This is a genomic window from Streptomyces sp. NPDC001093, assembly GCF_040298985.1.
Classification (GTDB): Bacteria; Actinomycetota; Actinomycetes; order Streptomycetales; family Streptomycetaceae; genus Streptomyces.
On record NZ_JBEPBF010000087.1, the window covers coordinates 1 to 44429 of the forward strand.

General features: G+C 71.5%; 29 protein-coding genes and 3 pseudogenes. 12 read left to right on the plus strand and 20 right to left on the minus strand.

Annotation, left to right across the window (positions count from 1 at the left end; all coding sequences use genetic code 11):
- The 3 genes from ABT288_RS33000 to ABT288_RS33010 form a co-directional block, all read left to right on the plus strand.
- Positions 1-364 (plus strand): hypothetical protein (locus ABT288_RS33000; protein ID WP_351615654.1); only part of this gene is annotated, 364 nt, incomplete at its 5' end.
- Between the two features lie 312 nt (positions 365-676).
- Positions 677-1369 (plus strand): ribosome hibernation-promoting factor, HPF/YfiA family, encoded by a 693-nt coding sequence (gene hpf, locus ABT288_RS33005; protein WP_450857650.1) that lies wholly within the window; start codon positions 677-679, stop codon positions 1367-1369.
- Between the two features lie 205 nt (positions 1370-1574).
- Positions 1575-2321, plus strand: a complete 747-nt coding sequence (locus tag ABT288_RS33010; protein WP_351615660.1) for a response regulator — start codon at positions 1575-1577, stop codon at positions 2319-2321.
- Between the two features lie 25 nt (positions 2322-2346).
- On the opposite strand, the gene ABT288_RS33015 is transcribed toward ABT288_RS33010, so the two are convergent.
- Positions 2347-3522, minus strand: coding sequence for a winged helix-turn-helix domain-containing protein (locus tag ABT288_RS33015; RefSeq protein ID WP_351615663.1), 1176 nt, complete (start codon positions 3520-3522; stop codon positions 2347-2349).
- 131 nt (positions 3523-3653) lie between these two features.
- The gene (locus ABT288_RS33020) at positions 3654-4223 is read right to left on the minus strand and encodes a GNAT family N-acetyltransferase (protein WP_351615666.1); all 570 of its coding nucleotides are present in this window, start codon (positions 4221-4223) and stop codon (positions 3654-3656) included.
- A gap of 251 nt (positions 4224-4474) precedes the next feature.
- On the opposite strand from ABT288_RS33020, the gene secA reads away from it, so the two are divergent.
- Positions 4475-7285, plus strand: a complete 2811-nt coding sequence (secA, locus tag ABT288_RS33025) for a preprotein translocase subunit SecA (RefSeq protein ID WP_351615669.1) — start codon at positions 4475-4477, stop codon at positions 7283-7285.
- Between the two features lie 109 nt (positions 7286-7394).
- On the opposite strand, the gene ABT288_RS33030 is transcribed toward secA, so the two are convergent.
- Positions 7395-7931, minus strand: coding sequence for an Rv3235 family protein (locus tag ABT288_RS33030; protein WP_351615672.1), 537 nt, complete (start codon positions 7929-7931; stop codon positions 7395-7397).
- Positions 7932-8260: 329 nt separating this feature from the next.
- On the opposite strand from ABT288_RS33030, the gene ABT288_RS33035 reads away from it, so the two are divergent.
- Both ABT288_RS33035 and ABT288_RS33040 read left to right on the plus strand, forming a co-directional pair.
- Positions 8261-8773 (plus strand): DUF6912 family protein, encoded by a 513-nt coding sequence (locus ABT288_RS33035; protein WP_351615675.1) that lies wholly within the window; start codon positions 8261-8263, stop codon positions 8771-8773.
- Between the two features lie 67 nt (positions 8774-8840).
- Positions 8841-9509, plus strand: a complete 669-nt coding sequence (locus ABT288_RS33040) for an HAD family hydrolase (protein ID WP_351615678.1) — start codon at positions 8841-8843, stop codon at positions 9507-9509.
- A gap of 251 nt (positions 9510-9760) precedes the next feature.
- On the opposite strand, the gene ABT288_RS33045 is transcribed toward ABT288_RS33040, so the two are convergent.
- Positions 9761-10327, minus strand: a complete 567-nt coding sequence (locus ABT288_RS33045) for a DJ-1/PfpI family protein (RefSeq protein WP_351615681.1) — start codon at positions 10325-10327, stop codon at positions 9761-9763.
- A gap of 852 nt (positions 10328-11179) precedes the next feature.
- On the opposite strand from ABT288_RS33045, the gene ABT288_RS33050 reads away from it, so the two are divergent.
- From ABT288_RS33050 to ABT288_RS33060, 3 genes are all read left to right on the plus strand, one after another.
- The gene (locus ABT288_RS33050) at positions 11180-16114 is read left to right on the plus strand and encodes an NAD-glutamate dehydrogenase (RefSeq protein WP_351615683.1); all 4935 of its coding nucleotides are present in this window, start codon (positions 11180-11182) and stop codon (positions 16112-16114) included.
- A gap of 257 nt (positions 16115-16371) precedes the next feature.
- Complete coding sequence (locus tag ABT288_RS33055) at positions 16372-16773, plus strand: GtrA family protein (protein WP_351615686.1); 402 nt, start codon at positions 16372-16374, stop codon at positions 16771-16773.
- Positions 16754-18265 carry a putative glycosyltransferase family protein gene (locus tag ABT288_RS33060; RefSeq protein WP_351615689.1) on the plus strand — a complete coding sequence of 504 codons (1512 nt, stop codon included), beginning with the start codon at positions 16754-16756 and terminating at the stop codon, positions 18263-18265. The genes ABT288_RS33055 and ABT288_RS33060 overlap by 20 nt, the downstream gene beginning before the upstream one ends.
- 304 nt (positions 18266-18569) lie before the next feature.
- Here ABT288_RS33060 and ABT288_RS33065 read toward each other — a convergent pair whose 3' ends face one another.
- The 4 genes from ABT288_RS33065 to ABT288_RS33080 form a co-directional block, all read right to left on the minus strand.
- On the minus strand, positions 18570-20234 hold the full coding sequence (locus tag ABT288_RS33065; RefSeq protein ID WP_351615692.1) for a glycosyltransferase family 2 protein: 1665 nt from the start codon (positions 20232-20234) through the stop codon (positions 18570-18572).
- Entirely contained in the window at positions 20231-22438 is a 2208-nt protein-coding gene (locus ABT288_RS33070; protein WP_351615695.1) for a CDP-glycerol glycerophosphotransferase family protein, read from the minus strand. Before ABT288_RS33070 ends, ABT288_RS33065 begins: the two co-directional genes overlap by 4 nt.
- Positions 22439-22613: 175 nt before the next feature.
- The gene (locus ABT288_RS33075; protein ID WP_351615698.1) at positions 22614-23450 is read right to left on the minus strand and encodes an ABC transporter ATP-binding protein; all 837 of its coding nucleotides are present in this window, start codon (positions 23448-23450) and stop codon (positions 22614-22616) included.
- On the minus strand, positions 23443-24357 hold the full coding sequence (locus tag ABT288_RS33080; RefSeq protein WP_351615701.1) for an ABC transporter permease: 915 nt from the start codon (positions 24355-24357) through the stop codon (positions 23443-23445). Before ABT288_RS33080 ends, ABT288_RS33075 begins: the two co-directional genes overlap by 8 nt.
- A 210-nt stretch (positions 24358-24567) precedes the next feature.
- Here ABT288_RS33080 and ABT288_RS33085 point away from each other — a divergent pair, with 210 nt between their 5' ends.
- Entirely contained in the window at positions 24568-25194 is a 627-nt protein-coding gene (locus ABT288_RS33085) for a TetR/AcrR family transcriptional regulator (RefSeq protein WP_351615704.1), read from the plus strand.
- A gap of 63 nt (positions 25195-25257) precedes the next feature.
- Here the strand turns inward: ABT288_RS33085 and ABT288_RS33090 are convergent.
- From ABT288_RS33090 to ABT288_RS33105, 4 genes and pseudogenes are all read right to left on the minus strand, one after another.
- Positions 25258-25766, minus strand: a pseudogene (locus ABT288_RS33090) (ADP-ribosylglycohydrolase family protein); the annotation flags it as partial.
- A complete protein-coding gene (gene galE / locus ABT288_RS33095; protein WP_351615707.1) occupies positions 25730-26710 on the minus strand; it encodes a UDP-glucose 4-epimerase GalE in 981 nt (326 codons plus the stop codon). The gene galE and the pseudogene ABT288_RS33090, both read right to left, overlap by 37 nt.
- Positions 26711-26828: 118 nt before the next feature.
- Positions 26829-28520 (minus strand): glycosyltransferase family 2 protein, encoded by a 1692-nt coding sequence (locus ABT288_RS33100; protein WP_502972887.1) that lies wholly within the window; start codon positions 28518-28520, stop codon positions 26829-26831.
- Between the two features lie 42 nt (positions 28521-28562).
- Positions 28563-29840, minus strand: a complete 1278-nt coding sequence (locus ABT288_RS33105) for a glycosyltransferase 87 family protein (RefSeq protein WP_351615713.1) — start codon at positions 29838-29840, stop codon at positions 28563-28565.
- A 215-nt stretch (positions 29841-30055) separates the two neighbouring features.
- On the opposite strand from ABT288_RS33105, the pseudogene ABT288_RS33110 reads away from it, so the two are divergent.
- Positions 30056-30538, plus strand: a pseudogene (locus ABT288_RS33110) (glycosyltransferase family 39 protein); the annotation flags it as partial.
- An 886-nt stretch (positions 30539-31424) separates the two neighbouring features.
- Here ABT288_RS33110 and ABT288_RS33115 read toward each other — a convergent pair.
- Positions 31425-31991 carry a MarR family winged helix-turn-helix transcriptional regulator gene (locus ABT288_RS33115; protein ID WP_450857615.1) on the minus strand — a complete coding sequence of 189 codons (567 nt, stop codon included), beginning with the start codon at positions 31989-31991 and terminating at the stop codon, positions 31425-31427.
- A 124-nt stretch (positions 31992-32115) separates the two neighbouring features.
- Here ABT288_RS33115 and ABT288_RS33120 point away from each other — a divergent pair, with 124 nt between their 5' ends.
- On the plus strand, positions 32116-32529 hold the full coding sequence (locus tag ABT288_RS33120; protein WP_351615717.1) for an organic hydroperoxide resistance protein: 414 nt from the start codon (positions 32116-32118) through the stop codon (positions 32527-32529).
- 58 nt (positions 32530-32587) lie between these two features.
- Here ABT288_RS33120 and ABT288_RS33125 read toward each other — a convergent pair whose 3' ends face one another.
- From ABT288_RS33125 to ABT288_RS33155, 7 genes and pseudogenes are all read right to left on the minus strand, one after another.
- Complete coding sequence (locus tag ABT288_RS33125; RefSeq protein WP_351615719.1) at positions 32588-34798, minus strand: bifunctional glycosyltransferase/CDP-glycerol:glycerophosphate glycerophosphotransferase; 2211 nt, start codon at positions 34796-34798, stop codon at positions 32588-32590.
- A gap of 5 nt (positions 34799-34803) precedes the next feature.
- A complete protein-coding gene (locus ABT288_RS33130; protein ID WP_351615722.1) occupies positions 34804-37014 on the minus strand; it encodes a bifunctional glycosyltransferase/CDP-glycerol:glycerophosphate glycerophosphotransferase in 2211 nt (736 codons plus the stop codon).
- Positions 37015-37153: 139 nt separating this feature from the next.
- Positions 37154-39382: a bifunctional glycosyltransferase/CDP-glycerol:glycerophosphate glycerophosphotransferase gene (locus ABT288_RS33135; protein WP_351615725.1), complete on the minus strand. Its 2229-nt coding sequence runs from the start codon at positions 39380-39382 to the stop codon at positions 37154-37156.
- Between the two features lie 157 nt (positions 39383-39539).
- Entirely contained in the window at positions 39540-40379 is an 840-nt protein-coding gene (locus ABT288_RS33140; RefSeq protein ID WP_351615728.1) for a carbohydrate ABC transporter permease, read from the minus strand.
- A complete protein-coding gene (locus tag ABT288_RS33145; RefSeq protein WP_351615731.1) occupies positions 40376-41656 on the minus strand; it encodes a carbohydrate ABC transporter permease in 1281 nt (426 codons plus the stop codon). Before ABT288_RS33145 ends, ABT288_RS33140 begins: the two co-directional genes overlap by 4 nt.
- A gap of 73 nt (positions 41657-41729) precedes the next feature.
- Positions 41730-43115 (minus strand): ABC transporter substrate-binding protein, encoded by a 1386-nt coding sequence (locus tag ABT288_RS33150; RefSeq protein ID WP_351615734.1) that lies wholly within the window; start codon positions 43113-43115, stop codon positions 41730-41732.
- Between the two features lie 182 nt (positions 43116-43297).
- Positions 43298-44332 (minus strand): annotated as a pseudogene (locus ABT288_RS33155) (FtsK/SpoIIIE domain-containing protein); the annotation flags it as partial.
- Positions 44333-44429 lie beyond the last annotated feature (97 nt).

A 44429-nucleotide genomic window follows, 5' to 3' on the forward strand; every position in this document is an offset into this window, starting at 1 on the left:
GCTGGACGCGCGGCGGCGCCTGGCGAACCTCGCCGGCGCGCTGGAGGTGACGGCGGGCGGCGGTCGGCTGCTCGGCGCGGGCCAGGTGGTGCTCGTCGACGACCTGATCACGACGGGTGCCAGCCTCGCGGAGGCGGCGCGGGTTGTCCGGGAGGTGGCAGAGGAGCGAACTGGAGTGAGAACAGTCGTGTACGGGGCCGTAACTCGGGAAGGAAGGGATGAACGACGGATCGGAGCACGGTGGGACGGTACGAAGTGGGTGCATGGTGCACCGGAAAAGACGGCCGTGAACACGCTTCGGCATGCGCTCCATGCGGCCGTGATCGCCGCACCGCCGGATTCTTTCGAAATAAACAGGAACTGACCGCCGACCTGCATCGTTGCAGGTCGTGAGAGGGGTAATTCACCTGAACGGAGGTACGCGGGAGTAGAGGGTGACGACATCCGTCCGGGCGAGATATGTTCGGTTGTGAGGAAAGGCGCAGGCCACACCTCTCATATCGGAATGCCGTGCCATGGGTTTTCGGCAATCACCCGTGGCGGTGGGGTGGAGATCTCGCCCTTGGGGGAGGAGGAGGTGGAAGTCACCGAGTCCGAGGTCCGGTGCTCACCGGATCTGGTGCAAAAGGGAGATGCTCCGCCGATGGAGCGGAGCGATCCGGGAACGGAGTTCTGCGTGGACATCGTCGTCAAGGGCCGCAAGACCGAGGTGCCCGAGCGGTTCCGCAAGCACGTGGCCGAGAAGCTGAAGCTGGAGAAGATCCAGAGGCTCGATGCCAAGGTGATCAGCCTCGACGTCGAGGTGTCCAAGGAGCCCAACCCCCGACAGGCCGACCGCTGTGATCGAGTGGAGATCACGCTCCGCTCCCGCGGTCCGGTGATCCGGGCGGAAGCGGCGGCCAGCGACCCGTACGCGGCACTCGACCTGGCGGCGGAAAAGCTGGACGCCCGGCTGCGCAAGCAGCACGACAAGCGGTTCTCGCGCCGTGGCGCACGCCGGATCTCGGCGGCCGAGGTCCCCGACCACGTTCCGGGCGCGGCGACGCTGAACGGCAACGGCCTCCTCGTCGAGGAGGAGGAGACGGACGGAGTGCCGACCAAGAAGATCGGCTCGCTGGAGGTCAAGGGCGAAGGCCCCCTCATCGTCCGCGAGAAGACCCACGTCGCCTCCCCGATGACCCTCGACCAGGCTCTCTACGAGATGGAACTGGTCGGCCACGACTTCTACCTGTTCGTCGACTCCGAGACCAAGGAACCGAGTGTCGTCTACCGGCGGCACGCCTACGACTACGGCGTCATCCACCTCAGCACGGACCCGATGGTGGCCGAGGCGCAGCCCCCCGCGGCCGGAGGCACGCTCGGCGGCTGAGCCATCCGGCCCATGTCGAGCCGGTGCCCCTGGAAGCGCGTGTGCGCCCCCAGGGGCACCTGTGTGCGACCAGTTCACGCCTCGCCCGTCGCCCCGGTGTCGCCCGGGCATGAAATCATGGCCGGACCGGCCCAACCGGTGGGCCGCTGCCTTGGGTTGGCGATGGCACAGGACCACCAGGCCACAGCCTTCAGGGGGAGGAACGATGGCGGACACCTTCGGACCGATGCGGGACGAGGATGGCGACGACGGTGTCACCGGCATGGGCCCGGATGCCGGCTCCTCACGCGCCGAGCCGATCAGGGTCCTGGTCGTGGACGACCACGCCCTCTTCCGGCGCGGCCTGGAGATCGTGCTCGCGGCCGAGGAGGACATCCAGGTCGTCGGCGAGGCCGGTGACGGGGCCGAGGCCGTGGACAAGGCCGCCGACCTGCTGCCCGACATCGTGCTGATGGACGTCCGCATGCCCAAGCGCGGCGGGATCGAGGCCTGCACCTCCATCAAGGAGGTCGCCCCCAGCGCCAAGATCATCATGCTGACGATCAGCGACGAGGAGGCCGACCTCTACGACGCGATCAAGGCGGGCGCGACCGGATACCTGCTCAAGGAGATCTCCACGGACGAGGTGGCGACCGCCATTCGCGCGGTGGCCGACGGACAGTCGCAGATCAGCCCGTCCATGGCGTCCAAGCTCCTCACCGAGTTCAAGTCGATGATCCAGCGCACCGACGAGCGCCGGCTGGTGCCCGCGCCCCGGCTGACGGACCGGGAGCTGGAGGTCCTCAAGCTCGTCGCCACCGGGATGAACAACCGGGACATCGCCAAGGAACTGTTCATCTCCGAGAACACCGTGAAGAACCACGTCCGCAACATCCTGGAGAAGCTCCAGCTGCACTCCAGGATGGAAGCCGTGGTCTACGCGATGCGGGAGAAGATCCTCGAGATCCGCTGAACAGCGGTCGTACCGGCCGTGTCGGCTAGGCGAGGGTGCGGGCGAGCTCCCTTGCCAGGGGCTCGCGCAGGCCGGGCGCGTCCACCTGCTCCACGCGGACGTCCGTGCAGTTCACCCAGGTCGCGGCCTCGATCAGGGCCTGGGCGACCGCCGGGACCGCCTTCGGGCCGTCCAGGGTGACCTGTCTGGCCACCAGCGTCCTGCCCTCTCGTGCCGGGTCCACCCGCCCGACCAGCCGGCCGCCCGCGAGCACCGGCATCGCGAAGTAGCCGTGGACCCGCTTCGGCTTCGGCACGTACGCCTCCAGGCGGTGCGTGAAGCCGAAGATCCGCTCTGTGCGCGCCCGCTCCCAGATCAGCGAGTCGAACGGCGACAGCAGGGTGGTGCGGTGTCGGCCGCGCGGCGGTGCCGAAAGGGCCGCCGGATCGGCCCAGGCCGGCTTCCCCCAGCCCTCGACCTCGACCGGCACCAGACCCGAGTCGGCGATCACCGCGTCGACCTGCTCGCCCTTGAGGCGGTGGTAGTCGGCGATGTCCGCGCGCGTGCCCACGCCGAGGGACTCACCGGCCAGCCGGACCAGGCGGCGCAGGCACTCGGTGTCGTCCAGCTCGTCGTGCAGCAGCGGGTCCGGGACGGCGCGCTCGGCGAGGTCGTACACCCGCTTCCAGCCGCGGCGCTCGACGCACACCACCTCGCCGTACATCAGCGCGCGCTCCACCGCGACCTTGGTGCCCGACCAGTCCCACCAGTCGCTCGTCCTCTTGGCGCCGCCCAGCTCCGTGGAGGTCAGCGGGCCCTCCGCGCGCAGCTGCTTGATGACCTGGTCGTAGACGCCCTCGGGCAGCTTGTGGTTCCAGTGCGGGCGGTCGCGGTAGGCGCGGCGGCGGAAGGCGAAGTACGGCCACTCCTCGATGGGCAGGATGCACGCCGCGTGCGACCAGTACTCGAAGGCGTGGGCGCCCGTCCAGTAGGCGGCCTCGACCGCTTGGCGGCCGACCGCGCCGAGCCGGGCGTACGGCACGAGTTCGTGGGAACGGGCGAGGACCGAGATCGTGTCGAGCTGGACCGCGCCGAGGTGGCGCAGCACGCCGCGGACACCGGCCCGCCGGTCGGGCGCGCCGAGGAAGCCCTGGGCCCGCAGGGCGATACGGCGGGCGTCGTCCGCGGTGAGGGTGGTGGTCGGGCGCGGAAGGGTCGTCATGCCCCGGACGATAGAGGGTGCCACTGACAGCCCGCGGTGAGCTGGGCGGATGCCCGGAAGGTGGCCTGGGCAGGTCGCCGGAAACGGTGGGCGGAGGCCGGACGGCGGGCTGGGCGGACGCGCGCAGGCGGTCAGGAACGGGCGGGCAGGTACGGTGCCGTGGACGGCAGGCCCAGGTCCGAGGGGAGCAGGGAGCCGACCCAGCAGTCCCGGCGCACTCCCTTGTTGTTGATCGCTGAGCGCAGGACGCCCTCGATGGTGAACCCCGCGCGTTCGGCCACCGCGCGGGAGGCGTGGTTGCCGACCTCGGCGCGCCATTCGACCCGGTCGACGCCGATCCGGGTGAAGATCCAGCGGCAGGCGGTGAGCGTGGCCTCGGTGACGTAACCGTGGCCGCGGTGCTCCTTGGCCGCCCAGAAGCCGACCTCCGCCACGCCGAGCGAACGCATGGTCAGACCGAGCATGCCGGCGAGTTCCCCGCCGGTGAGGAACACACCGAAGGTGAACATCGAGCCCTGTGCCCAGCCGTCGGGGACCAGCTGCTCGGTGAAGCCGCTCGCGTGCTCGGGCAGATACGGCGAGGGCACCGTGGTCCAGCGCTGGATGTCGGGGTCCTGGGCGGCGTCGTGGACCGCCTGGGTGTCGTGCGGGCCGACTGTACGCAGGACCAGGCGGTCCGTGGTGAGAGTGACGGGTTCCATCGGCTGATTGTGCTCGTGGGACCGCAGCCGGGCCATCGATTTTCGCTATACGTGAGCGCGTGATCACATTTCGCGCAATTCATCGCGGCGATGCGGCACTATCCGTGTGCGCCGTGCGTTGTCCTGGATGAACAGCCGTCGGGTGGCCAGGCCTCCCGGCCCAGCCGGGTCCTCGCATACGATGGCCGTTGCTCAGTACGTCAAATGGAAACCGACCGTCCCAGGCCCGACCGGCAAGGAGACAAGCCCCCGTGTCCGTCCTCTCGAAGATCATGCGTGCAGGCGAAGGCAAGATCCTGCGCAAGCTGCACCGCATCGCGGACCAGGTCAACTCCATCGAAGAGGACTTCGTGAACCTCTCCGACGCCGAGCTGCGGGCCCTCACCGATGAGTACAAGCAGCGGTACGCCGACGGTGAGAGCCTGGACGACCTGCTCCCCGAGGCGTTCGCCACCGTGCGCGAGGCCGCCAAGCGCGTCCTCGGCCAGCGGCACTACGACGTGCAGCTGATGGGCGGCGCCGCCCTCCACCTCGGCTATGTGGCCGAGATGAAGACCGGTGAGGGCAAGACCCTCGTCGGCACCCTGCCCGCGTATCTGAACGCCCTGTCCGGCGAGGGCGTCCACATCGTCACGGTCAACGACTACCTGGCCGAGCGCGACTCCGAGATGATGGGTCGCGTCCACAAGTTCCTGGGCCTGAGCGTCGGCTGCATCCTCGCCAGCATGACCCCGGCCCAGCGCCGCGAGCAGTACAACTGCGACATCACCTACGGCACGAACAACGAGTTCGGCTTCGACTACCTGCGCGACAACATGGCGTGGTCGCAGGACGAGCTGGTGCAGCGCGGCCACAACTTCGCCATCGTCGACGAGGTCGACTCCATCCTCGTCGACGAGGCCCGTACGCCGCTGATCATCTCGGGCCCGGCCGACCAGGCCACCAAGTGGTACGGCGACTTCGCCAAGCTGGTCACCCGCCTCAAGCGCGGCGAGGCCGGCAACCCGCTCAAGGGCGTCGAGGAGACCGGCGACTACGACGTCGACGAGAAGAAGCGCACGGTCGCCATCCACGAGGCCGGCGTCACCAAGGTCGAGGACTGGCTGGGCATCGACAACCTCTACGAGTCGGTGAACACCCCGCTCGTGGGTTACCTGAACAACGCCATCAAGGCCAAGGAGCTCTTCAAGCGCGACAAGGACTACGTCGTCCTCGACGGCGAGGTCATGATCGTCGACGAGCACACCGGCCGTATCCTCGCCGGCCGCCGCTACAACGAGGGCATGCACCAGGCGATCGAGGCGAAGGAAGGGGTGGACATCAAGGACGAGAACCAGACGCTCGCCACGATCACCCTGCAGAACTTCTTCCGCCTCTACTCGAAGCTGTCCGGCATGACCGGTACGGCGATGACCGAGGCCGCCGAGTTCCACCAGATCTACAAGCTCGGCGTGGTCCCGATCCCGACCAACCGGCCGATGGTCCGCAAGGACCAGTCGGACCTGATCTACCGCACCGAGGTCGCCAAGTTCGAGGCGGTCGTCGACGACATCGCCGAGAAGCACGAGAAGGGCCAGCCGATCCTCGTCGGCACGACCTCCGTCGAGAAGTCGGAGTACCTCTCGCAGCAGCTCAGCAAGCGCGGCATCCAGCACGAGGTGCTGAACGCCAAGCACCACGAGCGCGAGGCGTCGATCGTCGCCCAGGCCGGCCGCAAGGGCGCGGTGACCGTCGCCACCAACATGGCCGGTCGTGGTACGGACATCAAGCTCGGCGGCAACCCCGACGATCTCGCCGAGGCCGAGCTGCGCCAGCGCGGCCTCGACCCCGAGGAGCACATCGAGGAGTGGGCCGCGGCCCTGCCCGCCGCCCTGGAGAAGGCCGAGCAGGCCGTCAAGGCCGAGTTCGAAGAGGTCAAGGCGCTCGGCGGCCTCTACGTCCTCGGCACCGAGCGGCACGAGTCCCGGCGCATCGACAACCAGCTGCGCGGTCGTTCCGGCCGTCAGGGCGACCCGGGCGAGTCGCGCTTCTACCTCTCCCTCGGCGACGACCTGATGCGCCTGTTCAAGGCCCAGATGGTCGAGCGCGTGATGGCCATGGCCAACGTGCCGGACGACGTGCCGATCGAGAACAAGATGGTCACGCGCGCGATCGCGTCCGCGCAGTCGCAGGTCGAGCAGCAGAACTTCGAGACCCGTAAGAACGTTCTGAAGTACGACGAGGTCCTCAACCGGCAGCGCGAGGTCATCTACGGCGAGCGCCGGCGCGTGCTGGAGGGAGAGGATCTGCAGGAGCAGATCAAGCACTTCATGGACGACACGATCGACGCGTACGTCCAGGCGGAGACCGCCGACGGCTTCCCCGAGGACTGGGACCTGGACCGGCTGTGGGGTGCCTTCAAGCAGCTCTACCCGGTGAAGGTCACCATCGAGGAGCTGGAGGAGGCCGCCGGCGACCGGGCCGGTCTGACCGCGGAGTTCATCTCCGAGTCCATCAAGGAGGACATCAACGAGCAGTACGAGGCCCGGGAGGCGCAGCTCGGCTCCGAGATCATGCGTGAGCTGGAGCGCCGGGTCGTGCTGTCGGTCCTCGACCGCAAGTGGCGTGAGCACCTCTACGAGATGGACTACCTCCAGGAGGGCATCGGCCTGCGCGCGATGGCGCAGAAGGACCCGCTGGTCGAGTACCAGCGCGAGGGCTTCGACATGTTCACCGCGATGATGGACGGCATCAAGGAGGAGTCCGTCGGCTACCTGTTCAACCTGGAGGTCCAGGTCGAGCAGCAGGTCGAGGAGGTCCCGGTCGAGGCCGCGGAGCAGGTCGGCGAGGGCGTTCCGGAGACGGTTCCGGCGCAGGCCGGGGCGCGTCCGGAGATCCGCGCGAAGGGACTGGACGTTCCGCAGCGGAGGGATCTGCACTTCTCGGCGCCGACCGTGGACGGTGAGGGCGGCATCGTGGAGCGCGACCTGGAGGACGACGAGCCGGTGCGGTCCGAGGCGGACGGGCTGACGCGGGCCGAGCGGCGGCGGCAGGCCAAGGGCGGGCGGCGCCGCAAGAAGTAGCGGTTGCCTGCGGCGCTTCAGCCGGTTGTGAGGGGCCGGGTTCCTTTGGGGGCCCGGCCCTTCTGCGTTGCTTCTGTCAAGCCGCTGGGGGTTGCGGGTGGGGGCCGGCTCAGGGCCGCGGCTGGTGGCGGGGGCCGGTTTCCACCGCTGTGCAGCGCCAGCGGCGGTCCTGGCCGCGTTCCAGGCGGAAGGCCAGGGCGCGGAGCTGGTCGCCGGCGGCGATGCGGGCGAAGACCTCGAGGGCGCCCTCGCTGGGGACGTAGTAGCCGATGTCGTGGACGACGGGGCGGCCTCCGCGCGTACGCAGGGGGCTGCGTTCGGCGAGGCGGGTCAGGTCGTCGTAGGCGCGGCCGGCGGTGTGGCGGAGCATCCAGTGCACGGGCCGCTGACCGCTCAGAACGGCCAGCAGACGGTCGGCGAAGAGGTCGGTGGGGCGTACCGCAGGGAGGGCGGCCTCCGGCGCTGTAAGGGCCGTACCGGCGTTTCCGGGGGCGGTCGGCGGCAGGTCGTGCCTGCCCCTGACGGACGGCTTCCGGGGCGGGGCGCCGCCCGGGCGGCGCGTGTCGTGGCGGGTCGGCGGGCGGTGGCGCGGGTGGGGGGTGCGGTTCGTCGCCTTGGGCGCGGTGCGGCTCATGACCTTGTTCATGGGGTCCCCGTTCGGCCGGCCCGGTGATACCGGGCGGTAACTCGCTGGTGGGGATCTTGTACGGGGGCCGGGAGCGGGGAGGCAAGGACGGCGGGGCGGGCTCGCACGAGGCGGGAAGGTTCACCTATCCGAGGGATGCCGGGTGCGTCGGTTCCCGAGGTGCGGCGGGTGCACCGGGTGAATGCGCGGCCTGGAATGGACGGCTCCCAGAGCCTGGACACAGACCCGAAAGGGGACGGGCGCACGTATCCTGAAGGCCCTCCGGGAGTCGCCGCAGCCGGCCTTCCCGGGGCCTCAGCGGAGCCTTTGAGCAGGAAAGAGCGGCCAGTATGCGCGTCTACGTCCCCCTGACCCTCCCCGGTCTCGCCGAGGCGCACAAGACGGGTGAGCTGGGGACCGGCCCCTTCCTGGCCTATGCCGTCACGCCCGCGCTGCGCGAGTGGTATCTCTCCGAGGACATCGAGGAGCTGGAGTACGCGGCGCTCAGCCGGGCCGCGCTGGCCTCGCTGCGGCTGCTGGCGGCGGATCCGGGTGCGGTACGGCGCCGGGTCGTGGTCGCCGTGGACGTGGCGGACGGCGCCGTGAGTGTCGACCCCGACCGCGGGCTGGACCCGTCCGCGCTCGGCGAGGTGACCGTGACGGCGACCATGCCGCTCGCCAAGGCGGCCGCGGTGCATGTCGACGCCGATGAGGCGGAGCAGGACGTGGCCGCGGCGGCGGACGCGCTGGAGGCGGCCGACGGCGGGGACGACGACGCGCAGTTCGTCGTGGACGGCGCGGACGATCACGAGCTGCTGTGGTACGCCACGCAGGAGATCCCCAACCTCGTCGGACTCGCCTGACCCGGTCTGACCTGGGCGGATTCACCGGCCGGCCTCGTTGTCAGTGGGGGCGGGTACGGTTTTTGGCATGGGGATGCAGGGGAACGCGCACATCGTCTGGGACTGGAACGGCACGTTGTTCCACGACAATGACGCGATCATCGGGGCGACGAACGCCGCCTTCGCCGAGCTGGGGCTCGAGCCGATCACGCTGGAGCAGTACCGGTCGCTGTACTGCGTGCCGGTGCCGAAGTTCTACGAGCGGCTGATCGGCCGGCTGCCGACCGACGCCGAGTGGGAACTGATGGACGAGGTCTTCCACCGGTACTACGCCGAGCACCGGGCGCGGTGCGGTCTGACCGAGGGGGCGGCGGAGTTGCTCGCGGGGTGGCGGTCGGCGGGGCACAGCCAGTCGCTGCTGAGTATGTATGGGCACGAGGAACTGGTGCCGCTCGTGCGGGGGTTCGGGATCGAGGCGCACTTTCTGCGGGTCGACGGGCGTACGGGGCCGTCCGGGGGGAGCAAGGCCGCGCACATGGTGCGGCATCTGGAGGCGCTGAGCGGGGTTGTGGAGCCCGCGCGGACCGTGGTGATCGGGGACGCGGCGGACGACGCGGTTGCCGCGCGGGGTGCGGGGGCGCGGGCCGTGCTGTACACCGGGGGGTCGCACAGCAGGGCCAGCCTCGAGGACGTGGGGGTGCCGGTGGTGGACACGCTGGCCGAGGCGGTGGAGGAAGCGCAGCGAATAGCGGCGTAGCCGCAGGTGCCGGTTGTTTGGTGACCGGTGCTCCGGTGCCGGCGGTCTGTGCCGTGGCGAGGGCGGTTCCGTCTGGCGGCGCCGGTCGGGCGTGGGGTGTCGCCGCTGGGCGACGGTGTGTTTCGCGTGCCGACGTCCACCGCCCAGCCGTGCCGCCCCTGGCGGCACGACTGCCCGTGGCCGGCGCGGGTCCGCAGGTGCGCCGGCCCGGTGATGCCGTGGGCGGGCAGCCGTGCGGTCGGCCGTCCTCCTCAGCTCACCGGTGCCTTGGAGCGCAGTACCCGGAGGAACTCGCGCATCCAGGCCGGGTGGTCGGGCCAGGCCCGGGAGGAGACCAGGGTGCCGTCGACCACGGCTTCGGTGTCCTGGAAGCTCGCTCCGGCCGCCTGCATGTCCGGCTCCAGCGCGGGGTACGCCGTGACGCGGCGGCCGCGCAGGCTGTCGATCGCCGCGGTGAGCAGCGGGCCGTGGCAGATCTGGGCGACCGGCCGGTCGGAGTCGAAGAACGCCTTGAGGATCTTGCGGAGCTCGGGGTCGTTGCGCAGATACTCGGGAGCCCGGCCGCCGGGGATGACGAGGGCCGCGTACTCGCCGGGGTCCACGTCGGCGAAGGCCAGGTCGGCGGGCCAGGTGTAGCCGGGCTTCTCGGTGTAGGTGTCGTAGCCGGGTTCGAAGTCATGGACGACGAAGCGGAGCGTCTTGCGGGAGGGGGCCGCGATATGGACCTCGTAGCCTTCCTCGCGCAGGCGCTGGTACGGGTAGAGGACTTCCAGGGACTCCGCCGCGTCGCCGGTGACGATCAGGATCTTCGCGGGCATGTCGGCTCCTCCGGGTACTCCGGTGCTCGGTGCTCCTGCACTCCTGGGGCACTCCTGGTCGGGACGCACTGTCCCTGGGCAACGTGCCAACACCGGGCGTGCTTGCCAAGGGGGGCCGTCGCGGTTCCGGTCCTCGGCCGAGCGCCGGGGCCCCACCTGGTGGCAGGGTGCCCTGTTCTCAGAGTGCGGTCAGGGTCCCACCGGCGCGACCGGACGCCCGCCGTCACCTGGTCCGCCACCCACCCCGGTCGGCCCCGCCGCCCCCGCCGCCCCCTTCCTCACGTCAGCCCCGCCGACTCCGGAAGCCCCAAGCGCCCCGACAGGAGCCATATCCATGCCACAGCCACTTCGCCCACATCAACCTGCAAGCTCACAAACACCCCGAACCCCACCCGACCGAATACGCCACCACCCCCGGCCCCGCCCCTGTGCAGAACGTCAAACTTCACCCCTCGGTTTTGTACACATACGGCTCATGACGGGCCCCCGGTGAGGAGCGATAGCCTTGTGGCGTGATCAGCGCGATATCTCGCGGGGGCGATCCTGCTCCTGCCCTGCGCCCGGGTTGCACGGAACACCTCCGTGACCGGGCGGCGGTCGCTGGTCTTCGCGGGCGGGACGGGGCCGCAGGAGCCTCCGGGACGCCGAGGACAACCCTGGACACGGCGGCGCAGAGAGCAGCGTCACACCCGACGGGCGTGTCGAGAATGGCCGAATTCCTCCCGCTCATCTCACCTCACGGCATAGCGTCGATGCGGACCGGACACCCCGGGCCGTGGCGTCGAGCCGGAGGGAAAGAGACCGTACTTCCTTCTACGTCACGCAACGGCGCGCGACAGGAGTCAGAGGACAATGCAGACCAAGCTGGACGAAGCCAAGGCCGAGCTGCTCGAGAGGGCCGCCCGGGTAGCTGAGAACAGCCCGGTCGGGGGGCACCTACCGACCGGGACCGAGGGCGAGGGCTCCCCGGACACCCCGGACAGCGAGTCCATGCTCGCGTTCCTCCAGCGCTACTACCTGCACACCGCCCCGGAAGACCTCGCCGACCGCGACCCGGTCGACGTCTTCGGCGCCGCGGTCTCGCACTACCGTCTCGCCGAGATGCGCCCCCAGGGCACGGCGAACGTGCGGGTCCACACCCCGACCGTCGAGGAGAACGGGTGGACCTGCAGCCACTCGGTCGTGGAGGTCGTCACCGACGACATGCCCTTCCTCGTCGACTCGGTCACCAATGAGCTGACCCGGCGCGGGTGCGGCATCCATGTCGTCGTCCACCCGCAGTTCGTGGTCCGGCGCGACCTGACCGGCAAGCTGATCGAGGTCCTGCCGACCCCGCCGAGCGGTGACCTGCCGCACGACGCGCACTTCGAGTCCTGGATCCACGTCGAGATCGACCGGGAGACCGACCGCGCCGACCTGAAGCAGATCACCGCCGATCTGCTGCGCGTGCTGTCCGACGTGCGCGAGGCCGTCGAGGACTGGGAGAAGATGCGGAGCACGGCGACCCGGATCGCCGACGAGCTGCCGAGCGAGCCCGCCCCGGGCGACCTCCCCCGGCCCGAGGTCGAGGAGGCCCGCGAGCTGCTGCGCTGGCTGGCCGACGACCACTTCACCTTCCTCGGCTACCGCGAGTACCAGCTGCGCGAGGACGACACGCTCGCCGCCGTGCCCGGCACCGGTCTCGGCATACTGCGCTCGGACCCGCACCACGCCGAGGACGAGCAGCACCCGGTCAGCCCCTCCTTCGAGCGGCTGCCGGCCGACGCCCGCGCCAAGGCCCGCGAGCACAAGCTGCTCGTGCTGACCAAGGCCAACAGCCGCGCCACCGTGCACCGGCCGTCGTACCTGGACTACATCGGCGTCAAGAAGTTCGACGCGGACGGCAACGTCGTCGGTGAGCGGCGCTTCCTCGGGCTGTTCTCCTCCGCCGCCTACACCGAGTCCGTGCGCCGGGTCCCCGTGATCCGCCGCAAGGTGGACGAGGTGCTGGAGCGCGCCGGGTTCTCGCCCAACAGCCACGACGGCCGCGACCTGCTGCAGATCCTGGAGACCTACCCGCGCGACGAGCTGTTCCAGACGCCCGTCGCCGAGCTGCAGTCCATCGTCACCAGCGTCCTGTATCTGCAGGAGCGGCGGCGGCTGAGGCTCTACCTGCGGCAGGACGAGTACGGCCGCTACTACTCGGCCCTCGTCTACCTCCCGCGCGACCGCTACACCACCGGTGTCCGGCTGCGGATCATCGACATCCTCAAGGAGGAGCTCGGCGGCGTCAGCGTCGACTTCACCGCCTGGAACACCGAGTCGATCCTGTCCCGGCTGCACTTCGTCGTCCGCGTCCCGCCGGGCACCGTGCTGCCCGAGCTGTCGGACGCCGACAAGGACCGTATCGAGGCCCGCCTGGTCGAGGCCGCCCGGTCCTGGGCCGACGCGTTCGCCGAGGCGCTGACCGCAGAGTGCGGCGAGGAGCGCGCGGCCGAGGTGCTGCGCCGCTACAACCACGCCTTCCCCGAGGGCTACAAGGCCGACCACACCCCGCGCGCCGCGGTCGCCGACCTGGTCCACCTGGAGCAGCTCAGCGAGGACAAGACGTTCAGCCTGAGCCTGTACGAGCCGGTGGGTGCCGGGCCGGAGGAGCGCCGGTTCAAGATCTACCAGAAGGGCGGCACCGTCTCCCTTTCCAAGGTGCTGCCGGTGCTCAGCCGCCTCGGCGTCGAGGTCACCGACGAGCGGCCCTACGAGCTGCGCTGCGCGGACCGCACCACCGCCTGGATCTACGACTTCGGTCTGCGCATGCCCAAGGCGGTCGGCGGCGACCACCTCGCCGACGACGCGCGCGAGCGCTTCCAGGAGGCCTTCGCCGCCACCTGGACCGGCAAGGCGGAGAACGACGGCTTCAACGCCCTGGTGCTGAGCGCCGGGCTGACCTGGCGGCAGGCGATGGTGCTGCGCGCCTACGCCAAGTACCTGCGGCAGGCCGGTTCGACCTTCTCGCAGGACTACATGGAGGACACCCTCCGCAACAACGTCCACACCACGCGTCTGCTGGTCTCGCTGTTCGAGGCGCGGATGTCGCCGGACCGGCAGAAGGCCGGCCTGGAGATCACGGACGCCCTGCTGGAGGAGCTGGACGCGGCCCTGGACCAGGTGGCGAGCCTGGACGAGGACCGGATCCTCAGGTCCTTCCTCACCGTCATCAAGGCGACCCTGCGCACGAACTTCTTCCAGGAGGCGCTCGGCGGCAAGCCGCACGACTACGTCTCCATGAAGTTCGACCCGCAGGCCGTCCCGGACCTGCCGGCGCCCCGCCCGGCGTACGAGATCTGGGTGTACTCCCCGCGCGTCGAGGGCGTGCACCTGCGCTTCGGCAAGGTCGCGCGCGGCGGTCTGCGCTGGTCCGACCGGCGTGAGGACTTCCGTACCGAGATCCTGGGCCTGGTCAAGGCGCAGATGGTGAAGAACACCGTCATCGTGCCGGTCGGCGCCAAGGGCGGATTCGTCGCCAAGCAGCTGCCGGACCCGGCGGTGGACCGCGACGCCTGGCTGGCCGAGGGCATCGCCAGCTACAAGACGTTCATCTCGGCGCTGCTCGACATCACCGACAACATGGTCGCCGGCGAGGTCGTGCCGCCGCAGGACGTGGTCCGGCACGACGGCGACGACACCTACCTCGTCGTCGCCGCCGACAAGGGCACCGCGACCTTCTCGGACATCGCCAACGGGGTCGCCGAGAAGTACAACTTCTGGCTCGGCGACGCCTTCGCCTCCGGCGGCTCGGCCGGCTACGACCACAAGGGCATGGGCATCACCGCGCGCGGCGCCTGGGAGTCCGTGAAGCGGCACTTCCGTGAGCTGGGCGTGGACACGCAGTCCGAGGACTTCACGGTCGTCGGCATCGGCGACATGTCCGGCGACGTGTTCGGCAACGGCATGCTGCTGTCCGAGCACATCCGCCTGGTCGCCGCCTTCGACCACCGGCACATCTTCATCGACCCCACCCCGGACGCGGCCACCTCCTACGCCGAGCGCCGCCGCCTGTTCGAGCTGCCCCGCTCCAGCTGGGCCGACTACAACACCGAACTGCTGTCGGCGGGCGGCGGGATCTTCCCGCGCAGCGCCAAGTCGATCCCGGTCAACGCCCACATCCGCGAGGCCCTCGGCATCGAGGGCAAGGTCGCCAAGATGACCCCGGCCGACCTGATGAAGGCGATCCTGCAGTCCCCGGTGGACCTGCTGTGGAACGGCGGCATCGGCACGTACGTGAAGGCGTCGGCGGAGTCCAACGCGGACGTCGGCGACAAGGCCAACGACGCCATCCGCGTCGACGGCGCCGACCTGCGGGTCAAGGTGGTCGGCGAGGGCGGCAACCTGGGCCTGACCCAGCTCGGCCGGATCGAGTTCGCCATGCACGGCGGCAAGATCAACACCGACGCGATCGACAACAGCGCCGGCGTGGACACCTCCGACCACGAGGTGAACATCAAGATCCTGCTGAACGGCCTGGTCGCGGACGGCGACATGACCGTCAAGCAGCGCAACAAGCTGCTCGCCGAGATGACCGACGAGGTCGGCGCGCTGGTCCTGCGCAACAACTACGCGCAGAACACCGCCCTGGCCAACGCCCTGTTCCAGGCCAAGGACATGCTCCACGCCCAGCAGCGGTTCATCCGCCACCTGGTGCGCGAGGGCCACCTGGACCGGGCGCTGGAGTTCCTGCCGGCCGACCGCCAGATCCGTGAGCGTCTCGCCCAGGGCCAGGGCCTGACCGGTCCCGAGACGGCCGTCGTGCTGGCGTACACGAAGATCACGGTCGCCGAGGAGCTGCTGCACACCTCGCTGCCGGACGACCCGTACCTGCGCACCCTGCTGCACGCCTACTTCCCGACGGCGCTGCGCGAGCGGTTCGCGGACGCGATCGACAACCACCCCCTGCGCCGTGAGATCACCACGACCGTGCTGGTCAACGACACGGTCAACACGGGCGGTACGACGTATCTGCACCGTCTGCGCGAGGAGACCGGCGCCTCCCTGGAGGAGATCGTCCGCGCCCAGACCGCGGCCCGCGCGATCTTCTCCTCGGCACCGGTGTGGGACGCGGTGGAGGCCCTGGACAACAAGGTCGACGCGGCCGTCCAGACCCGGATCCGGCTGCACTCGCGCCGACTCGTCGAGCGCGGTACCCGCTGGCTGCTCAACAACCGGCCGCAGCCGCTGCAGCTCGCCGAGACGGTCGAGTTCTTCGCCGAGCGGGTCGAGCGGGTCTGGCAGGAGCTGCCGAAGCTGCTGCGCGGCGCGGACCTGGAGTGGTACCAGCACGTGTACGACGAGCTGTCCGCGGCCGGTGTCCCGGACGAACTCGCCACGCGCGTGGCCGGTTTCTCCTCCGCCTTCCCGACGCTGGACATCGTGTCGGTGGCCGACCGCACGGGCAAGGAGCCGCTCGACGTCGCCGAGATCTACTACGACCTCGCCGACCGGCTCAACATCACGCAGCTGATGGACCGCATCATCGAGCTGCCCCGTGCCGACCGCTGGCAGTCCATGGCCCGCGCCTCCATCCGCGAGGACCTGTACGCGGCGCACGCGGCCCTCACCGCGGACGTCCTCGCGGTCGGCAACGGCACCTCCACTCCCGAGCAGCGCTTCAAGGCCTGGGAGCAGAAGAACGCGCCCATCCTGAGCCGGGCGCGCACCACCCTGGAGGAGATCCGCGGTTCGGAGACCTTCGACCTCGCCAACCTGTCGGTGGCGATGCGGACGATGCGGACGCTGCTGCGCACGCACTCGTAGCCGTACGAGAGTGGTACGACAGTGAGGGCATAGCCGTACGACGGTGAGAGCGCCCCGGGCCGACGACAGAGCGGACCGGGGCGTTCCGTTTCTTGCCGACCCTTAGCCAAAAACGATCAGCGAATTTACCGTTTCCTGCTAATCGATGGCCTTCGGATAGGGTCGGCGCTGTGACTGTTCAACTCACCGAGATCACCGAGACCCGCCCGGCAGCGCCCCCCGCGCCGGCTCCGGCCCGGCGGCCCGTCAAGCGGGTCGTGCTGGAGGTCGTGAAATTCGGGATCGTCGGCGGCAGTGGGGTCCTCGTCAATTTCCTGATCTTCAACCTGCTGCTGCACGGCCTGGGTTGGCAGGCGATGACCGCGACCGTCCTGGCCAGCTGTATCGCCATGGCGACCAATTACCTGGGCTTCCGCTATTTCGCCTATCGCGACCGGTCCTCGCGCACGAGCAGTCAGATCACCCTGTTCTTCGTCTTCAGCGGCCTCGGTGTCGTGATGGAAATCGGCCTGTTCTGGGTCGGTTACCACGGTCTCGGCCTGCACAGCGTGCTCGCGTCGAATGCGGCGAAGGCCGTGTCGATCGTGCTCGCCTCCGCCTTCCGCTTCCTCGTCTACCGCACTTGGGTGTTCCAGCAGGATGCACACCGCACCGCCTGATACTGATCCGGTGAGCCGTACACCGTCCCCGCCGAGCGCCGCGCGGGCCGGCCGCGCCCTGCCGCAGGCCGCCGCCGCGCTCGTCGTCGTACTGCTGCTCCTGGTGATCGTCCGCCTGCCCTGGGCCGGCGACCTCGGCATGCACGCGGCCACGGTCCAGCGCCTCAGCCACAACCTGTTCCACCCCGGCAACCCGCTGGTCGACGCGGACACGCCGAGCCCCTACTACTCGCCGTGGATGCTGGTCCTGGGCGTGGTCGCCAAGCTGACCGGCCTGTCGGTGTTCGTGGTCCTGCGGCTGGCCGCGCTGGTCGGCCTCACCCTGCTGGTCACCGGCGTCTGGCGGTACGTCCGCACCCTGTCCCCGCACCGCGCGGCCCCCGCCCTGGCCCTGCTCAGCCTGCTCTTCCTCTGGGGCACGGTGCTGTTCAACTGGTCCGGCTTCCTGGGCCTGAACTCACTCGCGCTGACGGTGTCGTACCCCAGCGCCTTCGCGCTCGGCCTCACCTTCCACTTCTGGGCCTGGGTCACGCGGGCGACGCGGGAGGAGACCGCGTGGGGAAGGTGGCTGTGGCTCGGTGTGCTGTGGGCACTGATCCTGCTGTGCCACCAGTTCACCGGCGTGGTGGCCTCTCTGGGCGCCCTGGCGATGGTGATCGCGGCGCGACCGACCCGCCCGGTGCTGCTGCGACTGTCCGCCGCGCTCGCCCTGGGCCTGCTCCTGCTGTGGCTGTGGCCGTACTACGACTTCTTCTCCCTCTTCTCCGCCGGCGCGGACCTGGAGGCCATCCACAAGCCGCTGTACGAGGACCTGGCCGCACGGTTCGGCCTGGTGCTGCTCGGGGTGGCGGCGCTGGTGCTGCGCTTCCGCCGCGACCGCTGGGACCCGCTGGTCCTGTTCTTCGCCCTCGGCGTGCTGGTGTTCGCCGCGGGCGGGCTGTCCGGCCACTACTCCTGGGGCCGCGCCCTGCCCGCCGCGTTGATCCCCGCGCAGCTCGCGGCCGCGCTGGAGGTCGTCTCGGCCGGGCGGCGGGCCGTACGGGTGGGCTGGGCCTGTGTGCTGGGTGCCGCCCTGCTCGTCGGCGCCTGGACGCAGGCCGGGACGCTCGGTTATGTGACCGGAAGGTCGGCACTGCCTTCGGCCGTCGCGTCGAAGTACCACACGCCGTGGGTGGGGTACCGCTGGATCACGCCGTGGGTGAAGTACGGGGACGTGGTGATGGCCGGGACGACGCCGGCTCGGCAGATCCCCGCGTACGGGCCGTACACCGTGGCGCCGGGCTATCCGGATGTGTTCCTGCCGGACGCCGCGCGGCGGGAGGATGCGGTCACCCGCTACTTCGCCGCGGGGACGTCTGCTGCCGACCGGGCCGGGATTCTGCGGGAGTACCGCGTGAAGTGGGTCGTGGGCCCGAAGAGCCTGGCGGGACCGGGGCTTCGGAAGGTGACCACGGGCCCGGAGAGTCAGATCCTGTACCGAGTGGTGCCCTGAGCTGTCGCCGGACGGGGGCGTGTGCGCTTGACCGGTTCCTGCGGTCGGTGACCTTCGGGAGATCAGGTACTACGCCGTCGGGCTCGGGGTGCCTGTCCGTGGAACCCGGCCCAGTCCACCGCCCGCCCCGCGCCGGATGGCTGTCCGCTGACCGGACCGGGACTGCTCTGCGCGGGTGCGGTGCTCGCCGCGGCCACCCGCGGCAGGGTCACCCACGCGCCTGACCGAGCGGCCGCGGACACCTCTGGCGCCGCTCAGCCACCTTCACTGAAGGCGGCTGAGCGGCGCCAGAACACGGCCGTCCTCACCTCAGCACGCTCGTCACCAGCTTCGCCGCCTTGCGGACGCGCGGGCGGGCGATCTTGCGGATGACCGGGCGGATGACGCTTGCCGTCACGCCGACGGGATTCCAGCGGACCTGCAGCCGGCCCGGGTTGCGCCCCTCGGGTTCGACGGTGACCTCGTGCGGGGCCGCGCCGGAGCGGTAGTCGATGCGGGCGGTGAGGGTGGGGAAGGTGAGCGGGGCCAGCAGGAGGCCGGCGTTGGACAGGCCCTGCTGCTGGAGGCGGACCAGGGGGTGGCGTACACCGGCGAAGCCCTGCAGGGGGAGCGGGGCCTCGGTCAGGTCCAGATGGACCGTGCCCTCGAACAGGCCGGGGCGGACCGGGTCCAGACGGAAGGGGACCGTCATCCGGCGGTTGCCGGGGGAGAGGAGCAGGCCGGCTCGCTGCGGGCCGACCGGCAGGCGCAGACCCGGGTCGTACGTGCGCACGGCCAGGGTGAGCGAGGCGCCGGGGCCGGGAGTCAGCTCCGTGATCTCGTGGCGGAACTGCGCGCTCGGGAACGGACGCGTGTCCAACTCCAGGTCGGACACCTCCAGTTCGCGCCGGGCGCGGTCGGAGGAGGGCACGCTGTCGCCCCAGTACGGGACACCGGAGGCGTCGGCCGTGACCTGCCGCGGTGCCACCCCGTGCCCGAGGCCGCGGGCCGCGAGCCGGACGTCGTCCAGGCGGCCTTCCCGCAGCAGCTCCAGCACCACCCGCTCGGGGCGGGGCAGGCGCGCGTACGCACCCGGGGACAGCGTCTCCAGGTACGGGTTCATGATGTCGGCGAAGGCGGTCAGCCACTCCTCGTCCCGGTAGGGCAGGTCGCCCGCGTACATCCGGAAGTCGTGCTTGAGGAACTTGAAGTCCTTGTCCTCGCGCAGCCCCGCATGCCCGCTCTCCACCAGGAAGTCGTCGATCAGACGCTGGACGTGGACGCGGTCGCGGACGTTGGTGACCTTGTGCCGCTGGTTCGAGATCGAGGCCGAGGCCGCCGCCGCGAACGGGTCGATGTACCAGACGTACACCGGGTCCGGGATGATCGTGAACGCCCGTGCCAGGCAGTACGCCTGCGCCGAGAACAGCTGGTCCTCGTAGTGGATGCCCTCCGGGAAGCGGAGTTCGTGGCGGTCCAGGAAGGAGCGGGCGTACATCTTGCTCGTCGACAGGTGCTCGAAGAGCAGCCGCGGGTCCTCCTCGATGCCCTGCACCGTGCGGCGCTCGGCGACGAGGTGCGGCATCCACGTCGAGCGGCGGCCGGTGTCCTCGCGGTGCCGGCGCACCGCGCCCATGGTGAAGTCCACCTCGCGCTCGCGGTGCGCGGCGAGCAGCAACTCGACCGCGCGGGGCGGGAGTTCGTCGTCGCTGTCGAGGAACATCAGGTACGGCGCCCTGGCGATCTCGATCGCGCGGTTGCGCGGGGCGCTGCAGCCGCCGCTGTTCTCCGGCAGGCGCAGGTAGCGGACGCGGGCGTCCTCCGACTCCAGCCGGCGCGCCACCGCGGGCGTGTCGTCCGTGGAGTGGTCGTCGCTGATGATGATCTCGATGTTCGCGTGCGTCTGCGCGCGCAGCGAGGCGACCGCCCGGGGCAGGCGGGCGGCGTCGTTGTAGACGATGACCGTCACCGTCACGTCGGGGGTCGTCATGCCGAGGCCTCCTCGGGGGTCGGGGCGGGGGTGCGTTCCTCGAGCGGGATCACCGGTGGCAGTGACTCCTCCGGTTCGCCCAGGAACACCCGTCGTACGACCCGCTCGGCGGCGCGGCCGTCGTCGTACTCGCAGAACCGGCGCCGGAAGGCGGCCCGTGCCTTGGTCGCGCTCTCGTCACGCCAGGCGCCGGAGGCGAAGATCTCCGTCAGCTCCTCCTGGGTGCGGGCGACCTGGCCGGGGTGGTCGGTCATGAGGTCGAAGTAGACGCCCCGGGTGGTCCGGTAGGTCTCCCAGTCGTCGGCGTAGACGACGATCGGGCGGTCGAGGTTGGCGTAGTCGAACATGATCGACGAGTAGTCCGTGACCAGCGCGTCGGCGGCCAGGCACAGCTCCTCCACGGGGTCGTAGGAGGAGACGTCGATGATCCGGCCGGAGCGGCGCAGGCCGGTCAGCGGGGAGGCGGCGCCGCCGTAGAAGTAGTGGGCGCGGACCAGGAGGACCGTGTCCTCGCCGAGGCGGTCGGCGAGGGCGGCGAGGTCCAGGCGCGGGGTGAAGCCGGCCTCGTAGTCGCGGTGCGTGGGCGCGTAGAGGACGGCCGTCTTGCCGCGCGGGATGCCGAGGCGCTCGCGGGCGGCGCGGACGTCGGCGGCCGTGGCCGAGTAGAAGACGTCGTTGCGCGGGTAGCCGTAGTCCAGCGAGGTGTAGCGGGCCGGGTAGGCGCGCTCCCACATACGGGTGGAGTGGCTGTTGGCGCTGACGCTGTAGTCCCACTTGTCGATGCGGGCCAGCAGGGCGTCGAAGTCCAGGCCCTTGGCGGCGGCCGGGTGCTCCATCTGGTCCAGGCCCATGCGCTTGAGCGGGGTGCCGTGGTGGGTCTGGAGGTGGATCGCGTCGGGGCGCTTGACCACCGCGTTGGGGTAGTTGACGTTGTTGACCAGGTACTTGGCGGTGGCCAGCGTCTCCCAGTAGCGGCGGGTGCCGGGGATCACATGGTCGGTGCCGGGCGGCAGCAGGGCCTCGTTGCTCTTCGACACCACCCACACCGGGCGGATGTGCGGGGCGAGTTCGCGGAGCTTCGCGGCGATCGCGGCCGGGTTGCAGGCCACTCCGCGCTCCCAGTAGGCGGCGAACACGGCCAGGTTCGGGTCGACCGGGCGGGTCAGGGCGCGGCGGTACTGCTGGTCGCGGAGCTTGGCGCCGACCTGCTTCTTGCGGGTCCGCACGGCCTTCTTGGCGGCGCGGCGGGTGCGGTTGGCGGCCTGGAACGCGCGGTACTTGGTGTACGCGCCCTCCTCCAGCAGGGAGTGCCGTACGCCCTCCACACCGGCCGGGCGCTCGTGGTTCTCGGGGCGCCAGCGGACCGCGGCGAGGGAGGCCCGGCGGAAGAACTCGCGGGCCACCGCGTCGGGCAGGTTCTCGCCGGCGAAGGTGCGCACGAGGTCGCGCATCATCAGGTCGTACAGCACCCCGCGGGCGGCGCGGCGGTCCTTGGCGAGGGCGAGCAGCGACTCGTAGCGCTCGATCAGCTCGAACCGGTCCTCGGGGGCGAGCGGCGGCAGGCTCTCGGGGCGCAGTTCGCGGCTCTCGTACGCCGCCTGGTTCAGGCAGGCGACGCGGCCGGCGTGCAGCAGGGCGGCGTACGCGGCCTGCGGCTCGTCGTCGGTGGTCAGGCGCTCCTCGTGCGCCCGCCAGAACTCGGCGCGCAGGGCGCGGTTGCCGAGCAGCGGGGTGAGGCGCAGCAGGTCGGCGGCCTCGTCCAGGGGCAGGCTCTCGCGGCCGACGGCGGCGAGGAGCCGGCCGTCGCGGGAGGGCGTGGCGGCGGTCTGCCAGGTGGTGGTGGCGTGGTCGAAGACGAGTACGTCCACCCCGGCGCCGTCGGTGGCGTCCAGCTCGGCGGTCCGCTCGGCGATCAGCCGGGCGGCGCCGGCCGGCAGGCTGTCCTTGGCGTGGACGAAGTGCAGCCAGCGGCCGGTCGCGCGGGCGGCGCCGGGGGCCCGGGCCGCCGCGTCACCGGTGCCCTCCGGCAGCGGTACGACCACCGTCTCGGGGGCGTGGCCCTCGGCCGTCTCCCGCGCCCAGTCGCCGACCGCGGCGACGACGACCTCGGCGTCGGGGAGCGGGCGGGCTTCCAGGGAGTCCAGCAACTCCGTCAGATGCCCCTGTGCGTTCGGTCCGTAGACGATGACGCTGAGTTGGGGCATCGCAGTGGACTCCTTCGGTTGATCGGGGGATCACCCTTCATAACATACTGTTACTAAGCGGATGAAAGGGATAATGGCGTTCAGAGTAAGAACGGCCCAAGGAGGAAGAGGGCGTTCCGTGGCCTACGGTTTCCCTCTCGGTAACTTTAATGCCGTCTTCTTACTCCGGGCTCCCTCAGGCCGCCTTGTCGGGTGTCGGCTTCTTCTTCGTCGTCTTGTCGCTCTTGTCGCCGCTGAAGGCCTCGTACTCCTTCATGACGTCCTCGGTCGGCCCGTCCATGCGCAGCTCGCCGCGCTCCAGCCACAGGGTCCGCTCGCAGGTGTCGCGGATCGACTTGTTGTTGTGACTGACCAGGAAGACCGTACCCGCCTTCTCGCGCAGCTCGCGGATGCGTTCCTCGGAGCGCATCTGGAACCTGCGGTCTCCGGTGGCCAGCGCCTCGTCGATGAGGAGCACGTCGTGGTCCTTGGCGGCGGCGATGGAGAAGCGCAGCCGGGCGGCCATACCGGAGGAGTACGTGCGCATCGGAAGGGTGATGAAGTCGCCCTTCTCGTTGATCCCGGAGAAGTCGACGATGTCCTCGTAGCGCTCCCTGACCTCCTCGCGGGACATGCCCATGGCGAGGCCGCCGAGCCAGACGTTGCGCTCGCCGGTGAGGTCGTTCATCAGCGCTGCGTTGACGCCGAGCAGGGAGGGCTGGCCGTTGGTGTAGATATGGCCGTTCTCCACCGGGAGCACGCCGGCGATCGCCTTGAGCAAGGTCGACTTGCCGGAGCCGTTGGTGCCGATCAGGCCGACCGCCTCACCCTTGTAGGCGACGAACGAGACCTTCTTCACGGCGTGCACCTCGCGCACGCCCGCCGCCTTCTCGGCCTGCTTGCGGCGCAGGATGCGGTTGAGGGCGGCTGTGGCGGAGCCGCGGCCGGATCCGGTGCCGTGGACGCGATAGACGATGTCGACGTTGTCGACGACGATGGTGGGGATCTTCTCGGTGGGGGTCTGCTCAGCCACGGCCGTACTTCTCCTCTGCCTTCCAGAAGTAGATGAATCCGCCGATGCCGACGACCACGGCCCAGCCGATGGCCGTCGGCCACACGTGCGGGGGCAGCTGCTTGGCGTGGAAACTCTTGATCAGGGCGAATCGCATGAGGTCGATGTAGACGGCGGCCGGGTTGGTCTCGAGCAGCGTCGTGACGATGTGCGGCAGGTGGTCCTTCTTGGTGAGCTTGCTGATGCTCCACATCACACCGGACACGTACATCCAGGTGCGCAGGATGAACGGCATCAGCTGGGCGATGTCCGGGGTCTTGGCGCCCATCCGCGCCATGATCATCGCCATGCCCGCGTTGAACAGGAACTGCAGGATCAGCGCGGGGATCACCAGGAGCCAGCCGACGGTGATCGGCAGGCCGAAGCAGAGCAGGATGACGACCAGCGCGGCCATCGAGAACAGCAGCTGCTGGAGCTGCTGGATGCAGAAGGAGATCGGCAGCGCGGCCCGCGGGAAGTGCAGGGCGCGCACCAGGCCCAGGTTGCCGGAGATCGCCCGGGTGCCGACCTGGATCGAGCTCTGCGTGAACGTCCACACGAACACGCCCGTGACCAGGAACGGGACGTAGTCCGGGACGCCCTTCTTGGTGCCGAGCAGCACACCGAAGATGAAGTAGTAGACCGCCGCGTTCAGCAGCGGGGTCATGACCTGCCAGACCTGGCCGAGCTTGGCCTCGCTGTACTGCGCGGTGAGCTTGGCGGTGGCGAAGGCGGTGATGAAGTGGCGCCGGGCCCACAGCTGGCGGACGTACTCCGGCAGGGAGGGGCGGGCACCACTGACCGTCAGGCCGTGGCGGGCGGCCAGTGCCGCGAGGTCGTCGTCGGCCGGGGCCTGGGTGGGGGGCGGTGTGTCGAGGACCTGGCTCACATCCGCTGCTTTCGCTCGGGGGAGGGGGTGGCGCGTCCGGCTGGGGGGCCGGGGCGCGTCGTCGGCCCGTCGTCCGACGTGCGTTCGTTTCCTTACGCTTCTCTTCACGTTCTCTTACGTCGGAACGGGACCGTATCGTCGCATCGTGAGAGTAGAACCAATCGACGTCGGAACGCAACCGTTTCGTCGTAACGCCCTATGCTGTGGGTCATGACGACGAACGCCGACGAGCCCGCGACGCGCCCGCGCCGCCGGACCCCTGCCGGGGCCGCCGTACTCCGGGAGGATGTGACCGAAGCCATCCGGGCGGCGGTCTTCGAGGAACTCGCGGCCGTCGGCTACGCGCGGATGTCCATCGAGGGCATCGCGCGGCGGGCGGGGGTGGGCAAGACCGCGGTGTACCGGCGCTGGCGTTCGAAACTGCACCTGGTCCTCGACGTCGTGTCGGCCATGGCGGTACTGGGCCTGCCGGTCCCCGACACGGGCTCCCTGGAGGGCGACCTCCGCCTCCTGTACGAGGTCACGTCCCGCGCCCTGCGCCACCCGGTCGCCTCGCAGATCATCCCCGACCTCCAGGCGGAGGCGGCTCGCAACCCCGACATCGCCGACGCCTTCCAGAAGGCCCTGCGCGACGGCCAGGAGGGCGTGGCCAGCAAGATCGTGGCGGCGGCGGAGCAGCGCGGGGAGGTGCGGACGGGCCTGGACCCCGACCTCGCGCTCGACCTGATCTCCGGCCCGCTGTACTGGCGCGCGGTGGTCATCCGCTCCCCGAAGCTGCCGAAGGGCTACCTGGAGAAGCTGGCCCGGGCTACGGCGGGGGCGCTCAAGGCGTTGTGACGGGGCCTGGCGTTGCGGCTGGGCGGGGGCGACGCCGTCGCCAGTCGGGGGAGAGGACAGCGCCGCCGTGCCCTCCCACGCCGCGGCGTCGCCGTGGGTGAGCGCGCGGAGAAGCGGCGGGCGGCGTCCCTGGTGGGCTCGCGGCCGTCGCGGGCGAAGTGCACCGCCGAGGGGCCGCTCGCATCAGCGCGCCGTTTCCTGCCGCCCGTCGGCCGACCTGGAGGTGCAGGGGCGGCCGTGTCCCAGGGGGCGCCGCCGGTCAGGACGGCCTCCGTCTGGAGGCCGATGTCCTTCGGGCCGGCCGCGGCCCAGCGCAGGAAGCGGCGGAAGACGTCCGGCAGGTCCAGGCCGCCGTGGTCCAGCAGGGACTCGGCGGCCGGCACTGCCATTCGGGTGTCGTCCGTCGCCTCGCCCGGCTCCCAGCCGCCGCCTCCGCACATCTCGCCGCCGTGTCCGGGACGGGGAAAACGGGCGGAGAAGGCACCCTCGGGGCCGAACCCGAAGGGTGCTCCGAGCGCGTCGCCGACGGCGGAGCCTACGACCGGGCCGCCTCCGGGTGGTGGTGCACCCAGCCCTCCCAGGCCGAGGTGATCATGTCCTGGACGTCGTACTTGGCCTGCCAGCCCAGTTCCGTGGCGATACGGCTGGCCGAGGCGACGACGCGGGCGGGGTCGCCGGGGCGCCGCGGGGTGACGGTCGGCGCGCGGTCGTAGCCGGTGACCGCGTTGATGCGGTCGACCATCTCGCGGACCGACACACCCTCGCCGCGGCCGATGTTGAGGGTCAGGTCGGTGCCGGGGGAGGAGGCCAGGGCGCGGGCGACCGTGACGTGGGCCTCGGCCAGGTCGACCACGTGGATGTAGTCGCGCACGCAGGTGCCGTCCGGCGTCGGGTAGTCGTCGCCGAAGATGCGCGGAGACGCGCCCTCGGTGAGCTTCTCGAAGACCATGGGGATGAGGTTGAAGACGCCGGTGTCGGCGAGTTCGGGGGCGCCCGCGCCCGCCACGTTGAAGTAGCGCAGGGACGCCGTGGACATGCCGGTCGCCCTGCCCGTCGCGCGGACCAGCCACTCGCCGGCCAGCTTCGTCTCGCCGTAGGGGGACATCGGCAGGCAGGGGGTCTCCTCCGTCACCAGGTCGACGTCCGGCATGCCGTACACGGCGGCCGAGGAGGAGAAGACGAAGGAGGGGATCTCCGCCCGCGTCACCGCCTCCAGCAGGACCCGGAGGCCCTCGACGTTCTCCCGGTAGTAGTGCAGCGGGAGCTCCACCGACTCGCCCACCTGCTTCTTCGCCGCCAGATGCACGACTCCGCCGATCTCGTGCTCGGCGAGCGTGCGGGCCACGAGCTCCGCGTCCAGGACGGAGCCCCGGACCAGGGGGACCTCCGCCGGGACGCGCTCGGCGACGCCCGTGGACAGGTCGTCGTAGACGACCGTGCGTTCGCCCGCCTCGGTCATCGCCCGTACGACGTGTGCCCCGATGTATCCGGCACCGCCGGTGATCAGCCAGGTCATTGCGGCCGTCTCCTCGTCAGTTGGCCCGTTCAGCCGCTCGGTGGAGCGCGGGCGTCTTTCAGTGAAGCAGTGGGCGTCCCGCCGGGTCAGCGGGCGCCTCGGTGAATCAGCGGGCGTCTCAGTGAAGCAGGCGGCGGAGTCTGCTGCGCGCCACCTGCATCACCCCGCGCACGCCGGTCGCCACACGCACGGCCAGCGCGCCGGAGTGCGTGGTGTACGGCTGCACCAGGAGCACACCGCGCCGCGCGCTCGGGACGGCGCGCCGGCGCAGCCGGCCGGCGCCCGTCAGGGCGTGCGCGGTCACCTCCCGCCGGGTGCCGTCGGCGAAGTGTACGGTCAGCCGCAGGTCCCAGGTGCCGGCGCCGAGCCCGGCCAGGTCGACGGGCAGCGCGGCCGACCAGCTGTCCGCGCCGGCCTTCGCGCCGGTCTCCGAGCCGGTCCCCGCCCCGGAGGGCGTGAGCCGGACCGTCGTGTGCCCCCGCGTCCGGTCGTCGTCCCGGGACCGCCACTCGACGTCCACCTCGCGCGGGCCCGCCTCGGCCAGCCTGCCGTAGAGCTCGTGCAGTCGCAGGCGGAGCAGCGAGGCACGCGGGCGTGGCAGCAGTTCCGCGTCGACCGCGAGCGGGAGGAGGCCGGTGGGGCGGGCCAGCAGCGGTGTGAGGGTGACCTGGGGGAGCTCGGCGGACCAGACCGGCACGCCGTCGGGGGTGCGGGCGTAGGGGGGCAGCAGGCGCGCCGGGCGGGCGGCCAGCTCGCGCAGCCGGGGCAGGTCGCGGGGCTCGGGCGACTCCAGGACGACCCGCGCGATCAGCGGGCCCGGGGCGCCCGGGTTCTGCTCCCAGTCGGTGGCGTCGTAGCGCGCGAGATACTCCCGGGTGTGCGCCCACCACGCACGCTGGTAGTGCGCGTCGCGCAACCCCAGCTCGCGCGCGTACATGCGCACCTCGTGGTCGAGGAACTTCTCCCGCGCCGCCCGCGCCAGCTCCTTGTGCCCGGCACCCAGCAGGATCTCGTACGCCAGCGCGCACGCCTCCACGCGCGCCTTCCAGTTGTCGATGTGCTCCCGGTCCAGCGAGAGCGACAGCTGCTCGGCGGCACGGCGCACATGCCACACGTACACGAGGTCCGGGACGACCGCGATGCGCGGGTCGGCGGCCAGTACGCGCGCGCTGAAGACGATGTCCTCGTAGAGGAAGCGGCCCTCGGGGAAGCGGATGCGCTGCTCGCGGAGGAAGTCGGTGCGGTACAGCTTGTTGACGCACAGCGTGTCGTGGACCAGGCGGGGCTGCTGCGTGGGGCGCGCGAGAACGGTGTGCGCCGTGTAGAGGGGCGCCTGCCAGGGTTGTTCGCGCCCCGAGGGCAGCTCCCGGCGCACGCACAGCCCGCTCGCGACCTCGGCGTGCGCCCCCGTGGCCGCCGCCAGCAGCGCGTCGACCGCGCCGGGCGGCAGCACGTCGTCGCTGTCCAGGAACATCACGTACGGCGTGGTCACTGCGTCGATCCCGGTGTTGCGCGGGCTGCCGCAGCCGCCGCTGTTCTCGCTCCGGCGCACCACCCGCAGCCGGGGCTCGTCGGCGGCGAGCCGGTCGAGCAGCTCGGCGCTGCCGTCCGTGGAGCAGTCGTCCACGGCGACGACCTCGGCGACCGCGGGCCCCTGCGCGAGCGCCGAACGCACGGCGTCACCCACATGGGCAAGGTCGTTGTAACCGATGACGACCACACCGACCTGCCCCGCGCGCGGCGGCTCAGCGGTACCGGACCGGTCCGGCCGGTCTGTCGTGTCGGGCCTGTCTGGCGGGTCTGGTCGCATCGGGTCCACCGGCGGAGCGTAAAAATTTTCGGTAATACTCGGTTAAGAGACGCTTAGCGCCCGGTCCGGAAGACGGTGGGAATCGAGCCGGGGTTGCGTGGTTCGCACGCTCTTCCCGTCCGGACCGGTCGATCGCCACAAGCGGACGAACGACAGCACGGACGCGGCCGCCAGGATCCCGTTGCGGGCCAGCATCAGCAGACAGCCGGTCCAGGTGCCGTCGACCACCTCGGCGTAGTGCGTCGGGAAGGCCAGGGTGCTCAGCGCGGTCGCCGCCAGGAGCAGTGCCGCCACCGGCCGCTGGCTGGTGTGCCGCGAGGTCAGGCACACCGCGGCGAGACCGAGCAGCCAGATCATGTACTGCGGGCTGATCACCCGGCTGGTGACCGTGAACAGCAGCACCGCGCTCAGCGCCGCGTCGAACGGCGTGGCCTCGCTCCACCGCCGTGCCCGCGTCCGCCACAGCACCAGCAGCGCGAAGGCGACCACCGTCAGCGCGAGGGAGGCGGTGGCGACGGCGCGCACATGCGGGCCGACCAGCTCGGTGGCGCCGTACCGGTAGCGCGAGCGGCCCGGCCAGCCGGCGTGCCGCGCCAGGTTCAGCGCCGTACCGCCGAGCGACTCGATCTGCACGCCCCGCCCGCCCTGCTCGCGCAGAAACGACAGGGGATGGGCGAACAGCACGGCGAGCACACCGAACGCGGCGGCTCCGGCGGCCGTCGCCCATCCCCACGCCCGGCGCGTCACTCTGCCCCGGGGCGTGCCCAGAAGCACCAGCGCCGGCCACACCTTCACCAGCGCCCCCAGCGCGCCCAGTGCCCCGCACACCCTCCCCGCGCGCGGGGAGCGGCCCACCGCCAGCAGGGAGAGCACGGCGAGGGCGGTGACCTGGACGTCGTACCGGGCGAGCGGGAGGTGCAGCAGCAGCGGCAGGCCGCCCGTCCACAGGGCCGCGCCGAGCAGGCTGCGCCCGGGAAGCCCGCCCGCGCGGGTCAGCGCCGCCGTGACCAGGGCGTCCACGGCGAGTGTGAGCAGCACGAAGGCCTGGAAGTACGTCAGCCACGGCAGCAGGTGCGGCGCCAGCAGCACCGCGCCGGCGCCCGGCGGGTACTGCCACAGGGTGTCGTGCGCCGGGAACGAGCCGTGCACGAGGACGCCGTACCAGTCGGCGTACAGCCGCCACACCTCACGGGTCACCGTGCCCCCGCCGAGCAGCGGAGTGCTGTCGTGGGTGAGCAGCCACAGCATCAGGGCACGGGTGGCCAGCCAGAGGGCGGTGACGCCGAGGACCGGACCGGAGTTGGCACGGAGACGGTTCATCGCATGGGAGCCTAAGCGCCGCGGACGGTGCATCCATGCCGATACGCCGTCATGACCGTAAAAAGGTTCGTTAATCGCACAAGATCGGGCGCATCGTGGTGAACGTCGGGTTTCCTGTGAAACCGCAGTCGGCCCGGATCCGCCGCCGGACCGCCGTGGGAGTGCCCGCGCTGGTGATGCTCGCGGTCGGGCTCTGGGGGCTGGACCGGGACGGGATGTGGCGCGACGAGGCCGTCAGCTTCCAGGCCGGGCGGCGTACGGTGCCGCAGATCTGGCTGCTGCTGCACGACGTGGACGCCGTGCACGGGCTGTACTACCTCCTCGTGCACGCCGTCCTCGCCGTCCACCCCGGCGAGGTGGTCCTGCGGCTGCCGTCGGTGTGCGCGGCGGCGGTGACGGCCGGGCTGGTGGCGGCGCTCGGTGCGCGGCTGGTCCGGCCGCGCGTCGGGCTGTGGGCCGGGCTGCTGTACGCCGTCGCACCGATGGCCGGCCACTATGCGCAGGAGGGCCGCAGTTACGCCCTGGTGGCCGCCGGGGCCACCGGTGCGACGCTGCTGTTCGTGCGGGCCGTGCAGGGGGGTTCCCGGGCGGGCTCGTGGGTGGCGTACGGCGCCGTCCTCGGCCTCACCTGCTGGCTGCACGAGTTCGCGGTGCTGCTGCTGTGCGCCCACGCGGGGTCGCTGGCGCTGGCCCGGGTCGAGGGGCGGGTGTGGCGCGGGTGGGGGTGTGCGGCGGGTGCGGTCGTGGTGTCGCTGGTGCCGATGGTGCTCGTGTCGCGGGGGCAGGCGGCGCAGGTGGCGTGGTTGCAGAGGCCCACGGCGGCTACGGCGGAGGGGCTGGTGCGGGGGTTTCTCGGGCCGAGCTCGGCTGTGTACTGGGTGTCTCTCCTGCTCGCCCTGGCCGGGCTGGCGGGAGTCGTGGGGCGGCGGGGGGAAATCACTCTCGCGGGAATGGCGTTGCCGTTGACCGTGGTGCCGCCCGGGGTGCTGATGCTGGCCTCCCAGGCCTCGCCGCTGTTCGTCGACCGGTATGTGCTCTACGCGTTGGGCGGGGCGCCGCTGCTGGTGGCGGCAGGGGCCGAGCGGGTGGCCGGGGTGGTGGGGTGCCCGCACGGCGACGGCCGGGCGGAAAGGCGCCCTCTGTCGCGGCCCCGCACGGTCTCACGGAACCACCTCGTCACCCTCACCGGCGTCCTCGCGATCGCCCTCTCCTTCCTGCACCAGCTCCCCCTCCTGCGCGCCGACCGCGACCCCGCCACCCGGCCCGACGATCTCGGTGCCGTCTCCCGGGTGGTGGCGCGGGAGCTGGCGCCCGGTGACGCCGTGCTGTTCCTGCCGGCGCACCTGCGGAACGTGGCCCTGACCTATCCGGGCGCGTTCCGGGGCGCGCGGGACGTGGCGTTGGCGGAGCGGGCCGCCGGGTCGGGGACGCTGTACGGGCGGGAGGCCGGGGCCCGCCGGGTGCGGCGGCGGATGGAGCGGCTGGACCGGGTGTGGGTCGTGGCGGACCCGGCTCTGCTCGCCGGGCGCCGGCTCCCCCGTAGCCGCACCGAGCGGGCCAAACTGGCCGTGCTGCGGCGGGACTTCACCGGGCGGGAGGTGGTCCTGCGGGGCGGGACGGCCGTACGGCTGTACGTCCGTGACCCGGTGAATTCCCCGTCCGCGTCGGCTGGTTCTCCTCGTGCCCCGCTGCCACGGCAGCCGCGTCCAGCGCGGTCGTGAGCCGGTCGAGGCGTTCGCGCAGCTCGGTGATCTCCGCCAGCTCGAAGCCGGTCGCCCGGGCGATGCGGCGCGGCACCTCCAGGGCCCGCTCGCGCAGCGCCGCGCCCTCCTCGGTGAGCCGGACCCGCACCGAGCGCTCGTCCTCGGCGCTGCGCTCCCGGTGCACCAGTCCGGCCCCTTCCAGCCGCTTGACCAGCGGGGACAGCGTGCCCGAGTCGAGCCGCAGATGCTCGCCGAGCTTCTTGACGGGCAGGTCGCCCTGTTCCCACAGCACCAGCATCACCAGGTACTGCGGATAGGTGAGACCGAGGTCCTTGAGGATCACCCGGTAAACGCCGTTGAAGGCGCGGGAGGCGGCGTGCAGGGAGAAGCAGATCTGGCGGTCCAGGCGGAGCCAGTCGGCGTCGGCGGCGGTGGGCGAGGCGGTCATGGCTCCAGGGTAGCTCTTGCAAGCCATTTAGTTGTGCACAACTTAATTGTGTGCTCTACTTGTGCTCGCAAGCCCGCGGCAACCCCGCAACGGACACCGCATCGAACCGAGAGGACGGGTCCCCATGGACGCGCTCTACACCGCAGTCGCCACCGCCACCCACGGCCGTGACGGTCGCGCCGTCTCCTCCGACGGCAGGATCGACCTCCAGCTCGCCCCGCCGGTGGAGCTGGGCGGCAACGGCCAGGGCACCAACCCCGAGCAGCTCTTCGCCGCCGGTTACGCCGCCTGCTTCGGCAGCGCGCTCGGCCTCGTCGGCCGGCAGGCCAAGGTCGACGTCAGCGACGCGGCGGTCACCGCCGAGGTCGGCATCGGCAAGCAGGGCGAGGGCTTCGGGCTGAAGGTGACGCTGCGCGTCGAGCTGCCCGACACCGTGGACGAGGAGACCGGCCGCAAGCTGGTCGAGACCGCCCACCAGGTCTGCCCCTACTCCAACGCCACCCGCGGCAACATCGACGTCGACCTCGTCATCGAGTAGTCCCCCCGAGGTACGTCCGAGGGTGCCGGTCCCGGGCCGGCACCCTCGCGCGTGCCCCCTACGCCGGCGCCAGCGCGTCCCGTCCGGCCGCCTGGCCCGGGATCCGGGCCGCGCCCGGACCGGTCATCGGCTCGCCCAGCAGCAGCGTCCGGACGACGCGCTCGGCGGCCCGGCCGTCGTCGAACTCGCAGAACCGCTGGCGGAACTCCGCCCGCAGCCGCGCCGACTCCTCGTCCCGCCAGGAGCCCGAGGCGAACAGCCGGGCCAGCTCCCGGTAGGAGCCCGCGACATGGCCCGGCGGCTCGGCGGTGATGTCGAAGTAGGCGCCCCGGCTCGCGCGGTACGCGGGCCAGTCGTCGGCGTGCACCACGATCGGCCGGTCCAGGTTGGCGTAGTCGAACATCACGGCCGAGTAGTCCGTGACCAGCACGTCCGCCGCGAGCAGGACGTCCTCCACGCGCGGTTCGTCGGTCGCGTCGACCACGATGCCGCGCCGGGCGAGCTCGGCCAGACCCATGCCCCGCGCCGGACCGGTCGCCAGCGACGGGTGCAGCCGGACCACCAGGGTGTGCCCCGCGCCGAGGTCCGCCGCGAACCGGGCGAGGTCGATCCGGTCCACGTGCCCGCTGCGGCGGTAGTCCCGGCGGGTCGGCGCGTACAGCACGACCGTGTCCGTCTCCGGGATGCCGTACCGCTGCCGGAAGCCGCTGTCGGCGCCGTTCACCAGCACGTCGTTGCGCGGGCTGCCGGTGCGCAGCGAGGTGAAGTGGCAGGGGTAGGCCCGCTCCCACACCAGCTCGGAGTGGCGGTTGGCGACCAGGCTGTAGTCCCAGCGGTCGGCCCGGCGCAGCATCTGCGGCACGTCGAAGCCGAGCCGGGCGCCCGGCTTGTCCAGCAGGTCGGCGCCCATGTACTTCAGCGGGGTCCCCTGGTGGGTGTGGATGTGCACGCTGCCGGGCCGCTTGGCCAGGGCGCCGGGCCAGTTGACGTCGTTGACGAAGAACGCCGCCCGCGCGGTGACCTCCAGACAGCGCCGGGAGCCCATGATCACGTGCTCCACCTCCGGCGGCAGCCGGTCGGCGGTCTCCTCGTCCCTCACCACCCACACCCCGCGCAGCTGCGGGGCGATCTGGCGGGCCTTGGCGTACACGGCGGCCGGGTCGCCGAGCATGCCCCGGTGCGAGGACGCCGAGTAGACGACCAGGTGCGGGTCCAGCGGGCGGAGCGCGTGCACGGCCGCCCAGCCGGAGCGGGCCCGGGCGGCCACCGCGCCACGGACCACACCGGCCCGCTGCGCCGCCTCCTGCCCGGCCCGCGCCGCCTGCCGCCTGATCCGGTACGCCGTCCAGGAGCCCTCCAGCAGGCCGGCCTCGCCGTCGGCCGGGGCGCCCTGCGCCGGCTTGTGACGCCGGAGGACCTCCCGCGTGCGCCGGAAGAACTCGGCCCTGTCGGCGGGCGGCAGCCGGTCCGGCTTGGCCAGGATGTCCAGGCAGTGCTCGCCCATCCTGCGGTGCAGATACGGCCGCCAGTGCGCGAGCCGGGGGTGCTGCTCGACGAACGCGAAGACCCGCTCGTACTGGTCGTGGATGTCGAAGTGCCTGCGGCTGGTCGTGGACAGGATGTTGCCCTGCCGGCGCTGCCGGTAGTTCAGGCAGATCCGGTCCAGCGCGGCGATCCGCCGGGCGCTGAGCATGACCGGGAAGGTCCAGGGCGTGTCCTCGTAGTAGCCGGGCGGGAACGCGAAGCCCTCCGCCTCCACGAACTCGCGCCGGTAGACCTTGTTCCACACCACCATCAGCAGGTCCAGGATCCGCGGGAACTCGTCCACGGCGAAGGTGCCCGGGCCGGCCTCGGCGAGGATCTCGGCGAGGGCGTTGCGCCGGGTGCCGCCCCACCAGTAGGTGCGCGCGTAGTCGAAGACCAGCACGTCCGGGTCCCCGGCCTCCGCCAGCCGGTCGGCGATCGCCCGCAGCGCGCCCGGGGTGAGGGTGTCGTCGCTGTCCAGGAAGAACAGGTAGTCGCCGGTGGCGTGCGGCATCCCGGCGTTGCGGGCCCGGCCGAGGCCCACGTTCTCCGGCAGGTGCAGCACCTTCACGCGCGGGTCGCGCTCGGCGTACTCGTCGAGGATCGCGCCGCAGCCGTCCGGGGAGCGGTCGTCCACGGCGATCAGCTCGAAGTCGCCGAAGGACTGCAGCAGCACGGAGTCCAGGCACTCGCGGAGAAAGCCCTGCACCTTGAAACAGGGCACGATCAGGCTGAAGCGGGGCACGGCGGTCAGCTCCTCACGAGGGTCGCGGCGGCGGGGGCGGGGACGCGTTCCGGGAGCGGGATCACCGGCGGGATCGCCTCCGGCGGCTCGCCGAGCAGCACCCGCCGTACGACGCGTTCGGCGGCCAGGCCGTCGTCGAACTCGCAGAACCGCTCACGGAACGCGGTCCGCAGGGCCGTGGCCTCCTCGCCCGCGTAGGAGCCGTCGGCAAAGACGGCGGCCAGCTCCTCCGGGGTCCGCGCGACCGGCCCCGGCGGCTCGGCCATCAGGTCGAAGTAGACGCCCCGCGTCTCCCGGTAGACGTCCCAGTCGTCGGCGTACACGACGATCGGCCGGTCCAGGTTGGCGTAGTCGAACATGATCGACGAGTAGTCGGTGACCAGCGCGTCCGCCGCCAGGCACACGTCCTCGGAGGAGCGGTGCGCGGTGACGTCGATGACGCGGCTGATCCGGCCGGAGCTCTTCGCGGCTCCCCGGTCGTAGAAGTAGTGGGCGCGCAGGAGCACGACCACGTCCTCGCCGGCCGCCTCGCAGAACGCCTCCAGGTCCAGGCCGGGCTCGAAGCCGGTGTGGTGGTCGCGGTGGGTGGGGGCGTACAGGACGGCCGTCGCGCCCTCGGGGACGCCCAGCTCCCGCCGGACGCGGGCCACGTCCTCGGCGGTCGCCGTGCAGTAGACGTCGTTGCGCGGATAGCCGTACTCCAGCGCCTCCCAGGAACCGGGGTAGGCGCGCTCCCACATCTGGGTGGAGTGGCGGTTGGCGGAGAGGTTGAAGTCCCAGCGATCCACCCGGCCCAGCAGCCGGGTGAAACTGCCCGACCGGGCGGCCACCACCGGGTACGGCGACTGGTCCACGCCCATCGTCTTCAGCGGGGTGCCGTGCTGGGTCTGCAGGTGCACGCTGCCGGGGCGCTTGACGATCCCCTCGGCGAAGTTGGCGTTGTTGATCAGGTACTTCGCCCGGGCCAGCACCTCCCAGTAGCGGCGGGAGCCGATCACCGCGTACTCCACGTCCTCGGGCATCGCGTGCGCCTGGTCGGCCTCGACCAGGAACACCGAGCGGATGTGCGGGGCGAGTTCGCGGGCCTTGGCGTGGATCGCGGCCGGGTTGCAGGCGTAGCCCCGGCCCCAGTAGGCGCAGTACACGGCCAGGTTGTCATCGAGCGGGCGGCGCAGCTCGCGGGCGTAGCGCAGCCGGGTGCGCAGCACGCGGGTGCGCGGCAGGCTCTCCGCGGTGTTCGCGGCGATCCGGTTGGCGCCGCGCAGCGCCCGGAACGCGCTGTACGCCCCGGTCGCCAGCAGCCGGTGCTGCACGCCCAGGCTGCCGCCGGGCGCCCGGAAACCGGCCGGCCGGTGGGTCCGGTAGAGACGGGTGGCGCGGCGGAAGAAGGCCCGGTGCCCGGACGGCAGCCGCTCGGGCCGGGACGCGGTCTTCAGCACCTGGGTGAACAGCTGCTCGAACAGCGGCCGGATCCGCTCGCCGGGCAGCGCGCGCTCGGCGGCCCGGGTCAGCACCAGGTCCACCTGGTCGAGCAGGTCGTGCTGGTGCGGCCCCGGCAGGTTCAGCCTGCTGCCCTGCCGGCGCAGCCGGTGCCGTACGACAACCCGGCGCAGCACCGCGATCCGCCCGGCCGCGAGCGTGGTCAGCCCGCCCCAGCCCAGGTCGGTGAAGTGGCTGTCGGGAAAGGCGAGTTCGTGCTCGGTGAGGAAGTCGCGGCGGTAGACCGCGCTCCAGGCCGGGAGCTGTACGCCGGTCAGCTCCGGCAGGTCGGCGGGGGCGAAGGCGCCCTTCGGGGCCCCGGCGAACAGCGGCTGGGCCGGGTTGGTGGGCTCGCCCTCCCACCAGGGGGCGCGCTCGTGCTCGACGTAGAGCACGTCCACGCCGGCGATCTCGGTCAGCCGGGCGTCCAGCGCGGTGAGCGCGCCCGGCAGCAGCAGGTCGTCGCCGTCGAGGAACAGCACATACGCGCCGGTCGCCGCCCGGATCCCCGCATTGCGCGCCCCGCTCAGCCCGGCGGACGGCGGCGAGTGGACCGGGGTCACCCGGGAGTCCCGCTCCGCGTATCCGGCGGCCACGGCGGCGGCCGGGGAGTCGGAGGCGTCGCAGACCGGGATCAGCTGCAGATCGCCGGACGACTGGCCGAGAACCGAGTCCAGCGCCTGGGACAGCCGGGCGGCGACCCCGTGCGAGGGAACGATGATGCTGAATCGGGGCATTCTGCTCTTTCTGGTGTCTTGCGGACGCGTGTCCTGCCACGCGACCGGGCCGCCCCGCCGGACGCCAGGTGGACGGCCGGCTCGGGGTGGGCCGCGTCGAGCCGAGGGGCACGGGAACTCCCGGAGGAACCAGCGCCGTTCAGCGCATCCCGGTGACGGGGAGGGAACCGGCAGGTTGCGGCACGGTGGCCAGCGGAGAGCGCGCACAGGCCGACGGCACCGGCTTGCGCTCCTCCAGCGGCACCACCCGCGGCAGCCCCGTCCCGCCCAGCACCACATGCCGTACGACCCGCTCGGCGGCGCGTCCGTCGTCGTACGGGCAGAACCGCTGCCGGAACGCCGCCCGCAGCTGGGCCGAGCGCGAGCCGCGCCAGTGCCCGCTCGCGAAGATGTCGATCAGCTCGTCCTCGGTGCGCGCGACCGCGCCCGGCGGGAAGGCGCGCAGGTCGAAGTAGGTCCCACGGGCCGCCCGGTACGCCTCCCAGTCGCCGGTGTGCACCACGATCGGCCGGTCCAGGTTGGCGTAGTCGAACATGATCGACGAGTAGTCGGTGAGCAGGACGTCCGAGGCCAGACACAGCGACTGCACGCTCGGGTGGTCGCCGACGTCGATGATCCGGGGTCCCTTGGGGCACCGGTCGCCGTGGGTACGGGCCAGGATCACGAAGCGCGGGCCGAGGCGGCGCAGGATCCGCTCCAGGTCCAGCAGGGGGCGCTGGGTGCGCAGGTAGTCCCGGTGGGCGGGCGCGTACAGGACCGCGACCGCGTCCTGGGGGATGCCCAGCGCCTCGCGCAGCCGGGCCACGTCCGCCGAGGTCGCCCGCTGGAGGACGTCGTTGCGCGGCGCCCCGTACTCCAGCGTGCGGTACCGGCCCGGGAGGACCCGCTCCCAGGTCAGGGTGGAGTGCCGGTTGCCGGACAGGACGAGGTCCCACTGGTCGACGCCGCGCAGCAGCCGGGCGAAGTCGGTGCCGCGGGCCGCCGCCGGGCGCTCCTGGAGGTCCAGGCCCATGTGCCCCAGCGGTGTGCCCTGCCCGGTGTGCACCAGGATCTGCCCGGGCCGCTTGCGCAGGCCCGGGTCCAGGACGTCGTCGGTGACCAGGTACTTGGCGCGGGCCAGCGCCGTCCAGCAGGCGGCGGTGCCGGGCCGCAGCCGGCGCGGGCCGGGCGGGACCGTGTGCTGGTGCTCGGCGCGGGCGATCCAGGCGGTGCGGATGTGCGGGACGTGGGTGCGGAACGCCTCCTCCAGGGCGCCCGGGTCGCCGCCGTGGCCCCGGCCCGCACCGGAGGTGAACACCGCCCGGTCGGCGCGGACGGGCAGCCGCAGCTGGATCCGGTAGTGCAGCCGCAGCACGACCGTCCGCAGGGCGCGGGCCAGCTTCACCGCCGCCTTGAACGTGCGCCGGCGCACCGCCGAGACCAGCCGGAACACGCGGAACGTGCGGTGCAGACCGAAGCGGACCAGGATGTTCCGGTGGCGCATCCGGGTGCCGGGGACGCGGTAGCGGCGGTAGTGGGCGCGTGCCCGGCGCAGGAACTCGCCGTGGCTGCCGCGCGGCAGCCGGTCCCGCTTGGTGAACACCGTCGCGTAGTGGTCGATCATCCGGCGGAACAACTCGGGCCGCCAGCGGGCGAGTTCGGGATGCTCGGCGACGTAGGCGAACACCCGGTCGTACTGCTCGAACAGATCGAAGTGCCTGCGGCTCGTGGTGCCGAGGATGTTGCCCTGCCGGCGCTGCCGGTAGTGCACGCACACCCGGTCCAGGGTGGCGATCGACTCCGCCGTCATCAGCACCGGGAAGGTCCAGGGGGTGTCCTCGTAGTAGCCCGGCGGGAAGGCGAAGCCGTGGCTCTCGACGAACTCCCGCCGGTACGCCTTGTTCCAGGCCACCATCAGCACCCTGAGCAGCCCCGGCCGGTCCTCCAGGCGGAACGGCGCCGGGCCCTGCTCGGCGAGCGGGGCGGACAGCTGGTTGCGCACCTCCCGGCCGTCCCAGTACGTGCGCGCGTAGTCGTACACCAGGACGTCCGGCTCCCCGGACTCCTTGATCCGGTCGGCGATCGAGCGCAGCGCGTCCGGGGTGAGCGTGTCGTCGCTGTCCAGGAAGACCAGGTAGTCGCCGTTGGCCTCGGCCATCCCCGCGTTCCGGGCCCGCCCGAGCCCCTGGTTCCGGGCCAGGTGCACGGGCCGCACCCGCGCGTCCCGGGCCGCGTACTCGTCGATGATCGCCCCGCAGGCATCCGGTGAGCAGTCGTCCACGGCGATCAGTTCCAGATCGGGATACGACTGCGAGAGCACCGAGTCCAGGCACTCGGAGAGATACGCCTGGACCTCGTACGCGGGAACAATGACACTGAACCTGGGCAAGGGGCATCCATGGGTCGTCGGCCGACGCGGGGGTTCTGACCGGAAACGGCCGATGGGGTGAATTGGTTACGGTTCGTACGGCATGTGGGGGACGCCGGGTGAACGGGAGAGGGCGGGCCCCTTGCGACCCGCCCTCCCGGAAGTGACCGTCGTGCGGCTACTTGACGGCGCCCGCCATCACCCCCGACACGAACTGCCGCTGGAACGCGAAGAACACGGCCAGCGGGATCACCATGGAGATGAACGCGCCGGGTGCCAGCACGTCGATGTTGTTGCCGAACTGCCTGACCTGCGTCTGCAGCGCGACCGTGATCGGCTGGGTGCCCGACTTGGTGAACACCAGCGCGACCAGCATGTCGTTCCACACCCACAGGAACTGGAAGATGGCGAGGCTCGCGATCGCCGGCCCGCCGAGCGGCAGCACCACCCTTGCGAAGAGCCGCAGTTCGCCGGCGCCGTCCAGCCGGGCCGCCTCCAGCAGCTCGCGCGGGATCTCCGCGAAGAAGTTCCGCAGCAGGAACACCGCGAACGGCAGACCGAAGCCGGTGTGGAACAGGATCACGCCGAGGATGCTCCCGAACAGCCCGAGCCTGCCGAACAGTTCGGCGATCGGGATCAGCGCCACCTGCACGGGCACCACCAGCAGGCTCACCACGCCCAGGAACCACCAGTCCCGGCCCGGGAACTCCATCCACGCGAACGCGTAACCCGCGAGGGAGCCGACCGCGACGACCAGGACCGTCGCCGGGACGGTGATCAGCACGGTGTTCCACAGGGAGTGGGTGATGTCGCCGTTCTGCAGCAGCTTCTGGTAGCTGGCGAAGGTGAGTTGGGACGGTTTGGTGAACACCTTCCACCAGCCGCTCGCGCTCATGTCCTCCGGCGAGCGCAGGGAGGAGGCGAGCAGCCCGATCGTCGGCACCAGCCAGAACAGGCCCACGACGATCAGGAACACACGGACCAGACCACCGTTGATCTTCTCCAGCAGCCAGGTCATCGCCGCACCTCCCGCCTCAGCCGGCGGATGTTGAACGCCATCACCGGGATCACCAGCACCAGCAGCAGCACCGCGATCGCGCTCGCGACGCCCGGCTGGTTCTCCGCGAAGCCCCTGCGGTACAGCTCCAGGGCGAGCACGTTGGCGTCGTCCTGGGAGGAGCCCGGCGCGATGATGTAGACGAGGTCGAACACCTTCAGCACGTTGATCATCAGCGTGACGGTGACGACCGCGAGGACCGGCGCGAGCAGCGGCACGGTGACCTTGCGGAACACCTGCCACTCGTTGGCGCCGTCCACCCGCGCGGCCTCCAGCAGCTCCCGGGGCACACCCGCGAGCCCGGCCGCGATCAGCACCATCGCGAAGCCCGCCCACATCCACACGTACGCCCCGATGATCGCCGGGGTGACCAGTGCCGGGCCGAGCCACTCGACGCCGTTGTACGGCTCCTTGAAGTTGCCCGCCGGCAGCCGCAGCCGGGCTCCGTCGGCGGAGGCGGGCAGCGTGAAGGTGCCGTCACCGGCGGCCTTGGTGGAGGCGACCACCTTGCCGTCCTTCACCGCCTCGATCCGCATCCCGGCGTAGCCCAGCTCGGACGGGTCGGGCGTGCCGAGCCGTCCCACGCCCTTGCCGCGCGTGAAGTCCTGCCAGGTCGTGCCGGTGATCCTGCCCGGCTCCGGCCTGGCGGCCACGGCCTTCTTCGCGCTGTCCGGCATCTGGTCCGGGGCGACACCGACGAGGGGAAGGGCGACCGGCTGCCCGGCACGCACCGGGGCCTTGGTGATGAAGCCGCCCCCCTGGGCCACGAGCGGCGACTCGCGGCCCGGGTGGGCCTTCGGGAACGCCGAGGACTGCGCGAAGGTGTCGTGGACACCCACCCACACCGCGTTCGCGACCCCCTTGTGCGGATCCTGGTCGTACACCAGCCGGAAGATGATCCCGGCCGCCAGCATCGAGATCGCCATCGGCATGAAGACGACCAGCTTGAACGCCGTTCCCCAGCGCACCCGTTCGGTCAGCACCGCGAAGACCAGACCGAGCGCGGTGGAGACCGTGGGCGCGAACACCACCCAGATGACGTTGTTCTTCAGGGCGGTGCGGATGCCGTCGTCGGTGAAGAGCGTCCGGTAGTTGTCGACGCCGGAGAATCCGTCCCCGGAGGCGTTGTAGAAGCTGCGGATGACGGAGTACCCGATCGGGTAGACCACGAGGGCGCCGAGCAGCACCAGGGCGGGCAGCAGGAACAGCGCTGCCACCGTCCTCCGGGTGCCGGTCACGCTCCTACGACTGCGGGGTGCGGCGGGACCCGGTGGGGCCCCGGCCGCCGCTGCCGCCGACGCCATCGCCGGCTCAGCTCCCGCTTCCGTACGCGGCCGCCGCGTCCTTCTCCAGCTTCGCCTGGGTGCCCGCCACGTCCGCCGGGTTCTTCAGGAAGTCCTGCAGGTCCTTCCACTCACCCTTGCCGGGGGTGCCGCCGAAGGCCTGCGGGGCCTGGTCGGACATGTCGAAGCGGAAGTCGTCGCCGGACGCGATCAGCGCCTTGGCGATCTTCTGCTGCACCGGGTTCGGGTACGCCGAGACCGGCACGTTCTTGTTCGGCGAGAGATAGCCGCCGAGCTTCGCCTGGATCGTCGCCGCGTCCGGCGAGGCGAGGAAGGTGACCAGGGCCTGCGCCGCCTTGGAGTCCTTCAGGATCACCGCCGCGTCACCGCCGGAGACCACCGGCGCGGTGGAGCCGACCGTCGGGAACGGGAACACCTTGGCGTCCGTGCCCACCTTCGCCTTGGTCTCACCGATGTTGACCTGCACGAAGTCGGCCTCGTAGACCATCGCGGACTTCGGCTGGTCGCCGCCGGTGAAGGTCTGGGTGACCGAGGCCGGGAACTCCGTCTGCAGCGCGCCGTCCTGGCCGCCCGCGAGGTAGTCCTTCTTGCCCCAGATCTGCGCGAGCGTCGTCAGCGCCTGCCTGACCGAGGGATCCGTCCACTTGATCTTGTGCTGGGCGAGCTCGTCGTACTTCTGCGGGCCCGCCTGGGACAGATAGACGTTCTCGAACCAGTCCGTCAGCGTCCAGCCGTCCGCCCCGGCCACCGAGAACGGCGTGACACCGGAGTCGTACACCGCCCGTGTGGTGGTGAGCAGGTCCTGCCAGGTCTTCGGTTCCTTCGCGCCCGCGTTCGCGAAGACCTTGGCGTTGTACCAGATCAGCGACTTGTTGGCGGCCTTGTAGTACATGCCGTACTGCTTGCCGCCGACCTTGCCGATGTCCTGCCAGCCCCGCGAGTAGTTCTTCTGCAGCTCGTTCAGGGCGTCCGGGCCGAGCGGCTTCGCCCAGCCCCGCTGCACGGCCTGCTTGATGGCGCCGGGCTGCGGCAGCATCGCCACGTCCGGGGGCTGGCCACCCGCGATCTTCGAACCGACGAAGTTGATGATCGGGTCCTGGGCCGGCACGAACGTGACCTTCGCGCCGGTGCGCTTCTCGAACTCGGCCAGGACCAGCTTGAAGTTCTTCTGCTCCTGACCCGTCCAGACGGCGGCGATCTCCAGGTTCGCGCCGTTCAGCTTCGGCAGGCTGACGGTCGAGCCGCTCGGGGCGGCGCTGCCGCTGTCGCCGCCGCCGCTCTTCTTGTGGTTGTCACTGCTGGAGCAGGCGCTCAGGGTGAGGGCCCCCGCGAGCAGCGCGGCGAGTGCGGTGACGGTCCTGCGTGTCCGGATGGTGCTGCTCTTGCTGCGCATCACTTCCCCGTTCGTCGTTCTCCGTTGAACGTGAATGAACGTCAAGAAGACTGTGCCGTGCGGTCCGGTCTACGCCGGGCCGCTGGAGGGCGGCAAGAGCGCCTGCGGTGTCCAGCCGCGCATCGTGACCGGCTCGTGACCGGGGGTGTATGCGTCCTTCTTCGTTACAACAGTCTCTTCGGCTACAGCAGGGACGGCACCTCGGCCGCCGAGACCTCCCGGGCCGCCCGCTCCACCGCGCTCGCCAGCAGGGCCAGGTCGGTGGGGCCGTTGCCCAGCTCCCGCACCGGCCGGCGGGCCGGGGGGTCGCCCATGCGCTGCCAGTCCAGCGGGACCACCGTGGGCCGCTGGGTCGCGGTACGCGGGATACGGCCCGTCACCCGGCCGCCCTGGAAGCCGACGACCCGCCCGTCCGCGTGCGCCAGCCGGCCGCGCCCCGGTGCCGGTTCGTCCGGCCCCTGCTGGGGAGCGTCCAGCACGACCCGCAGGGCCGCCCGCCGCGCGGGCTCCGTCTCCGCCGTACGACCGCCGGTCCCGGCCGCCGCCACCAGGTGCACCCCGAGCCGCTCGCCCTCCCGGGCCACCGCCTCCAGCGCGCGCATCACCGAACCGGCGGCGGGCCTGCCCGGCGAGCCGAGCGGGGGCGAGACCAGCGCGTCCAGGTCGTCCACGACGACCACGAGCCGTGGCAGCGGCGGCGCGGCCTCGGCCCGTTGCCGCGCGGCCGCCCCCGGCCGCAGCCGCAGGGTGGAGCTGGGCGGCGTGTCTATGTCACCGGTGGCGGGGGCCGGCGTGCGCTGGGCGACGATCCGGCCCGACACCTCACGCCCCGCGTGCCACTGCGCGAAGTCCGTCCGGCCCAGCAGCTCCGCCCGCCGCTTCAGCTCGGCGGTCAGCGACTGGGCGAACTCCCGCATCCGCACCGGGTCGTTGGCGATCAGGTGCGTGGTGACATGCGGTATGTCGGTGCACACCCGCAGGCCCTCGCCATGCGCCGCGCCCGTCCCGACGCCGTCCCGGCCGTCCATCAGCACCACGCCCAGCCGGTCCGGCCGCTCGGCGGCGGCCAGCGAGGCCACCACGGTCCGCAGCAACTCCGTGCGACCGCTGCCGGCCGGCCCCTCGATCAGCAGATGCGGTCCGTCCGTCACCAGGTCGGCGGTGAGCGGCCCGCGTGGCCCGGCACCGAGCACCGCCCGCGCCCGGCCGCCCAGCGCCATGGCACGGCTCACGCCGGAGATCTGGCAGCACCACGCCGAGGGCACCCGGAACGGCTGGGTCTCCAAGGACGAGGAGGGCTCCCGCCAGACCCGT

What these genes read in the sequence shown, in the direction of transcription:
- ABT288_RS33020 (WP_351615666.1), bottom strand. Translation starts at nt 4,223, where the DNA reads ATGGAACCCGTCACTCTCACCACGGACCGCCTGGTCCTGCGTACAGTC.
- ABT288_RS33035 (WP_351615675.1), top strand. Translation starts at nt 8,261, where the DNA reads ATGCGCGTCTACGTCCCCCTGACCCTCCCCGGTCTCGCCGAGGCGCAC.
- ABT288_RS33040 (WP_351615678.1), top strand. Translation starts at nt 8,841, where the DNA reads ATGGGGATGCAGGGGAACGCGCACATCGTCTGGGACTGGAACGGCACG.
- ABT288_RS33115 (WP_450857615.1), bottom strand. Translation starts at nt 31,991, where the DNA reads ATGACCGCCTCGCCCACCGCCGCCGACGCCGACTGGCTCCGCCTGGAC.
- ABT288_RS33010 (WP_351615660.1), top strand. Translation starts at nt 1,575, where the DNA reads ATGGCGGACACCTTCGGACCGATGCGGGACGAGGATGGCGACGACGGT.
- ABT288_RS33015 (WP_351615663.1), bottom strand. Translation starts at nt 3,522, where the DNA reads ATGACGACCCTTCCGCGCCCGACCACCACCCTCACCGCGGACGACGCC.
- ABT288_RS33050 (WP_351615683.1), top strand. Translation starts at nt 11,180, where the DNA reads ATGCAGACCAAGCTGGACGAAGCCAAGGCCGAGCTGCTCGAGAGGGCC.
- ABT288_RS33120 (WP_351615717.1), top strand. Translation starts at nt 32,116, where the DNA reads ATGGACGCGCTCTACACCGCAGTCGCCACCGCCACCCACGGCCGTGAC.
- ABT288_RS33105 (WP_351615713.1), bottom strand. Translation starts at nt 29,840, where the DNA reads ATGAACCGTCTCCGTGCCAACTCCGGTCCGGTCCTCGGCGTCACCGCC.
- ABT288_RS33130 (WP_351615722.1), bottom strand. Translation starts at nt 37,014, where the DNA reads ATGCCCCGATTCAGCATCATCGTTCCCTCGCACGGGGTCGCCGCCCGG.
- ABT288_RS33045 (WP_351615681.1), bottom strand. Translation starts at nt 10,327, where the DNA reads ATGCCCGCGAAGATCCTGATCGTCACCGGCGACGCGGCGGAGTCCCTG.
- ABT288_RS33065 (WP_351615692.1), bottom strand. Translation starts at nt 20,234, where the DNA reads ATGACGACCCCCGACGTGACGGTGACGGTCATCGTCTACAACGACGCC.
- ABT288_RS33085 (WP_351615704.1), top strand. Translation starts at nt 24,568, where the DNA reads ATGACGACGAACGCCGACGAGCCCGCGACGCGCCCGCGCCGCCGGACC.
- ABT288_RS33100 (WP_502972887.1), bottom strand. Translation starts at nt 28,520, where the DNA reads ATGCGACCAGACCCGCCAGACAGGCCCGACACGACAGACCGGCCGGAC.
- ABT288_RS33060 (WP_351615689.1), top strand. Translation starts at nt 16,754, where the DNA reads ATGCACACCGCACCGCCTGATACTGATCCGGTGAGCCGTACACCGTCC.
- ABT288_RS33030 (WP_351615672.1), bottom strand. Translation starts at nt 7,931, where the DNA reads ATGAACAAGGTCATGAGCCGCACCGCGCCCAAGGCGACGAACCGCACC.
- ABT288_RS33070 (WP_351615695.1), bottom strand. Translation starts at nt 22,438, where the DNA reads ATGCCCCAACTCAGCGTCATCGTCTACGGACCGAACGCACAGGGGCAT.
- ABT288_RS33150 (WP_351615734.1), bottom strand. Translation starts at nt 43,115, where the DNA reads ATGCGCAGCAAGAGCAGCACCATCCGGACACGCAGGACCGTCACCGCA.
- ABT288_RS33140 (WP_351615728.1), bottom strand. Translation starts at nt 40,379, where the DNA reads ATGACCTGGCTGCTGGAGAAGATCAACGGTGGTCTGGTCCGTGTGTTC.
- galE (WP_351615707.1), bottom strand. Translation starts at nt 26,710, where the DNA reads ATGACCTGGCTGATCACCGGCGGTGCCGGATACATCGGGGCACACGTC.